The 57,073-nt window shown below is 67.2% G+C and carries 53 protein-coding genes and 1 pseudogene (2 of these 54 cut by a window edge); 17 read left to right on the top strand and 37 right to left on the bottom strand.

The features are described 5' to 3' along the window. Nucleotides 1–677: the 3' portion of an isocitrate lyase/PEP mutase family protein gene (locus tag EV650_RS38145; RefSeq protein ID WP_134124109.1), read on the top strand. Its footprint begins 31 nt before the window's first position; 677 of the gene's 708 nt are visible here — the last part of the coding sequence; the start codon falls outside the window, past its left edge; it ends in the stop codon at nucleotides 675–677. Between the two features lie 14 nt (nucleotides 678–691). On the opposite strand, the gene EV650_RS38140 is transcribed toward EV650_RS38145, so the two are convergent. Both EV650_RS38140 and EV650_RS38135 read right to left on the bottom strand, forming a co-directional pair. After that, nucleotides 692–1,678 carry a sigma-70 family RNA polymerase sigma factor gene (locus EV650_RS38140; protein WP_134124108.1) on the bottom strand — a complete coding sequence of 329 codons (987 nt, stop codon included), beginning with the start codon at nucleotides 1,676–1,678 and terminating at the stop codon, nucleotides 692–694. Nucleotides 1,679–1,743: 65 nt separating this feature from the next. Then, nucleotides 1,744–3,606, bottom strand: a complete 1,863-nt coding sequence (locus tag EV650_RS38135; RefSeq protein WP_238174747.1) for a hypothetical protein — start codon at nucleotides 3,604–3,606, stop codon at nucleotides 1,744–1,746. A 79-nt stretch (nucleotides 3,607–3,685) separates the two neighbouring features. Between EV650_RS38135 and EV650_RS38130 the strand changes: the two genes are divergently transcribed. The 5 genes from EV650_RS38130 to EV650_RS38110 all read left to right on the top strand — a co-directional run bounded on the left by EV650_RS38130 (nucleotide 3,686) and on the right by EV650_RS38110 (nucleotide 7,831). After that, nucleotides 3,686–4,174, top strand: coding sequence for a pyridoxamine 5'-phosphate oxidase family protein (locus EV650_RS38130; protein WP_134124106.1), 489 nt, complete (start codon nucleotides 3,686–3,688; stop codon nucleotides 4,172–4,174). Between the two features lie 116 nt (nucleotides 4,175–4,290). Beyond that, entirely contained in the window at nucleotides 4,291–4,926 is a 636-nt protein-coding gene (locus tag EV650_RS38125) for a GntR family transcriptional regulator (protein ID WP_134124105.1), read from the top strand. A gap of 61 nt (nucleotides 4,927–4,987) precedes the next feature. Next, a complete protein-coding gene (locus tag EV650_RS38120) occupies nucleotides 4,988–6,190 on the top strand; it encodes an amidohydrolase (protein WP_134124104.1) in 1,203 nt (400 codons plus the stop codon). Next, nucleotides 6,187–7,458, top strand: coding sequence for an MFS transporter (locus tag EV650_RS38115; RefSeq protein ID WP_134124103.1), 1,272 nt, complete (start codon nucleotides 6,187–6,189; stop codon nucleotides 7,456–7,458). Before EV650_RS38120 ends, EV650_RS38115 begins: the two co-directional genes overlap by 4 nt. A gap of 22 nt (nucleotides 7,459–7,480) precedes the next feature. Next, nucleotides 7,481–7,831 carry a DUF488 domain-containing protein gene (locus tag EV650_RS38110; RefSeq protein ID WP_134124102.1) on the top strand — a complete coding sequence of 117 codons (351 nt, stop codon included), beginning with the start codon at nucleotides 7,481–7,483 and terminating at the stop codon, nucleotides 7,829–7,831. Here the strand turns inward: EV650_RS38110 and EV650_RS38105 are convergent. The 5 genes from EV650_RS38105 to EV650_RS38085 form a co-directional block, all read right to left on the bottom strand. Beyond that, the gene (locus EV650_RS38105; RefSeq protein ID WP_134124101.1) at nucleotides 7,828–8,631 is read right to left on the bottom strand and encodes a family 1 encapsulin nanocompartment shell protein; all 804 of its coding nucleotides are present in this window, start codon (nucleotides 8,629–8,631) and stop codon (nucleotides 7,828–7,830) included. The genes EV650_RS38110 and EV650_RS38105 overlap by 4 nt on opposite strands. Beyond that, the gene (locus EV650_RS38100) at nucleotides 8,628–9,608 is read right to left on the bottom strand and encodes a Dyp-type peroxidase (protein WP_134124100.1); all 981 of its coding nucleotides are present in this window, start codon (nucleotides 9,606–9,608) and stop codon (nucleotides 8,628–8,630) included. The genes EV650_RS38105 and EV650_RS38100 overlap by 4 nt, the downstream gene beginning before the upstream one ends. Nucleotides 9,609–9,612: 4 nt before the next feature. After that, nucleotides 9,613–10,425, bottom strand: a complete 813-nt coding sequence (locus tag EV650_RS38095) for an aldo/keto reductase (protein WP_134124099.1) — start codon at nucleotides 10,423–10,425, stop codon at nucleotides 9,613–9,615. Nucleotides 10,426–10,481: 56 nt separating this feature from the next. Beyond that, the gene (locus tag EV650_RS38090; protein WP_134124098.1) at nucleotides 10,482–12,461 is read right to left on the bottom strand and encodes a protein meaA; all 1,980 of its coding nucleotides are present in this window, start codon (nucleotides 12,459–12,461) and stop codon (nucleotides 10,482–10,484) included. A 75-nt stretch (nucleotides 12,462–12,536) separates the two neighbouring features. Continuing rightward, entirely contained in the window at nucleotides 12,537–12,869 is a 333-nt protein-coding gene (locus EV650_RS38085) for an STAS domain-containing protein (RefSeq protein ID WP_134124097.1), read from the bottom strand. Nucleotides 12,870–13,004: 135 nt separating this feature from the next. Between EV650_RS38085 and EV650_RS38080 the strand changes: the two genes are divergently transcribed. The 4 genes from EV650_RS38080 to sppA all read left to right on the top strand — a co-directional run bounded on the left by EV650_RS38080 (nucleotide 13,005) and on the right by sppA (nucleotide 16,850). Then, a complete protein-coding gene (locus tag EV650_RS38080) occupies nucleotides 13,005–13,328 on the top strand; it encodes a hypothetical protein (RefSeq protein ID WP_238174746.1) in 324 nt (107 codons plus the stop codon). A 118-nt stretch (nucleotides 13,329–13,446) separates the two neighbouring features. Further along, nucleotides 13,447–14,061, top strand: a complete 615-nt coding sequence (locus EV650_RS38075; RefSeq protein ID WP_134124096.1) for an RNA polymerase sigma factor — start codon at nucleotides 13,447–13,449, stop codon at nucleotides 14,059–14,061. Next, a complete protein-coding gene (locus tag EV650_RS38070) occupies nucleotides 14,058–15,167 on the top strand; it encodes a CU044_5270 family protein (RefSeq protein ID WP_134124095.1) in 1,110 nt (369 codons plus the stop codon). The genes EV650_RS38075 and EV650_RS38070 overlap by 4 nt, the downstream gene beginning before the upstream one ends. A gap of 30 nt (nucleotides 15,168–15,197) precedes the next feature. After that, nucleotides 15,198–16,850, top strand: coding sequence for a signal peptide peptidase SppA (gene sppA / locus EV650_RS38065; protein WP_134124094.1), 1,653 nt, complete (start codon nucleotides 15,198–15,200; stop codon nucleotides 16,848–16,850). On the opposite strand, the gene EV650_RS38060 is transcribed toward sppA, so the two are convergent. After that, nucleotides 16,851–17,429: a cob(I)yrinic acid a,c-diamide adenosyltransferase gene (locus EV650_RS38060; RefSeq protein ID WP_134124093.1), complete on the bottom strand. Its 579-nt coding sequence runs from the start codon at nucleotides 17,427–17,429 to the stop codon at nucleotides 16,851–16,853. A gap of 49 nt (nucleotides 17,430–17,478) precedes the next feature. Here EV650_RS38060 and murA point away from each other — a divergent pair, with 49 nt between their 5' ends. Next, nucleotides 17,479–18,765 (top strand): UDP-N-acetylglucosamine 1-carboxyvinyltransferase, encoded by a 1,287-nt coding sequence (gene murA, locus EV650_RS38055; RefSeq protein ID WP_134124092.1) that lies wholly within the window; start codon nucleotides 17,479–17,481, stop codon nucleotides 18,763–18,765. Between the two features lie 2 nt (nucleotides 18,766–18,767). Next, nucleotides 18,768–19,931 carry an enoyl-[acyl-carrier-protein] reductase FabV gene (fabV, locus tag EV650_RS38050; RefSeq protein WP_134124091.1) on the top strand — a complete coding sequence of 388 codons (1,164 nt, stop codon included), beginning with the start codon at nucleotides 18,768–18,770 and terminating at the stop codon, nucleotides 19,929–19,931. A gap of 79 nt (nucleotides 19,932–20,010) precedes the next feature. On the opposite strand, the gene EV650_RS38045 is transcribed toward fabV, so the two are convergent. Beyond that, the gene (locus tag EV650_RS38045; RefSeq protein ID WP_134124090.1) at nucleotides 20,011–20,673 is read right to left on the bottom strand and encodes a hypothetical protein; all 663 of its coding nucleotides are present in this window, start codon (nucleotides 20,671–20,673) and stop codon (nucleotides 20,011–20,013) included. Between the two features lie 632 nt (nucleotides 20,674–21,305). On the opposite strand from EV650_RS38045, the gene EV650_RS38040 reads away from it, so the two are divergent. Next, nucleotides 21,306–21,827 carry a DUF4760 domain-containing protein gene (locus EV650_RS38040; RefSeq protein WP_439648839.1) on the top strand — a complete coding sequence of 174 codons (522 nt, stop codon included), beginning with the start codon at nucleotides 21,306–21,308 and terminating at the stop codon, nucleotides 21,825–21,827. 9 nt (nucleotides 21,828–21,836) lie between these two features. Here EV650_RS38040 and EV650_RS38035 read toward each other — a convergent pair whose 3' ends face one another. The 15 genes and pseudogenes from EV650_RS38035 to EV650_RS37965 all read right to left on the bottom strand — a co-directional run bounded on the left by EV650_RS38035 (nucleotide 21,837) and on the right by EV650_RS37965 (nucleotide 40,797). Further along, on the bottom strand, nucleotides 21,837–24,338 hold the full coding sequence (locus EV650_RS38035) for a DEAD/DEAH box helicase (protein ID WP_134124088.1): 2,502 nt from the start codon (nucleotides 24,336–24,338) through the stop codon (nucleotides 21,837–21,839). A gap of 87 nt (nucleotides 24,339–24,425) precedes the next feature. Then, nucleotides 24,426–25,961: a type 2 periplasmic-binding domain-containing protein gene (locus EV650_RS38030; RefSeq protein WP_134124087.1), complete on the bottom strand. Its 1,536-nt coding sequence runs from the start codon at nucleotides 25,959–25,961 to the stop codon at nucleotides 24,426–24,428. 71 nt (nucleotides 25,962–26,032) lie between these two features. Next, a complete protein-coding gene (locus EV650_RS38025) occupies nucleotides 26,033–26,944 on the bottom strand; it encodes a carbohydrate ABC transporter permease (protein ID WP_238174745.1) in 912 nt (303 codons plus the stop codon). Further along, nucleotides 26,941–27,984: an ABC transporter permease gene (locus EV650_RS38020; RefSeq protein ID WP_238174744.1), complete on the bottom strand. Its 1,044-nt coding sequence runs from the start codon at nucleotides 27,982–27,984 to the stop codon at nucleotides 26,941–26,943. Before EV650_RS38020 ends, EV650_RS38025 begins: the two co-directional genes overlap by 4 nt. 177 nt (nucleotides 27,985–28,161) lie before the next feature. Continuing rightward, nucleotides 28,162–30,110 (bottom strand): annotated as a pseudogene (locus tag EV650_RS40810) (DUF6351 family protein). 155 nt (nucleotides 30,111–30,265) lie between these two features. Continuing rightward, nucleotides 30,266–30,658 carry a discoidin domain-containing protein gene (locus tag EV650_RS38010; protein ID WP_166678422.1) on the bottom strand — a complete coding sequence of 131 codons (393 nt, stop codon included), beginning with the start codon at nucleotides 30,656–30,658 and terminating at the stop codon, nucleotides 30,266–30,268. After that, a complete protein-coding gene (locus tag EV650_RS38005) occupies nucleotides 30,655–31,692 on the bottom strand; it encodes a glycoside hydrolase family 5 protein (RefSeq protein ID WP_134124085.1) in 1,038 nt (345 codons plus the stop codon). The genes EV650_RS38010 and EV650_RS38005 overlap by 4 nt, the downstream gene beginning before the upstream one ends. A 13-nt stretch (nucleotides 31,693–31,705) precedes the next feature. After that, entirely contained in the window at nucleotides 31,706–33,265 is a 1,560-nt protein-coding gene (locus EV650_RS38000; protein WP_134124084.1) for an FAD-dependent oxidoreductase, read from the bottom strand. Between the two features lie 4 nt (nucleotides 33,266–33,269). Continuing rightward, nucleotides 33,270–34,292: a LacI family DNA-binding transcriptional regulator gene (locus EV650_RS37995; RefSeq protein ID WP_134124083.1), complete on the bottom strand. Its 1,023-nt coding sequence runs from the start codon at nucleotides 34,290–34,292 to the stop codon at nucleotides 33,270–33,272. Beyond that, the gene (locus tag EV650_RS37990) at nucleotides 34,289–35,236 is read right to left on the bottom strand and encodes an ABC transporter ATP-binding protein (RefSeq protein ID WP_134124082.1); all 948 of its coding nucleotides are present in this window, start codon (nucleotides 35,234–35,236) and stop codon (nucleotides 34,289–34,291) included. Before EV650_RS37990 ends, EV650_RS37995 begins: the two co-directional genes overlap by 4 nt. Continuing rightward, nucleotides 35,233–36,207, bottom strand: coding sequence for an ABC transporter ATP-binding protein (locus EV650_RS37985; RefSeq protein WP_134124081.1), 975 nt, complete (start codon nucleotides 36,205–36,207; stop codon nucleotides 35,233–35,235). Before EV650_RS37985 ends, EV650_RS37990 begins: the two co-directional genes overlap by 4 nt. Further along, nucleotides 36,204–37,070 (bottom strand): ABC transporter permease, encoded by an 867-nt coding sequence (locus EV650_RS37980; protein WP_202875303.1) that lies wholly within the window; start codon nucleotides 37,068–37,070, stop codon nucleotides 36,204–36,206. Before EV650_RS37980 ends, EV650_RS37985 begins: the two co-directional genes overlap by 4 nt. Then, nucleotides 37,067–38,065 (bottom strand): ABC transporter permease, encoded by a 999-nt coding sequence (locus EV650_RS37975; RefSeq protein ID WP_134124080.1) that lies wholly within the window; start codon nucleotides 38,063–38,065, stop codon nucleotides 37,067–37,069. The genes EV650_RS37980 and EV650_RS37975 overlap by 4 nt, the downstream gene beginning before the upstream one ends. 2 nt (nucleotides 38,066–38,067) lie before the next feature. Beyond that, complete coding sequence (locus EV650_RS37970; protein WP_202875300.1) at nucleotides 38,068–39,711, bottom strand: ABC transporter substrate-binding protein; 1,644 nt, start codon at nucleotides 39,709–39,711, stop codon at nucleotides 38,068–38,070. A 117-nt stretch (nucleotides 39,712–39,828) separates the two neighbouring features. Further along, nucleotides 39,829–40,797, bottom strand: a complete 969-nt coding sequence (locus EV650_RS37965) for a methyltransferase domain-containing protein (RefSeq protein WP_166678421.1) — start codon at nucleotides 40,795–40,797, stop codon at nucleotides 39,829–39,831. Nucleotides 40,798–41,031: 234 nt separating this feature from the next. Between EV650_RS37965 and EV650_RS37960 the strand changes: the two genes are divergently transcribed. After that, nucleotides 41,032–42,051, top strand: a complete 1,020-nt coding sequence (locus EV650_RS37960; RefSeq protein ID WP_134124078.1) for an alpha/beta hydrolase — start codon at nucleotides 41,032–41,034, stop codon at nucleotides 42,049–42,051. Here EV650_RS37960 and EV650_RS37955 read toward each other — a convergent pair. The 13 genes from EV650_RS37955 to EV650_RS37895 all read right to left on the bottom strand — a co-directional run bounded on the left by EV650_RS37955 (nucleotide 42,048) and on the right by EV650_RS37895 (nucleotide 52,566). Then, nucleotides 42,048–42,479 (bottom strand): DUF2550 domain-containing protein, encoded by a 432-nt coding sequence (locus EV650_RS37955; protein WP_134124077.1) that lies wholly within the window; start codon nucleotides 42,477–42,479, stop codon nucleotides 42,048–42,050. The genes EV650_RS37960 and EV650_RS37955 overlap by 4 nt on opposite strands. A gap of 100 nt (nucleotides 42,480–42,579) precedes the next feature. After that, on the bottom strand, nucleotides 42,580–42,981 hold the full coding sequence (locus EV650_RS37950) for a F0F1 ATP synthase subunit epsilon (RefSeq protein WP_134124076.1): 402 nt from the start codon (nucleotides 42,979–42,981) through the stop codon (nucleotides 42,580–42,582). A gap of 1 nt (nucleotide 42,982) precedes the next feature. Continuing rightward, the gene (atpD, locus tag EV650_RS37945; protein ID WP_134124075.1) at nucleotides 42,983–44,437 is read right to left on the bottom strand and encodes a F0F1 ATP synthase subunit beta; all 1,455 of its coding nucleotides are present in this window, start codon (nucleotides 44,435–44,437) and stop codon (nucleotides 42,983–42,985) included. A 5-nt stretch (nucleotides 44,438–44,442) separates the two neighbouring features. Continuing rightward, the gene (locus EV650_RS37940) at nucleotides 44,443–45,354 is read right to left on the bottom strand and encodes a F0F1 ATP synthase subunit gamma (RefSeq protein WP_134124074.1); all 912 of its coding nucleotides are present in this window, start codon (nucleotides 45,352–45,354) and stop codon (nucleotides 44,443–44,445) included. 2 nt (nucleotides 45,355–45,356) lie between these two features. Next, nucleotides 45,357–46,994, bottom strand: coding sequence for a F0F1 ATP synthase subunit alpha (gene atpA / locus EV650_RS37935; RefSeq protein ID WP_134124073.1), 1,638 nt, complete (start codon nucleotides 46,992–46,994; stop codon nucleotides 45,357–45,359). Nucleotides 46,995–47,044: 50 nt separating this feature from the next. Further along, complete coding sequence (locus EV650_RS37930) at nucleotides 47,045–47,842, bottom strand: F0F1 ATP synthase subunit delta (protein WP_134124072.1); 798 nt, start codon at nucleotides 47,840–47,842, stop codon at nucleotides 47,045–47,047. Then, on the bottom strand, nucleotides 47,842–48,414 hold the full coding sequence (locus EV650_RS37925) for a F0F1 ATP synthase subunit B (RefSeq protein ID WP_134124071.1): 573 nt from the start codon (nucleotides 48,412–48,414) through the stop codon (nucleotides 47,842–47,844). The genes EV650_RS37930 and EV650_RS37925 overlap by 1 nt, the downstream gene beginning before the upstream one ends. 39 nt (nucleotides 48,415–48,453) lie before the next feature. Then, the gene (gene atpE / locus EV650_RS37920; protein ID WP_134124070.1) at nucleotides 48,454–48,687 is read right to left on the bottom strand and encodes an ATP synthase F0 subunit C; all 234 of its coding nucleotides are present in this window, start codon (nucleotides 48,685–48,687) and stop codon (nucleotides 48,454–48,456) included. A 59-nt stretch (nucleotides 48,688–48,746) separates the two neighbouring features. After that, nucleotides 48,747–49,529 (bottom strand): F0F1 ATP synthase subunit A, encoded by a 783-nt coding sequence (gene atpB, locus EV650_RS37915; protein WP_134124069.1) that lies wholly within the window; start codon nucleotides 49,527–49,529, stop codon nucleotides 48,747–48,749. A 97-nt stretch (nucleotides 49,530–49,626) separates the two neighbouring features. Further along, nucleotides 49,627–49,842, bottom strand: a complete 216-nt coding sequence (locus EV650_RS37910; protein ID WP_130387318.1) for an AtpZ/AtpI family protein — start codon at nucleotides 49,840–49,842, stop codon at nucleotides 49,627–49,629. A gap of 90 nt (nucleotides 49,843–49,932) precedes the next feature. Beyond that, nucleotides 49,933–50,397 (bottom strand): Cg1360 family ATP-synthase-associated protein, encoded by a 465-nt coding sequence (locus tag EV650_RS37905; RefSeq protein ID WP_134124068.1) that lies wholly within the window; start codon nucleotides 50,395–50,397, stop codon nucleotides 49,933–49,935. Between the two features lie 205 nt (nucleotides 50,398–50,602). Next, nucleotides 50,603–51,721: a glycosyltransferase family 4 protein gene (locus EV650_RS37900; protein WP_134124067.1), complete on the bottom strand. Its 1,119-nt coding sequence runs from the start codon at nucleotides 51,719–51,721 to the stop codon at nucleotides 50,603–50,605. Continuing rightward, nucleotides 51,721–52,566 (bottom strand): L-threonylcarbamoyladenylate synthase, encoded by an 846-nt coding sequence (locus EV650_RS37895; RefSeq protein ID WP_238174743.1) that lies wholly within the window; start codon nucleotides 52,564–52,566, stop codon nucleotides 51,721–51,723. The genes EV650_RS37900 and EV650_RS37895 overlap by 1 nt, the downstream gene beginning before the upstream one ends. Before the next feature lie 108 nt (nucleotides 52,567–52,674). Here EV650_RS37895 and EV650_RS37890 point away from each other — a divergent pair, with 108 nt between their 5' ends. The 3 genes in view from EV650_RS37890 to EV650_RS37880 are tightly spaced (at most 18 nt apart) and all read left to right on the top strand, a layout consistent with a single transcriptional unit that may run on beyond the window. Further along, on the top strand, nucleotides 52,675–53,700 hold the full coding sequence (locus EV650_RS37890) for an adenosine deaminase (protein ID WP_134124066.1): 1,026 nt from the start codon (nucleotides 52,675–52,677) through the stop codon (nucleotides 53,698–53,700). A 17-nt stretch (nucleotides 53,701–53,717) separates the two neighbouring features. Beyond that, a complete protein-coding gene (locus tag EV650_RS37885) occupies nucleotides 53,718–56,534 on the top strand; it encodes an AfsR/SARP family transcriptional regulator (RefSeq protein ID WP_134124065.1) in 2,817 nt (938 codons plus the stop codon). Nucleotides 56,535–56,552: 18 nt separating this feature from the next. Next, a protein-coding gene (locus EV650_RS37880; protein WP_134124064.1) for a hypothetical protein crosses the window boundary here: on the top strand, nucleotides 56,553–57,073 show its 5' portion. Its footprint extends 400 nt past the window's final position; 521 of the gene's 921 nt are visible here — the first part of the coding sequence; its start codon is at nucleotides 56,553–56,555; its stop codon lies beyond the right edge, outside the window.

Genomic DNA, 57,073 nt, shown 5'->3' with positions numbered 1-57,073 from the left:
ACGGCGGCACTCCCCTGGTCCTGCCGAACGCATGGGACCCGGTGAGTGCTCGCCTGGTCGCCGAGGCCGGCTTCCCCGCTGTTGCCACCAGCAGCGGGGCGGTCGCCCGCGTCCTCGGGTACGACGACGGGCAGCTGACCCCGGCGGAGAAGATGTTCGCCGCGGTGACCCGGATCGCGCGGGCGGTCGACGTACCGGTCACGGCGGACATGGAGGCCGGATATGGCTTGTCTGCAAAGGAGTTCGCGGAGCGGTTGCTGGAGACCGGCGCGGTCGGTTGCAACCTGGAGGACTCGGTCGGCGGCGCACTGGTCGACGTGGCTAAGCAGGCGGACTACTTGGCCGAAGTACGCGCGGCTGCGGGTGCTGAGCTGGTGATCAACGCGCGGGTCGACACGTTCATCCGGCCTATCGACGATCCGGTCGCGGAGGCGGTACGACGGGGTCGCGAGTACCGTCGCGCCGGAGTCGACTGCGTCTACCCGATCATGGCTCCGGTCGACCAGCTCGCTCAGGTGGCGTCGGCCGTTGGTGGGCCGATCAATGGGCATGCTGCGCCGGGTGGACCGACGCCGGCGGAGCTTGCGGCCGCGGGTGCGACGCGGATCTCGTACGGGACCAGCCTGCATGCCTACGTGATGGCAAAGCTGCAAGAACTGCTGCTCACGTTGGGCTAGCGGTCGACCTTGGGCTAGTTGTCCAGGGTTCGCGGTAGGCCGAAGTACGGCGCGACCGTGGTTTCGAAGTGGACGATGTCGTGGATTCGGTTGCCGGCGATGCCGATCACCAGCACCCCGATCAGGTGCAGGCCGCCGGTGACCGGATCGCGGATGTACTCACCCCAAGCGGGCTGACCGTTCGCGCCGACCGGAACCATCGCCACGATCTGCCGCTGGTGCGCAGCGAGCGCGGTGAAGAACCGGTGCGCGGCCTCGATACCGTGGTACTCGAACGGAAGCGGCGGCATCCGCACCCACGCATCGCTCGTCATCAGTGCGACCAGCGCATCGACGTCCTGCGCGGCGAACGCCTCGACGAAGCGGTCGGTCAGCTCACGCTCCTCAGCACCGCCGACTCCAGGCTCTCGGTCGGTCGCATCCATCGTCGCCCGAGCGCGAGCAAGCGCACTGTTGACCGCGGCCTCGGTGAGGCCGAGCAACTCCGCGGTCTCCTTGGCCCGATAACCCAGTACGTCGCGTAGCAGCAGGACGGCACGCTGATTCGGCGGAAGCAGTTGTACTGCGGTCACGAACGCGAGCGAGATCGCTTCACGGGACTCGTATCGCGACTCCGGGCCGGGCAACTGATCCGATATACCGTCCAGCAGGACATCGGGATAGGGCTGCAGCCATAGCACTTCACCGGACCGATAAGGCTCCGGCACGGGAACCGGAAGGGGTGCGGCCGGCACTGGTCTCCGCGACGACGACCTTAAGACGTTGAGACAGCGGTTGGTCGCGATCCGGTAGAGCCAGGTGCGGACCGATGATCGTCCCTCGAATCCGCTCAGCCCGATCCATGCCGAGAGCAACGTTTCCTGCAGGGCGTCCTCGGCGTCTTGCAACGAACCGAGCATCCGGTAGCAGTGCAGTTGCAACTCCCCGCGCTGCGGCTCGACCAGGGCCGCGAACGCCTCTCGGTCACCTTCCCGCGCACGCTGGAGCAGGTCGTCCGGCATGAGACACCTCCGTCGTCATTGTCCTCACACCCGTACTGACACCGGCGACTGGCCGAACTGATCGCTCAGTTTCGCAGGGCGTAGACGAGGGCCCAGTCCTGGTCGTTGGCGAGCGGGTCGGCGACGTGGGCAGGTTGGCCGTTCACGCAGCTCGGGTAGACGAACGCGCAGGTCGCCGATCCGTCCGCGTTGAAGCTGACCAGGTTCGCGCGGAGGATCGCTTGGTGGGCCGTGTCCAGCCAGGCGGCTTGTTCGGGCGTGACGAGTTCACGCGGCCAAGCGGCGTACACGACCGCACTCAAGGCGGACCAGTAGTGCGGGAAGACGTCGCCCCACAACCGGAGCCGGCCGAACCAGTAGCCGTCCCAGTGCCGGATGGGCACATGCCGCAGCCGTACATCGGGTTGGTCGGCCGCGAACGCGGTCAACCAGGGCAGCCGGCGGGTTAGTTCGGCCCCGTCGATCTGGTCCGGCGCAATTTGGTATGCCAAAACGAGCAGCTCGAGGAGCGGGGCAACCATCGACTGCTCGTAGTTGACCTCGTGCGGCGGCAGCTCGTCGCCGTACCCGATGAAGGTCTTGGCGTGCCGGATGAGGTGATCGTGGAGGCCGAGTTCGCTCAGCAGCGGACCGAGGTCGAACGCGAGGAAGTGGTCGCCGCCGAGTTCGTAGTACCGGTTGAGGATGCGTGTTGCTCCGGCGCGATCGCCTTGGCCGAGCAGGAAGCGGGCGAACCAGGGGAAGTTGTAGAGGCGTACGGCGTCCTGGTGGATGCTGTCGTCCTGAATCGTGCCGGTTTCGTCGAGCAGGTACTCGCGGACGAACTGCTCGTAACCGGCGAGTGCCTCATCCAACTCGGCTCGGTCGCCCCAACCGCGGTCGCGGACCTCCTGGAGCAGAAGGGCCATGCCGACTCGCTCGCGTGCGTCGGACCAGTCGCGCCAGGCACTGGATAGGACGGTGAGACCGCTCTCGTTGTCGTACGGCACAAACGCGTACTTGCGGCTATCGGCGAGCTCGGGGCGGCGTTGGCGATCGAGGACGAAGCGGACCCGGCGCTCGGCGATCTGCTGGAGCGGTTCGTGGAAGAGGACCGCGATCCGTGCCTTGCCGTTGGGTGCTTCGACGTACTTGATGCCCGGCTCGGCGCTGGTGACCTCGGTGCCGTCGTGCAGCGTGATCGTCTCGCCGACCTCGGCAGCCAGGCGGTCGGCGCCGATGAGTGGCTGACGATCCGCGTGGAAGGCGGGCAGATCGGTATACCAAGCGAGCTGCCAGGTCCACCGATACGACGATCCCGGCTCGAGCGTGATGGCCGGCTGGCCTCCCATCGCGTGCGGCGCGCGGGCGTGGTCGGTGACGTGGAGGTAGATGTGCCCGCGGATGTTGCTGCTCGTGCCGGGCTCGCGGGACTCGACCGAGTACGCCCAGAGCTCGCCTTCCTTGAGCTGCAGACCGAGGCCCGGTCCACTGCCGTCCATCGGCACCGCCCAGACCCAGGCGTCCGCCCCGCCCGTCCATACGTGCGCATGCACCGCGCCAGTGAGGCTCTCGCGGCTCGAGGTGTAGACGTCGCGGTACGGCGTACTGATCGCGAGGGAGCCGATCTCGATGGTGTCGTTGCCGGTGTTGCGGAGTTCGTAGGTCTCGGTCCACTGCTCGCCGAAGCGACGGCCGACGCGGAGCTCCAGGTCACCGAACCGGTACATCAGGTCGATGCCGCTGCTACGCCAACGGGTGAACGCCGGGCTGTCGAAACGGTATGCCGCGCGGTCCGTGATGACGAATCCCTTGCCCCAGGCATGCAGGCTGTCGTGCACCGCACCGTTGTCCAGCAGCACGCGCCGCCCGTCGGGGTGCAGCACCTGAGCGACCGCGCCGTCGTCGTCGACCTGGACCGCGCCTGGACCGAATCCGAAACTTTCCACGATTCGCCAACCTATCGATGTCGAGAACCCTCCGACGGCTCCGTCCCCATCATGAGAACCTACTCAGATTGGACACCTCATGAACCAGCAGCAGATCGCCGAGATCCTCGCCAAGCCGTACGCCCAGGAACTCCTCAACGGCCGCGAACCGGCCCGCCTCGCGTACGACGGCCTGGACGGCGACCCCCGCGTCATCCCGATCGGCTTCTGGACCGAGGGTGAGCAGATCGTGATGGCGACCGTGCCCAAGGCCGCCAAGGTCGCCGCCCTCCGCAAGAACCCGAAGGTCGCGATCACCATCGACACCGGCGCCTTCCCGCCGAAGGCCCTGCTGATCCGCGGCACTGCCACCGTCGAACTGGTCCCGGGCGTCACCGAGGGCTACCTGACCGCCGGCCACAAGGTGATGACCGACGAGCAGTACCCGGAATGGGCGGCCGGCGTCCAGGCCCTGTACGACGAGATGGCGGTCATCACCATCACCCCTACCTGGGCCAAACTCCTCGACTTCGAAACCACTATCCCCAAGGCGGTCGAGGACCTGATCAAGGAGAAGAGCGCCAGCTGAGCTGCGTCCGGACCAGCCGTTCGTCACGGCGCGCGACTCGGGGGGCCCTTACCCCCGGTGAGCCTAATCAGCGAGTGCGGCATCCTTGGGTGGTATACCAAACTCGGGGAGCGTTGATGGACGATCGGGAGTCTGAGACCGGGCGGGTGACCCGCCGGCTGCGGGGCGAGATCCTTGACGGGGTCCGGCCGCCGGGCGAACGGCTGGTCGAGCGGGAGCTGGCTGCTGCGCTCGACGTCAGTCGGGTGCCGGTTCGGGAGGCGCTCAAGGTCCTGGACAGCGAAGGTCTCGTGACGCTGCGACCCCGATCCTGGGCGGTCGTCCGGAAGTTTACCGATTCCGACATCGCGGACCTGACTGAGGTCCGGACCGCGTTCGAGCCGCTCACGTTCCGGCTCGCGGCCGAACGCCGTACCCGCGAGGGGCTCGATCGGCTCCGGCAGACCCTGGACGAACAGCTCGCCGCCGCGCGGTCGCACGACGCCGTGGTCGCCCGGCGGAAGGCGGCCGACTTCCACGAGCTCGTGACGGAGCTGGCGTCCAACGAGCTGCTGATCGAGATCGAACGCCCGCTGCGCAGCCGGATGCGTTGGCTGCTGGCCCAGCACGACGATCTGATCGCGGTCGCCGGCCAGCACCTCGATCTGTACACCGCGATCGCGAATCGCGACGTCGCCGAGGCCGAGCGGCTTGCGAGCGAACACCTCGAGCAGTCGGAGGTCCTGTTCCGCAGCAGCCGCGGGAGGGACTGACGGTATACCGAGTTCCCGCCTGAAATCAGTAGTCGCATCAGTTTGGTATACCATTCTCGACATGACCTCCTTGCTGCTTGCCGACGTGCGCCCGTGGGGCGGTGACCCGGTCGACGTCGCGATCGTCGACGGTGTGATCGCAGAAATCACCCCCACCGGAACCCAAGCCGCCGGATCCCAAGCGGCAGACCAGAAGGTTGTTGACGGTCGCGGGCTGCTCGCGCTCCCGGGCTTCGTGAACGCGCATGCGCACGTCGACAAGAGCTGGTGGGGCCAGCCATGGGTGTCGTACGGCGGCGAGCCGACCACCCAGGGCCGGATCGCGCACGAGCGTGCCGAGCGCGACAAGTACGGCATCCCAAGCGTGGCTGGCGCGACCGCCGTTCTGCGTGAGTTCCTGCGACACGGCACAACGGCCACCCGCACCCACGTCGACGTCGATCTCGGCGTCGGCCTGCGTGGGATCGCGAACGTTCGCGAGGCTGCGGCCGAGCTCGGCGATGCCGTCGAGGTCGAGATCGTCGCATTCCCGCAGGACGGCGTACTGCGGCGTCCCGGCGTACTCGAGCTGCTGGACAAGGCCGCGGCCGAAGGCGCGACCAGCATCGGCGGACTCGACCCGGCGTCGATCGACCGCGACCCGGTCGGCCAACTGGACGCACTCTTCGAGATCGCCGAAGGGCGTGGCGTCGGGATCGACATCCACCTGCACGACCGCGGCGACCTCGGCGCGTTCCAGTACGAGCTGATCATCGAGCGCACCCGACAGGCCGGCCTTGCAGGCAAGGTCAACGTGTCCCACGGCTTCGCCCTCGGCGAGCTGGCCCCAGCACGACGGACGGAAATGGTATACCAGCTCGGCGCGGCCGGGATCTCGTGGACGACGGTCGCTCCGGTCAACTCGGCACCGCTGCCCTGGCGCGAGATGCGTACGGCGGGAGTCGCGATCGGCCTCGGTACCGACGGGATCCGCGACCTGTGGTCGCCGTACGGCGATGGAGATCTGCTCCAGGTCGCCCGCGGATTCGCCCGCCTGCACGGACTGCGCACCGACGAGGACCTCACCTACGCCGTCGAGCTCGCAACGACGTATGGCGCGGCGTTCGTCCATCGGGAGAACCATGGCCTCACGCCCGGAGCACGCGCGGACATCGTGTTGCTCGATGCCGAGAACGCGCCTGACGCACTCGTCCGCGCGCCGCGTCGTGAACTGGTGATCGCCGGCGGACAGGTCGTCGTACACGACGGCGAACTCCAGGTGTGAGTACAGGCGCTCTGGTCACGAGGACGATCGGCTCGCTGCGGGACAACCGGCCGTTCCGGCTGTTCTGGTTCTCGAACCTGTTCTTCTTCGGCGGTGTGTGGACGCAGACCCTCGTGCTCGGTTGGCTCGCGTACGAGACGACGCACTCCGATTTCCTGGTCGCGGTGTTCACCGCGGTACGGCTGGCTCCCCTGCTGCTCGGACCGTTTGCGGGCGCGTTCGCGGATCGGCATAACCGGGTCCGGCTGCTGATCATCGCGGCCTCGTGGGCGCTGGTCGCGGTCAGTGCCGTGGCCACGTTGGCGTCGCTCGGCCGAGCGTCGTACTGGGTGCTGGTGCTCGGCGGGTTCGCGATCGGGCTGGCTCAGTCGCCGTCCCAGCCGGCGCGCGCCTCGCTCGTGCTCGACCTGGTCGGACGGCAGAACCTCAGCAACGCCAACGCCCTCAACTCGATGGCTCTCAACATGACGCAGGTCATCGGGCCTGCGGTCGGCGGCCTGATGATCAACGGTCTGGGCGCACCGGCCGCGTTGTGGGTCTCGACATTTTGGTATGCCATTTCGCTGGTCATGCTGCTGCCGTTGCGCGAGTACGGCCGAGTGGTCGGCGAACACACCGGCTCGGCGATCCGGATGGTCACCAGCGGACTCCGCGAGATCGCCCGGAACCGCCTGGCCACAACGGTTCTGCTGATCACCCTGGCCGCGAACACTCTGGTCTGGCCGATCGCGCAGTCCTTCATGCCGGTGTTCGCTCAGGAGTCGCTCGGGCTCGACGCCGCAGGCCTCGGCTGGCTGCTGACCTGCGCCGGCGTTGGCGGTCTGACCGGCTCGCTGGTGATCGCGTGGCTCGGCGACTTCCGCTTCAAGGGCGGCATGTTCATCGTCGGCACGGCTGCGTGGGGAACGCTGTGGTCCGTGTTCGGCCTGTCCCACAATCGGATCGCGTCGTTCGTGTTGATGGCCGGGATCGGCGTGCTGAGCGCGGCGTTCGGCGTACTGCAGACCACGCTGCTCCTGATGACGACCGACGAATCGCTCCACGGCCGCGCCCTCGGCGTACAAGAGCTTGCCATCGGCATCATGCCGGTCGCGTCCCTGGCCCTGGGCGCCTTCGCCGAGCACTACGGCGTCGACGTCACCACCTTCGTCAGCGCCCTCCTGCTCGTCGTCCTGGTCGCAGCTCTGGCCATCTGGACACCGGCGCTCCTCCGCTACGGCGGCAACCACCACAACCACGGGACCGAAAGAACTACCGTGACTCCGTGAGCTTCCTCTGGAGGAGGGCTGAATGGCGGTTCGGGTTCTGCGGGTCTACGACCCGCTGGAGGACGACGGCGGGCAGCGGGTGCTGGTCGATCGGCTGTGGCCGCGCGGGCTCAGCAGGTCGAAGGCGCGGATCGACGAGTGGTGCAAGGACGTTGCCCCGTCCACCGAGCTGCGGGAGTGGTACGGGCACGACCCCACGCGGTACGACGAGTTCGCGCGCCGGTACCGCGGCGAGCTCGAGGATCCGATCCGCGCCGCGGCATTCAGCCACCTGTCTGAGCTCGCCGGGAACGGCACACTGACCCTGCTGACCGCGACCAAGGACTTCGCGATCAGCCAAGCCGCCGTACTCGCCGGACTGCTCGAAGGCTAACCGCGCAGGACGACGCTGGACTCTGCGGTGAGTGCCAGGAAGGTCAGCGACTCCTGCAGGTACAGCTCGACGGTGTCGCCGTCGTGGGACAGGTACCCGATCGACAGGTCCTGACCGAGGTGCAGCTCGTAGTCACCGCCGCGCGTCGACACCAGCAGCGCACCCTCGAGGGCCGGCGCCCAGATGATCTCGCCGTCGCCGACCAGCCGGGCGAGGTGATCCCGGATCGGGTAACCATGGTCCGTCGTCTCCGCGACCGCGGTGTACACGTCGGCGGACAGCAGCAGGCTGTACGGTCCGTCCACACCGGCCAGCCGCAAGGCCTGCAACGCGTGGGCAACGGAGTCCGGCAGGTCCTTCGGCTCGGCGGGCAGCGCGAGTACGGGATTCGAGGTGCTCGGCGCGAGGCCCTGGATCCCGGCGGCATCCGAACCGTGGAATACCAAATGGTCCTCGGCGAACGCGATCTGCTTCGCGGCGTCCTTCACCGGCTGCCAGTCGGAGTCCTTCGCGCCGCGCTCCACGTCATCGACGGCCTGCCGGGTGACAGTGAACGGAACGCGCAACTCGATGACCGGCTGGGACAGCCGACGGTGCGCGATCACACCCTCGCCCGGCGCCTCGACGGTCTCCAGGTGCCCGGTCCCGACCGAGGACAGTTCCGGTCCGGACGGGCCGACCAGGTCGACCACGCGCCGGCCTGCGATGTCGCGGGTGAAGGTACGGCGTGCTTCCTGCTCGATCTCGCCCCACGCGGCGTCCGAGACCGGAGCCAGTTCGCGGTGCAGGTTGTTCGTCATGTCCGACTCCTTTTGAGGCTGCCGATTCCCAGCGATCCATCCGGACTGTTCGTGGCGGTTGCGGGCGACGGGTCTTCGAGGAACTCCGCGGTCGGCACGAAGAACAGACTGCCGGTCACCGCGGTCGAGAAGTCAAGGATCCGGTCGTAGTTGCCCGGCGGCGCACCGATGAACATCCGCAGCAGCATCCGTTCGATCACGTCCGGTGTCGCGGCGTACCCGATGAAGTAGGTGCCGAACTCGGCCGCCCCGGGTGAGCCGAAGGCCATGTTCTCGCGGACGATCTGCCGCTCGGTGCCGTCCGGGTCGACGATCGTGTTCGCCGCCACGTGCGAGTTGGCCGGCTTGACCGCGTCCGTCATCTCGATGTCGTCGAGCTTCGACCGCCCGATCACACGCTCCTGCTCGGCGACCGGCAGCGCCTGCCAGGCGTCGAGGTCGTGCAGATACTTCTGTACGACGACGTAGCTGCCGCCGGCGTACGCCGGGTCCTCGTCGCCGACCGTGATCGCGGCGACCGCCTTGGGGCCGGTCGGGTTCTCGGTGCCGTCGACGAATCCGAGCAGGTCGCGCTCATCGAAGTACCGGAAGCCCTGTACTTCGTCGAGGACCTTGACGTGTCCGGCGAGCCTGGTCATCACGTGGCGGGCGAGCTCGAAGCACAGATCGAGCCGGCGGGCACGGAGGTGGAAGAGCAGGTCGCCATGCGTCGCCGGAGCGGAGTGTCTGGCGCCGGACAGGCTGCGAAACGGGTGCAGCTCGCGCGGAGCGGACGAGCGATAGAGCCGGCTCCACAGGGACGCGCCGATGCCGACGACGCAGCTCAGCTCGTCCTCCGGCGCGCGGAAACCGACCGCGCGGGTCAGGCCGGCGATGTCCGCCAGCAGGTCCCGCGCGGTCGCTTCGGATCCAGGACGTACGTCGAGCACCAGGAAGATCGCTGCCTCCGCCGGCTGACGCAGTACCTCCTGAGTCATGTGTTCACGACCACCACTTGCCGCTTTGCGAGAGCGCGTCGGCGGTTCCGTGGGTCTTGTCGAGGCCGTCCAGGTCGGCGACCGCGGCGTCGTCCAGCTCGAAGTCGAAGACGTCGAAGTTCTCGACGATCCGGTTCTGGTGAGTGGACTTCGGGATGACCGAGAGGCCCTTCTGGATCGCCCAGCGGATCAGGACCTGCGCCGGCGTTTTGCCGGTGGCCTCGGCGATCCGCGCAACGACCGGGTCGCCGAGGTGGCGGCCGGTGCCGAGCGGGCTGTAGGCCTGCGCGACGACGTTCGCCTCTTCGCAGGCCTCGACCAGGGCCTTGCGGTACTCGAACGGGCTGAACTGGATCTGGTTCACGGCCGGCTGGATCTGGGCGATCTTGCCGAGCTCCTGGAGTTCGGTGGCGCTGAAGTTGGAGATGCCGATGCCCTTGGTCAGGCCGGCCTCGACGGCGGCCTCCATCCCCGGCCAGGCCCAGGTCGGACCACCCTGCGGCCAGTGGATCAGGTACAGATCGAGGTACTCCGTACCGAGCCGCTCGAGACTCTTCTCCGCCTCGACCCGCGCGTCCTTCCCACCCGGGTAGAACTTGGTCGTCAGGAAGATCTCCTCCCGCGGAATCCCGCTCTCGCGGATCGCCTTCCCGACACTGACCTCGTTCCCGTAGGCCTGCGCGGTGTCGATCAGCCGATACCCGGTCTCCAGAGCCCAGGTCACGGACTGCTCGGTTTCCACCCCGTCATCCACCTGCCAGACCCCAAGTCCAAGCACCGGGATCTCAGTTCCGTTGGAGAGCACTCGAGTGTTCATGTACCTCTTCTACCACGCCCGGGCGAAACCACGAGGCGGTCGGGGGCGCGCAGGGGCTACAGCTTGTTGGCTTGGCGGATTACGTCTACTACGTCGGACATCATGCCGGTGAGGTCGTAGTCCTTGGGGGTGTAGATGGCGGCCACGCCCGCGGCGAGGAGGGATTTGGCGTCGGCGTCGGGGACGATACCGCCGACAACGACGGGGACGTCTTCCAGGCCGGCTTCGCGGAGGCCCTCGACTACCTGAGGTACGAGTTCCATGTGGGAGCCCGACAAAATCGACAGGCCTACGCAGTGGACGTCCTCGGCGACCGCGGCCGCGACGATCTGCTCGGGGGTCAGGCGGATGCCCTGGTAGATGACCTCGAAGCCGACGTCACGTGCACGCACAGCGACCTGTTCGGCGCCGTTGGAGTGGCCATCGAGACCCGGTTTGCCGACCAGGAGCCGCAGTCGACCACCGAGCTCAGCGGACGTCTCGGCGACCTTCGAGCGGACGGCCGCGATCTCGGCACCGCCCGCCGAGACACCGACCGACCCGGAAACGCCGGTCGGGGCGCGGTATTCGCCGTACATCTCCCGCAGCACGCCCGCCCACTCCCCCGTAGTCACCCCGGCACGAGCGCACTCGAGAGTGACCGGCATCAGGTTGTCGGTCGTCTTGGCGGTCGCACGCAGCTTCGCCAGCGCGGTATCGACGGCCGCACCGTCGCGGTCGATGCGCCACTTGCTCAGCGACTCCAGAGCGGCGGATTCGGCGGCCGGGTCGACGGTCTGGATGGCCGTGTCGAGGTCGGCCGTCAGCGGCGACGGCTCGGTGTTCTCGAACCGGTTCACCCCGACCACGACCTGCTCGCCGGACTCGATCCGCTGGCGGCGTTCGGCATGCGACGCGACGAGCGCCTGCTTCAGGTACCCGCTCTCGACCGCCGCGACCGCGCCGCCCATCGCCTGCACCCGGTCGATCTCCTCCCGGGCACCGTCGACCAGCGAGGCGACCTTGGCCTCGATCACGTGCGATCCGTCGAAGATGTCGTCGTACTCGAGCAGGTCGCTCTCATAAGCAAGGACCTGCTGCATCCGCAGCGACCACTGCTGGTCCCACGGCCGCGGCAGTCCGAGCGCCTCGTTCCAGGCCGGCAACTGCACCGCCCGCGCCCGCGCGTTCTTCGACAGCGTGACCCCGAGCATCTCGAGCACGATCCGCTGCACGTTGTTCTCCGGCTGCGCCTCGGTCAACCCGAGCGAGTTCACCTGCACGCCGTACCGAAGCCTTCGAGCCTTCGGATCGGTCACGCCGTACCGCTCCAGCGTCAACGAATCCCACAACGACACGAAAGCGCGCATCTTGCACGTCTCCTCGACGAACCGCACGCCGGCGTTCACGAAGAACGAGATCCGCTGTACGACGTCATCGAACCGCTCCGGCGGCACCTGCCCGCCGTCCCGGACCCGATCGAGTACGGCGATCGCCGTCGACAGCGCGAACGCCAGCTCCTGCACCGGCGTCGCCCCCGCCTCCTGCAAGTGGTAGCTGCAGATGTTGATCGGATTCCACTTCGGCATGTGCGCCACCGTGTACGCGATCACGTCGGTCGTCAGCCGCAACGACGCATCCGGCGGGAAGGCGTACGTACCGCGAGACAGGTACTCCTTCACGATGTCGTTCTGCGTCGTACCGGTCAGCTCGTCCGGGAGCGCACCCTGCTCCTGCGCCGCGACCTGGTACAACGCGAGCAACCACATCGCGGTCGCGTTGATCGTCATCGACGTGTTCATCTGCGCGAGCGGGATCTGGTCGAACAGCGCCCGTACGTCACCCAGATGCGCGACCGGTACGCCGACCTTCCCGACCTCGCCCTTGGCCAGCGGGTGGTCGGCGTCGTACCCGGTCTGGGTCGGCAGATCGAACGCGACCGAGAGTCCGGTCTGGCCCTTGGCCAGGTTCCGTCGGAACAACGCGTTCGACTCAGCCGCGGACGAGTGGCCCGCGTACGTCCGCATCACCCACGGTCGATCCCTGTCGGTCGCCATGTACCCGAGAGTAGGACTGTGTGCCCTTGTGAGTCTGCCTCTCGTGACTGGTGTCACCAGGGGTGTGGGTCACACTTACGCGCTGATGGGCAGCGGGGTGCGCTCCACCTTCAGGACTCGGTGCAGGCGGGTGACGGCGAGGATCCGGACGACCGATGGCAGCGGGTGCCAGAGCACGAGCTGACGGCCGAGGAGCTGGGTACGACGATGGGTCGCGACCAGCAGACCGAGACCCGTCGCATCGACCGCGTCGACTGCTTCCAGGTCAACGATCACGTCCCCGTCGGACGTGTCAATGAGGTCGTTGAGGGTTTGACGGACGTCGCCCACCGAGCGCACGTCCAGGATGCCCGTCAGATGAACCACGTTGTCTGGTTGGGCCGAGTACTCATGGGTCGGTACGTGCATGTCCGTGCCCTCCGCTCTTTCGGCGGCCCCCGAGTGATCGGCCGCGTGACAGCGTCTGTGTTGGTAAAGACTCCCCGGAGACACGGAAGGTTGCCAAGAGTTCGCGATCTTTTGTTTCGCGAGACAATAGTGTCTGTGTTCGCCGAGGAGTACTTCCTGTTCCCGGTGGTGGCCATCGCCCTGGCCGGCGTGATGGTGCTGCTCTGCCGCTGGGCCTTCTCGAAGGCGAAGGGCGGGTCGCTGGTACGCCGGGTTGACCATCGCCCGGCCGAGCGGGACGCGTTCGGGCTGCTGACCGACATCCGCACCGTGCCGAACTACAACGACGCCCGCGTACTCGTGTCGCGGCTCAAGGACTTCGGTATCAAGGCGACCGCGGCCCGGACCAACGACGGCTGGACCATCTACGTCTGGCCCCACGACGAGGCCGCCGCCCGCGGTCTGCTCGACCCTTCCTGAATTCTCGGCAACGTGTCCTCCGGAGAGCGCTCTCGTGCGTCCTCTCACCGGTCGACGGGGTCGCGAGAAGGGGTCTGGGGACATCGGACAAGAAGAGGGTGAGTCGGCGAGGAGGCCCATGGCGCCCGAGGTGGCCCTAACATTCCCCGGTCGGGTGCGGCATGACGCCGCCGTACCCGCTGATGAAGACGGGCGGGTGCTGGAGGCGTCGGTTGAAGAGCCGGAACGGTTCGCGCTGATCTTCGACCGGTACTTCGGTCAGGTGCATTCGTACGTCGCTCGCCGGCTGGGCAGCGACATCGCGGACGATCTGGCCGCGGAGACGTTCCTGATCGCGTTCCGGCAGCGGGAGCGGTTCGACCGGCGGAGCGGGGTGGTGCGGGCGTGGCTGTACGGGATCGCGACGAACCTGATCCGCCGTCACCGACGAGACGAAGTACGGGCGTGGCGGGCGACAGCCAAGCTGCCGTTACCGGTCCCGGTCGCGGCGCATGAAGATCGAGTCGCTGCCCAAGTGACTGCGCAAGGGGCTTCACGTGAGCTGGCGGCTGCGTTGGCGAAGCTGAACGCGAAGGACCGGGAGGTCCTGCTGCTGGTGGCGCTCGGCCAACTGACGTACGACGAGGTGGCGGCGGCCCTCGGGATCGCGTACGGGACGGTGTGCTCGCGCTTGTCGCGGGCGCGTCGGGTGGTCCGGGCGGCTGTCACCAACCCCACGGAAGAGCCGTCATGAACGAGTTCGACGCCCTCCGGAAGGCGTTCCCGGAAACCGACGGTCCGACCCCGGAGGCGACCGAGGCCGCCCGCCGCCAGGTCACAGAGCTGATCCACGACGCCAGGCCGGCCAAGTCTTTCAAGACGTTCGTACGCGCGGGGTGGATGGGGACAGCCGTTACCGCGGCTACTGCTCTGGTGGCTGTGGTCGGGTTGGGTGGTGCGTTGGTGGTGGGCCGAGGTGGCAGTGGTGGAGCGGTGCCGAGTGGACCGACGACTACTACTGCGCCGCGGTTGACGGCTGCGGCCGAGGTCCTCATCGCGGTGGCCGTGCGACAGGAGAAGGACGAGAAGGTGTCGGGCAAGTACTTCCGGGTGCGGAGCCTCCAGGTGAGTCCGACGACGCGAGTGGGCAACCCGAAGTACACGCTGGAACGGCGGTCGATCACCGAGAGCTGGATGCCGATGAAGCCAGGAGTGGAGTCCTGGTTCGGATGGGTGAATCTGGGCTATCGGCCGGCCACTGCGAACGACGCGCTGAAGTGGCGGGCACAGGGGTCGCCGACGTCCTGGCAGCTGTCGTACGAGCGCACTCCGATCAGCACCGAGGACGGCGTACCTGTGGTGAACAAGATGTCGTTCCAGGACGTCCCGCCCGGGTACTACCTGACCGGCGACAAGCCCCTGAGCGCCGAGCAGATCGCGGCACTCCCCACCGATCCGGTCAAGCTCCGCGCCTACCTCTCCAAGGGCGTACCTGCAGCCGACCGCGAGTACGACGTTTTCGCCGCAGCCGGACGGCTCCTGTTCGAGATGCCGGCACCGCCGAAGCTCCGCGGCGCCGCACTCCGCGTCCTCGCCGCCCTACCGGGCACACACATCCGCACCGGCGTGAAGGACCCACTCGGCCGCCGCGGCACCGAGGTCAGCATCACCGCCGGGCCGAACAAGCCCGGCGATACCCGGACCAGCATGCTCTGGAGCGGTGCGACGTACATCATCGATCCCGCCACCGGCCGCCTGCTCAGCTCCACGATCGGCGGCCCGAAGCCCGGCTCGACCGTCGTCCTCGAGTCCGGCTGGACCGACGACAAGCCGACACCGCCCTCCGCCGCCATCCGTTGACCGGTTGGGTCCAGCGTCTAGGGTCGGAGTATGGGGACTCTCCTGGAACTGGATCTGACCCGTGGTGTTCTCGAGACGCCGCCTGCCTCTCCGGTGGCGGCCTTTCGGGCCCGTCATCTGCCGACGCTGCGCGAACTGGTGTCTGCCTTGCGGAAGGGCGCGCGGGACGACTCGGTCGTCGGCGTGGTCGCCCACCTGGGCGGTCAGCGGTTGTCGCTGGCGCAGGTGCAGGAGCTGCGTGAGGCGGTGGCCGACTTCCGTACGTCGGGCAAGTCGGCTGTCGCCTGGACCGAGTCGTTCGGTGAGAGCGGCCAGGGCACCGTCGCGTACTACCTGGCCACGGCGTTCGACGAGATCTGGCTGCAGCCGTCCGGTGATCTGGCCATCACCGGTGTGTCGGTGCAGGCGGTCTTCATCCGCGGTGCGCTGGACAAGGCGGGCGTGATCCCGCAGTTCGGCAAGCGGCGTGAGTACAAGACGGCGGCCGACACGTTCACCGAGAAGGAGATGACCGCACCGGCCCGCGAAATGGCGTCCCGGCTCGCGGCGTCGGCGTACGAGCAGATTGTCGAGGGCATCGCGGTACGGCGGCGTCTGGACACCGCTCGGATCCGCGAGCTCGTCGACAGCGCGCCACTGCACGCACAGGCCGGCCTGGACGCCGGTCTGGTCGATCGGCTCGGCTATCGGTCGGATGTGTACGACGAGCTGGAGAAGCAGCTCCAGTACGACGACAGGCTGCTGGCCGAGCGGTACATCCGGCGTGGTCCGCGGACTCTCCACGAGCTACGCAAGACACTCCCCTGGCCGCAGAAGCCGCTGGTAGCAGTAGTGCGAGTGACGGGTGGCATCTCGGTCGGCCGCAACTCCAACAGCCCGATGGGCGGTCCAGGGTCCGGTTCCGACACCGTCGGCGCCGCACTGCGTGCCGTCGCGGAGAACGAGCACGTGAAGGCCGTAGTACTGCGCGTTGACAGCCCAGGCGGCTCGTACGTCGCCTCTGACGCGATCCGCAACGAGGTACTGCGGCTCCGCTCGACCGGACGGCCCGTGATCGCGTCGATGGGCGGCGTGGCCGCGTCCGGCGGGTACTTCGTCGCGATGCCGGCCGATGTGATCGTCGCGCAGCCCGGCACCATCACCGGGTCGATCGGCGTACTGACCGGGAAGGGCGTCATACGGGACGCGATGGGCCGGATCGGGATCTCGCGGGACGTCGTCTCCGAGGGCGCGAACGCGCAGATGTACTCGGCGCAGGAGGAGTTCACCGACGACCAGTGGGCGCGGCTGGAGGAGACGCTCGACCGTATCTACAAGGACTTCGTCGCCAAGGCCGCGCAGGACCGCGGTCTGCCTGAGGAACGCCTCGAGGCGCTCGCTCGTGGACGCGTGTGGACCGGTGCCGACGCGCACGGCCACAAGCTTGTCGACGAGCTCGGCGGCTTCCAGCACGCGCTGACGCTCGCCTGCAACCGGGCCGGTCTGGATCGCGACGAGATCGGTGTGATCGCGGCCCCGCACCGCAACCTGCTCAGCCAGCTGCGGGCGCCCACAACGACGGACGACCTGGCTGTCAGCGCTTCACCGCTGACACTCGACGGCCTCACCACCGGTCTCTACAGCGCGCTCGGCCTGCCACCGGCCGGCGTACTGCGGATGGCCTTCAACTGGGAGATCAGCTAGCTAGCGCTCGCCGCCCGGCACCCAGAGGACGTCGCCGCCGGAGGACAGGTTGGCGACGCGGCCGAGGATGAACAGCAGGTCGGACAGCCGGTTGAGGTACGTGATCGCGAGCAGGTTCACGGACGGGCCGTGCGCTTCGACGGCGGCCCAGCCGGCTCGCTCTGCGCGACGGACGACGGTACGGGCGACGTTCAGGTACGCGGCGCCCTCGGTGCCGCCGGGCAGGATGAACGAGCGGAGCTTGGTCAAACGACCGTTGTAATCGTCGCACCAGCCCTCGAGCCGATCGATGTAGTCCTGGGTGATTCGCAGCGGCGGGTACTCCGGGTCGGGCGCGATCGGGTTGCACAGGTCGGCGCCGACGTCGAAGAGGTCGTTCTGGATCCGGGTCAGCAGCACCACGATCGCGCTGTTCATGTGCCCGGCCGCGATGGCCACACCGATCGCGGAGTTCGCCTCGTCCACCTCGCCGTACGCCGCCAGCCTCGGATCCGTCTTCGAGGTCGTTGAATTGTCGCCCAGGCGGGTCTCGCCGGCGTCACCGGTGCGCGTGTAGATCCGCGTCAAGTTCACAGCCATGCCAGGACTCTACGCAAAGGCCGCTACCGTCAAACGCTACAGTCGACCGGTGGAACGGTTTCGGATCGCGGGTGAGGCACGGCTCGACGGCACTGTCGAGGTGGCCGGGGCGAAGAACAGTGTGCTCAAGCTGATGGCGGCTGCGCTATTGGCGGAGGGTACGACGACGCTGCGGCAGGTGCCGGGCATTCTCGACGTCACGTTCATGGCCCAACTGCTGGACACCCTCGGGTGCTCGGTCAAGGTGGACGCGGACGGGCGGCTCGCGACGATCGCCGTACCGGGCTCGATCAGACACCAGTGCGACTACGACCTGGTCCGCAAGCTGCGCGCGTCGATCTCGGTGCTCGGTCCGCTGCTGGCCCGCTGCGGTCAGGCGGAGGTCGCGCTGCCGGGTGGCGACAACATCGGCTCCCGCGGGCTGAACATGCACGTCGCCGGGCTGGAGGCGATGGGCGCGAAGGTGCACATCGAGCACGGTTTCGTCATCGCCGAGGCCCCGCAGGGACTGCACGGCGCCGAGGTCTGGCTGGACTTCCCGAGCGTCGGCGCGACCGAGACGATCATGATGGCGTCAGTGCTCGCGAAGGGTACGACGATCATCGAGAACGCCGCCCGCGAGCCGGAGATCCAGGACATCGCGAAGATGCTGGTCGAGATGGGCGCCCAGATCGACGGCGCCGGCTCACCGCGGATCGAGATCACCGGGGTGGACGGGCTGCTGAATCCGGTCGACCACACCGTGGTTCCGGACCGGATCGTGTCCGGGAGCTGGGCGTTCGCGGCTGCTATCACCAAGGGTGACATCACGATCGCGAACGGGCACGCAGAGCATCTGGAGCTGCCGCTCGACAAGCTCCACAAGGCCGGCGCGGAGATCACCGTGCTGAACCCTGGTTTCCGGGTTCGTATGCACGACCGGCCGAAGCCGGTGGATGTCGTCACGCTCCCCTACCCCGGTTTCGCCACCGATCTGCAGGCGTTCGTGATCGCGCTCAACGCGCTGAGCGACGGCGCCGCGATGGTGACGGAGAACCTGTTCGAGGGCCGGTTCACGTTCGCGCAGGAGCTGACCCGGTTGGGGGCGCAGATTCAGACCGACGGGCATCACGCGGTGGTTCGCGGCGTACCGCGGCTGTCCGGTGCACCTGTGGTCGCCTCCGACATCCGCGCCGGCGCTGCTCTGGTCCTCGCCGGTCTCGCTGCTGAGGGCGAGACGCTGGTGTCGGCCGCGCATCACGTGCACCGCGGGTACACCGATTTCGCCGGCAACCTCCGCCGCCTCGGAGCCGACGTAGTGGTCGAGCCCGACGACGCCGAGATGTATTGGAACTGACGATGACGCAGCGTGTGGTCAAGCCCGTAGGCCGTGGATTCCTGTTCCTGGACTCGCATCCGGCCGGATGTGCCCGGATCGTGCGGAACATGGCCGGGCAGGTGGAGCAACGTACGCCGGAGCGCTGTACGGCTCTCGTGATCGGGTCCAGCTCGGGCTACGGCCTCGCGACGACGATCGCCGGTCTCGCGCGATACGGGATCGATGGGATCGGCGTCTGCTTCGAGAAGGCTGCGACGGCTCGTCGTACTGCGACCGCCGGTTGGTACCGCACCGCGGAGACGGCCGCATTGGCCGCCGAGCTCGGTCGCTCGTGGAGCTTCGTGAACGCGGACGCGTTCGCGGACACCACGAAGGACGAGGTGCTCGACCTGGTCGCCGAGCAGCTCGGCGGGATCGACCACCTGATCTACAGCGTCGCCGCGCCGCGCCGCGTGGATCCGCGCAACGGCGAGACGTACCAGTCGGCGTTGAAGGCGATCGGGGCCGCGCACACCACCAAGAGCCTCGCGTTCGACGACGGTGCGCCGGTCCTGCAGAACATCGGGATCGAGGTCGCGACCGAGGACGAGATCGCCCAGACCGTGAAGGTGATGGGCGGCGAGGACTGGGCGCGGTGGATCACCGCACTCCAGGACCGTGACTTGCTCAAGCCTGGCTTCAACACCGTTGCCCTCACGTACATCGGTTCCGAGCTGACCGGCCCGCTTTACCGCCAGGGTTCGATCGGCGCGGCCAAGGCCGACCTCGAGCAGACCGCGCTGAAGCTGGCCAAGGACGGCGTGACCGCAATGACTTCGGTGAACGGTGCCGCCGTCACACAGGCGTCGTCCGCGATCCCGGGCATCGGCCTCTACGTCAGCATCCTGCACAAGTTGGCCGGCCTGCAGACGCCGGTCGAGCAGTCGATCGCGCTGTGGGATCAACTGACCGGCGAGGCACCGCTCGACCTCGACGACGAGGGCCGCATCCGCCTCGACCGCTGGGAACTCAACGACGACGTCCAGTCCGCCATCCGAACCCAATGGCAGTCCGCCAGCGCGACCAACATCGCCGAGGTTGCCGACACGGCCTGGTTCTTCAGCGAAGTACGCCGCCTCTACGGCTTCGACGTACCGGATGTGGACTACGAAGCCGAGACCGAGGTCGACGTCGAGTGGCCATGACCTCGCCTATATCTTGCGGTGTGCGTCGCAGAGAGCCGTGGGCCGCAGATCGCCCCAGGTGTTTGCAACCTGGTCTCGGCTAAGCCAGATCATTCAGCAGCCGCGTTTCGCGGGCCTCAATCGCGGTGTCCCGTGTCCGACTCGCGAGTCCGTGTTCGAGCGCCTTCTTGAGTCGGCGCCAGGAACCCGGTGAGTGCAAGAACACCTCGACGGACAGTCTGATATCTCGTTCTCGAGGGAGCCAGATGGGAACTGCCGTGCGGCGTTTCGAATCCCAATCTTTGGCGCCAAGGGCAAGAAAGAACAGGATCAGGAAGCAGCAGGCTCCGACGACGATAGTGCTGAAAACTTCGTCAAGGGTGTTCTTATTCCGGCGCACGAAGGCATCGATATCCAAAACTGCTGCGCGAACGGAGCCGTCCCTTGTATCGGCGAAGATCGACAGCCCCACGTAAGCGATCACGACCAGGCGGATTGCGAACTTGATGAGCCTCCAGAGGTCTCGCAGGAATCCCCTCAGCGTGGCGGGCTCTCTGAGTCTGCGCCCGCCAGGCTCCGACGAAGGCGCGACTCCCGAATCCGAATGCAGGTTCGGCCACAGACTGCGGATCGTCGCTCGCGGCACCTTCGATCGATACTTCTGCGCAAGCTGTATCGACTCATGGAGCCATGCCCTGGTGTTCGGCCAGGTGGTAGTGACGTTCATGTCGGGTGGACCATCCAGGAGGATGCTGATCGTCATCGGGTCATGCGGGCGTACTCATGGCGCACTGATTCCGATTGTGTCAGCCTGCGAAACCACTGGGTGATCAAATCCGCCGGCAACCTCGACGATCACGGCGAGAATTCTACTTTCATCGCTACAATGTATTTGCACTGGGCATTCGTGAGGTTGAAGAGCCTTCACTGGACCCGGCCAACCTTCGCTCTCCGCATCCGGCTCGGCAGGTGCGAGCAACTCGATGCTGATATCAACAATTACAGGATTCTCTGCGCCTACGATGACGTCCGCGAATGCGTCAGGTAGGTGTAGGTCCAGAAGGGAGTCTTTGCAAGACCAAACCTGATTGAGCTCCATGCGACGTATTTGTGGTTCAGATACACCTGTCTGCGTGCATACCAAACTCCTATGCAGGCAACTAGCAGACTTCCGAGTGCGACGACCATCCCCATGGGCACCCCTTGACCGTGCACCGACCGTAGCAGGTGCATTGCGCGTTGACGAGTCGAAGCGCCGTACGGTGCATTTCATCAAACGATTGCGCGAGCGGCGCTAACGTCCTGAGTAACGTCGTACGACTGACGCCCGATAGTCACACCGAATGGTGGGGTGTGGCCGCGGCCGCATCGCCACGCACGCTAGGAGGGGGAGCGATGGAGCTGGCGAGTGTGATTGTGGCCTGCGTGGCGTTAGTTGTCTCGCTCCTGGTTGCGGTGAGACAGCTGCAGCAGGATCGGCACTCGTCACATGCAGGCGTGCTGATTGACGTTCTGCGGGAGCATCGCGGTAAGCCACTGTCCGACGCGAGACGCTACGTGTATCGAGACCTCGGCAATCAGGACCTCTCCCACGGAATGGACGGCCTACCGTCGGCGGAACGAGAAGCCGTCCGCGACCTGATGTGCTTCTACGACATTCTGGGCGTGATGGTCGCGTACGACGCAATCGACGCGGACCCTGTCATCGGGAATCTTGGCGGAACTGTGGTCGACATGTGGTCCGCGCTCGCGCCGCTCGTTGCGAGCGAACGCCGACTGCGGGAGGTCTCGGACCCGGAGCGGTGGCATTGGTACTTCGAGTATCTGGCCGCGCTCGTCGAGACACATCCGCCGCGGCAGGCCACGGTTCGACTCAGGCCCGCCGGCTCGCTCCGTCGCGAGGTGCGAGCGAAGTAGTGTGATCGGCTACAACGGTTTGAACGAGGACAGCTCGAGGACCAATTCGCCGGCTTCGTCGGAGGCGGTGAGGTCGACGCTGGCGGTGATGCGCCAGTCGTGGTTGCCTTCGGGGTCGTCGATGATCTGCTGGACTTCCCAGTAGCCGGGGTGTTCTTCGATCATGAAGAGCGCCGGGCCGCGGGCTGCCGGGCCGGTGTTGACCACGTCATGCTCGGCGTAATACGCCGTACCCGCCTCGGCCCAGCGGCCGGCGTCCCATCCTGATTCGGTGTCGAGTTGACCTAGTTCGGCCCAGCGGTGCAGTGCGAGTAGCTCGACGCGGCGGAACATCGCGTTGCGGACGAGCACCCGGAAAGCCCTTGTATTCAAGGTGATCCGGCGCGGACCAGCGGGGACGACCTCGGCCTGCGGCTTGTCGGTGGGGTTGGTCAGCTCTTCCCACTCGTCGAGCAGACTGGAGTCGGTCTGCCGGACGACTTCGCCGAGCCACTCGATCAGGTCGGTCAGGTCCTCGTTCACCTTGTCCGGCGGAACCGTCTGCCGGAGCGCCTTGTACGCGTCGCTCAGGTAGCGCAGGACGATGCCTTCCGAGCGGGCAAGACCGTAGTACTGGATGAACTCGCCGAACGTCATCGCCCGCTCGAACATGTCCCGGACCACGGACTTCGGCGACAGGCCGGCCTCGGCGATCCACGGATGCGTCTGCCGGTACATCTCCAAGGTTGCCTCGAGCAACTCTTCGAGCGGCTTCGGCCAGCTGATGTCCTCGAGGAGCTCCATCCGCTCCTCGTACTCGATGCCGTCGGCCTTCATCCCTTGCACGGCCTCGCCCTTGGCGTGGTGCAGCTGCGCCATCAGGATCGCGCGCGGATCCTCCAGCGTCGCCTCGACCACCGACACCACGTCCAGCGCATACAGCGGATCTGAAGGGTCGAGTAGATCCAGCGCGGCCAACGCGAACGTGGACAGCGGCTGGTTGAGACTGAAGTCCTTCTGCAGATCGACGGTCAGGCGGAGTGATCGGCCGTTCTCGTCGGGCTCGTCCAGGCGCTCGACGACGCCCGCGGTCAGCAGCGTCCGGTAGATCTGGATCGCGCGGCGGATCAGCCGGAGCTGGGCGCGCGAGTCCTCGTGGTTGTCCTGCAGCAGGTGCCGCATGCTCGCGAACGCGTCGCCGTCGCGGGCGATCACGTTCAGCAGCATCGCGTGGCTGACCCGCATCCTCGACTGCAGCGGCTCCGGGTCGGCGGCGACCAATCGGTCGAAGGTGTCCTCGCCCCAGGTGACGAACCCCTCCGGCGGCTTCTTCCGCTGAACCCGGCGCTGCTTCTTCGGGTCGTCGCCGGCCTTCGCGAGCAGCCGGACGTTCTCCACGACATGATCGGGCGCCTGGACCACGACCGTGCCGGACGTGTCATAGCCGGCGCGGCCGGCCCGGCCTGCGATCTGGTGGAACTCGCGCGCCTTGAGGATGCGCTGCCGACGTCCGTCGTACTTGCTCAACGCCGTCAGCAGGACGGTGCGGATCGGCACGTTGATCCCGACGCCGAGGGTGTCGGTGCCGCAGATGACCTTCAGCAACCCCGCCTGCGCGAGCTGCTCGACCAGCCGCCGGTACTTCGGCAGCATGCCGGCGTGGTGGACCCCGATCCCATGCATGATCAGCCGCTGCAGGGTCTTGCCGAAGCCCGAGCTGAACTGGAAGTGCCCGATCAGCTCCTTGATCTTGTCCTTCTCCTCCTTCGTGCAGACGTTGATGCTGGTCAGCGCCTGGGCGCGTTCCAGGGCAGAGGCCTGCGTGAAGTGGACGACGTACACGGGCGACTGGTGGGTGACCAGGAGCTCGGTGAGGGTCTCGTGCAGCGGCGTGGTGACGTACTTGTAGACCAGCGGGACCGGGCGTTCGCCGGACGCGACGATCGAGGTCGGGCGGCCGGTCCTTCGGGAGAGATCGATCTTGAACCGCTCGACGTCACCGAGGGTCGCGGACATCAGCACGAACTGCGCCTTCGGGAGCTCGAGCAGCGGGACCTGCCAGGCCCAGCCGCGGTCCGGCTCGGAGTAGAAGTGGAACTCGTCCATCACCACCTGACCGACGTCCGCGTCCGATCCTTCCCGGAGGGCGATGTTGGCCAGGACTTCCGCCGTACAGCAGATGATCGGCGCGCCGGCGTTCACCGAGGCGTCGCCGGTCAGCATGCCGACCTTGTCCGCCCCGAAGACGTCACACAGCGCGAAGAACTTCTCCGACACCAGGGCCTTGATCGGCGCGGTGTAGAACGTCCGCTGCCCGTACGCCAGCGCCGCGAAGTGCGCACCGGTCGCCACCAGGCTCTTCCCGGACCCGGTCGGCGTCGACAGGATCACGTTCGATCCGGTCATCACCTCGATCAACGCCTCTTCCTGAGCCGGGTACAACGAGATGCCCTGCTCCCCCACCCAACGCGCGAACGCGTCGTACAGGTCATCAGGCTCGGTCGTCCCCGGCAGCAGCTCAGTCAGCGTCATCGTCACCCATTGTCCCCGAACGGCCAACCGGCAGGGTCCGCCGGGTGCCGCGTGCGCCGCCCGGGTCGGCGGCGCACGCGGGCCGGTCTACTTGTCGCCCTTGATGGCCAGGGCTTGTTCCAGTTCGTCGCGGATGGCGTCGGCGCCGGACTTGCGGTAGTCGGCGACCGCGTCGTCCCAGGAGTCGAGGTCGGCCCGGCCGAGCTGGATGTCCTTGGTGAGGGAATCCATCCGGGTGTCGAGGATCTTGCCCTTGGTGGACTGGGTGGGTGAGTACAGGCCGTACGTCGGCGGCGTGATCGCTGTCGTCAGGATCGCCTTGAAGTGGTCGTACGCCGTGTCGACGGCCTCGGGATGGCCGGGGAAGTACGCCGGGTACGGCCCGTCGGCGAGGTACTGGATCGGGAACTCGCCCAGGCACACCTCGCTCCCGCCGTCCTTGGTCAGCACCGGGTCGGTGCCGTCCAGCGTGTAGTGCCGTCCGGGCAGGCCGAACTTCCGGAACAGATATTCCTCCGTCCCGAACGGCGCCGCGAACCAGTTCAGGATCCCCAGCAGGGTTTTCGTCCGCTCGGGTGAACTCGGCCGGATCGCGGCGATCGAGTTGTTCGGCGCGCCGAGCAGCACCCGGCCGACCTTGCCGTCGGCGGCCAGCGGAACCGGGATCGAGATGCTGAAGTCCTCGTTCGTGGCCCGCCGGTAGAAGCTCTGGATCGACGAGTAGGTGTCCTGCGTCATCACCGCCGACCCCTGGGTGAACCAGACCTTCTGGTTGTTCTTGGCGACCCCGTCCGGATGGATCACGCCGTCCTTCACCATTTGCCGGGTGATCGCCAGCATCTCCTTGTGCTCCGGCAGTTCCCGGCTCTGCACCAGCTTGCCGTCGCGCACCTCCCAGCCGTTCGGCAGCCGGAGCATCGCGCTGACCGCCGCGGTCGGCGGCACCGCGAAGGCCCACCGGTTCTTCTTCTCGTCGGTGACCGCCTTCGCCGCCTGCTGCAGGCTGTCGACCGTCAGCGACCCCAGCTCGACGCCGAACTTGTCCATCAGGTCCTGGCGAACCAGCAAGGTGTTCGACGACATGATCCCGCGCTGGATCGGTACGGCGCGGATGCCGCCGGAGAACACGCAGCCACGCCACGACGCCTGCGGCGCGTTCGCCAGGAACGGGTACTCGAGGATCGCGTCCCCGGACAGGTACTCGGTCAGGTCCTGCGCCCGTGCCTCGAGGAACTGCGGCAGGTACGCGAACCCGCTGTCGACGTTGAACAGGTCGCCCAGCGTGTCACCCGCGACCGAGGTGGCGAACTTGTTCGGGTAGTCGGTGGCCGCGGTGATGTTGAGTTCGAGCGGCGCTCCGAGCCGCCGGTTCAGCTCCTGCCAGTACGGGTTGCGGTCGGCCGTCGGCGGGATCGGGTTCGACGTCAGCGTCGTACCGGTGACGGTCTGGCCGTTGCCGGGCACGCCGCTGGTCACCTTCGTCGGGTGCTCCGGGAACCGGTAGAAGCAGTCCGGCATCAACGGATGGCTCCGTGGCAGGTCCGGCTTCGGTCCGTTGAAGCGCTTGTACGTCGGCAACGCGACCGGCTTGTTCAACGCCGCGATGTCCGTCGACCGGGTCACGGTTGAGCACCCGGTGAGGCCAACAGCTGCGGCCGCCAGCGATCCGCCCAGAAGACTCCTTCTGCTGATCATCATCCCTTCACCGCCCCGGTCAGCATGCCCTTGGCGAAGTGCCGTTGCAGGAACGGGTACACGATCAGGATCGGGACGAGCGATATCACCAGGATCGCCATCTGGATCGACTCCTGCGGCGGCAGCTGATCGGCCGCCGCGCCACCGAGATCACCGCTGCTGAGCTCGGTGTTGTTGATGACGTACGTCCGCAGTACCAGCTGCAACGGCCATTTCGCGGTGTCGCTGATGTAGAGCATCGCGTTGAAGAACGCGTTCCAGTACCCGACCGCGTAGAACAGCCCGACGACCGCGAGCACCGCCCGGGACAGCGGCAGCACGATCGACCAGAAGATCCGGAAGTCGCCGGCGCCGTCGATCCGGGCCGAGTCCAGCACCGACTCCGGGATGCCCATGAAGAACGAGCGGAGCACGATCACGTTGAACCCGCTGATCGCCGTCGGCAGGATCAGCGCGAACAGCGAGTCGAGCAGCCCGAACTGCTTCACCACCAGGTAGTTCGGGATCAGGCCCGGGCTGAACAGGATGCTGAACAGCACGATCATCAGGATCGGCCGCTGCCCGAACGATCCCGGCCGGCTGAGCGAGTAGGCCAGCATCGTCGACCCGGCCAGACTGATCAGCGTGCCGCCGGCGGCGATCACGATACTCACCAGCAGCGCCCGCTGGACGACGCCGCCGTTGAAGATCGACTTGTACGCGTCCAGGTTGAGCGCATCCGGCCAGAGCACGAACCCACCAGAGTTCGTGACGTGTTCCTGACTGGCGATGCTGGTCGAGATCACGCCGAGGAACGGGATGACGACGACCGCACAGCAGACGACCAGTACGACGGTCTTGAGTACCCGCGACGACATCGCCGGTCCGTCGTCGATTCCCTTCTGACGGTACACATTGGTTTGGGTACTCATTTCTTGTACACCCCCGCCTCGCCGAAGATGTGCGCGATCTTGTTGGCGCCGAGCACCAGGACGACGGCAACAAGTCCCTTCACCAAGCCGACCGCGGCCGACACACCCCATTGGCCTGCCAGTACGCCGTTGTTGTAGACGTACGTGTCGAGCACTTCACTCGCCGGTCTGCCGACGAGGTTCTGCTGCAGGATGATCTGCTCGAAGCCGACGGTCAGCGAATCGCCGAGCCGGAGGATCAGCAGCAGGATGATCAACGCGCGGATCCCGGGCACCGTGACGTGCCACAGCTGCCGCCAGCGGGAGGCGCCGTCGACCCGGGCGGCCTCGTACAGGCCGGGATCGATCTGCGTCAGCGCGGCGAGGAACAGGATCGTTCCCCAGCCGGTGTCCTTCCAGATCACCTGGCTGGTCAGCAGCGCGATGAAGCCGTCCGGATTGCCGAGGAAGTCGATCGTGCCCATCCCGTGCGAACGCAGGAAGTTGTTGATCAGTCCGCTGCCGCCGAGGAGCTGCTGGAAGATCGCGATCACGATCACCCAGGACAGGAAGTGCGGCAGGTAGAGGACGGATTGCACGATCCGCTTGATCCGCTCGGAGAGCAGGCTGTTCAGCATCAGCGCCAAAGCGATCGGCGCCGGGAACACGAAGACGACCTGCACCAGCGTGATCAGCAGCGTGTTCTTGAGGGCGTTCAGGAACTCCGGGTCCCCGTTGAAGATCACCGCGAAGTTGTCCAGCCCGACCCACGCGCTGCGGCCGAACGGGACGAACGGCAGGTACTCCTGGAACGCGATCAGGTTCCCGAGCAGCGGCAGGTAGTGGAACACCAGCAGGAGGACCAGCCCGGGCAGGGCCATCAGCAACAAAACCTTGTCCCGCCGGGCCCTCGCCCACCAGGACAGCGGCTTACCTGCTGTGCGCGGTCCGTTCCTACTGTCCATGCCGGTGCCCGGTGGTCCGGAGCCGGCCGCACCGGCGACTTCGCCCGGTGTGGATCGGTCGGTCTGGAGGCTGTTGATTGCATCTGTTCGAGCCACGCGAGACTCCCTGGGTGGTTGTCGTCGCTCCCACAGCGGAGAGCGCTTTCCGTTCCCCTTTGTCCGATGCTGTCGTGTCTTGGTGGTTCGCGCACCCCCGCGCGGTGCGTCATCCAGGGATTACTGCCTCGTGACCACTGGTCGTGATCAATCTCAACAGACGGTTACAGAACCGGATCAGCTGAAGCTGAGCCAGGTCCCGGCCAGTGGTTGCTGCCCGGCACCCGGCTTCGACCAGTCGCAGACGCCGCCAGGGAAGATCGTCCGGAGTCGGGTCCACTGGGCGGCGGTGAACGTTGGGTAGTCCGAGCGGACCGGTGCGTGCAGCTTGCACTTGATGATGTCGGCGGCAACGGTCGCCCCCGCGACCTCGCGCGGGAATGATGCCGACGGGAACAGTTGCTCGCACCGCGACGACGGATCCCGGTTCAGCGGCTGCGCGATGAAGCCTGAAGGACCACGACATCCCTCGACCAGCCCAGTAGGACGAGCTGCGACGATCTTGTCGATCCGCGGTCGCGACGTGCCGTCCGCGTCCAAGACCGTCAGCCATTGATCCATCGAGTCGACCGCATGCTGCAACAACGGACTGTCCGTGCTGAACAGTCCGTACTGCGAATCCTCGAGCAGGCTGACCTGGTTCGCCGCTGTTCCGTTCGCCTTCTCCAGCCGGGCCCGCATCGAGAACGTGTGGTACCTGACGTGGATGTCGCCGTACGACTGGGTGTCGAAGTACGCCCGGTAGTCGATGATCGGCACGTCCTTCAACCCTCCCCCGCCGTTCGTCAGCCGCCCGGTCCGGTACGCCGTACGCACCGCCGAAGGATCCGCGACGGTACGGGCCGGCACCACGTTCGCGTCCGCGTCGAAACCGCCGATCCGCTCATTCAGATCAAGGAACTGGTCCGCAGTGACTGCCCCAGACTTCAGCACCGACAGCCCGTACTGGATGCCGACGTTGTCCAGCGGCCGCCGGGAGAATCCGGTCGCCGGATCGGCGCCGTACGCGTTGATCGTGTGGTCGAAGACGTCGCAACGCACGCCACGCGGGTTCGTCGCCGGGTCGTAGCGTTGCGCCGCCGGGACGATGTCGCAGTTCTTCCGCGGATCGATCCGGTTCGCGCTGACCGCCATGCTCGGCAGCGTCGCGTACGTCGCGAACCCGGCCACCTGCCGCTTCTGCTCCTGGGTCCACGCAACGCTCGACTTGTTGAAGTACGTGTCCAGCAGCAACGAGTCGCTGATGAACTGGATCGTGCCGAACCCGACGTCCGGGAACGAACATCCGACGATGATCCCGTCGAAGATGCCCGGGTAGTTGTCGGTGATCTGATGGGCCTGGTACGACCCGCCGGAGCAACCGAACCCCACCGTGTACGAAGGCTTCCCGTAGTGCTCGACGAACAACTCCTCCGTCATCATCGCCGACTCGGCCGCGGTCACGTCGTTGCAGTTCTGACCGAAGACGTTCAGCGACGACGACATCAGCGCATACCCGCGACCGAGCAGAAAAGCGTCCGTCACTCCACCGGTCGTCGAACCCGAACGGTGCCACCCGCCGGCACAACCGCCGCCGAGAGTGAAGATCGCGCGCCCGTTCCAGCTCGACGACCGTCGCGTCGGCGTCGGTGTTGCCTCACGCAACGGATCGTGCAACATCGTCGTCTGTACGACGGCGCGGTTCGCGCCGTCGTCTCCATCCGGACGATGAACGGATCACCAGCGTCCGTCTTCGCCAGGTCGGCCGGGTACGACGTCGCGCCGGCCGGCCATTTCACAAACTGGCCGGCCTTCGTCCGGTAGAAGTAGTCGACCCGCGGCGCGACCGTACAGTCGGCATCGAGCGGAGCGCCGAGCGTCCCACCGATCACCGGAATGGTGAACGACGCCGTCTCGCACACGAACGGCTGCTCGTGCGGCCCCGAGAACACCGGCCCCTGCCGTGGATAGTTCCGGACCTCCAGCGTCGTACGCCGTCCCCCGGCCTCGGCACGGAGGACGTTCGATCCCAAAGACAGGTTCCCGACCAGCCCGGTCAGACCGCCGTCGTCAGCGGTGAACACCGACGACACGTCCTTGCCGTTCAGAGTCACCCTCACTGGAGCATCCGGTACGTCGACGTGCACGAGCGCATCCCCGCCGGTCACCTTGTCCGGGCGACCGGACAGGATCGTCAGCTTCAACTCCCGTGACGCCGCAGCCGGGACCGCGGGGAGGACAAGCGCACTGGCAAGCAGAATGACGGCCAGCCGAACTGGTCGGGAACCAATCACGAGTCCTCCTAGTGGGCGGCCACCTCGTACACGCGGGCGATATCAGGAGTCGTGCTGGACGGGTCGGTGATCGCGAGCCGGATCTGGTCGATCGCCGCCGACGTCACCGGAGTCGAGACCAGAGCGCGGGTGTTCGCGGTGTAGCTCCCGAGCTGGACCCAGCCGGCGGAGGTGTGCCCCTCGACCTTGAAAGCGGTCAGAACGGTGCCGGTGGCAACATTCGGGTACCCGTACCCGCTGTAGACGTCCACCTGACTCACATCCTTGTAGGTCCCCAGATCCACTGTGAGCACCGGCGCCGTGTCACCGACGGCCGACATCCAGCGTCCGCTGTCCGCGCACGACCCGTCAACCGCTTTCGGCGCGCCCGAATCGGCGTCGTACGTCGAGGACGCGGTCACCGTCGCGCCGCGAGCGAGGTGATCGGAGCACGGTGAGACCGCAGGAGCACCGGCCAGCCAGTCGCGGATGAAGGCGCCCTCGTACTCGCCCGACAACAGGTTCCAGTTCTTGTCGAACATGACCGGAGCCCAGAAGTTGTCGAACACCCAGCCCAGCCAGCCGATCTGTGGACGGGCGTCCAGGTACTGGCGCAACGGCAGTCCCACCCGGACGTCGTACCGGCGGTGACGTTGTTGGCCGACGACGACGGATCCCAGCCGAATTCGGTCAACACCACCGGCAGAGTCGCCGACGCATTGCCGAATTTGGGATCGAGACTGGCCGCAGTAGCCGGCCCCTGGTTCGGATAGAGGTGGTAGACGTACGCGATATTGCCGCCCGTGATCGGGTCGGTGAGCGCGCCGTTGAGCCGGGTGCTCCAGGACGGGCTGCCCATCAGGATCACGTTCGACGCGACCGACCGGATCGAGTCCACGACCGGCTGGATGTAGGACTTCCAGGTGGCCCAGTTGTCCGGCGCGATCGGCTCGTTGAACACCTCGAACAACACGTTCGGGTTGTTCGCGTACCGCGGCGCGATGAAGTCCCAGAAGCCCTTCACGTCCGACTGCGGTACGGCGCCGGCCGCGTCACCGTAGTTGCGGACGAGATGCAGGTCGATGATCACGTAGAGGCCCTTGGCAACGGCGTGGTCGACGTACGGCTTGATGTAGGTGGCGTCGTACGCGTTCAGGTCCTTGCCGATCGCCTCGGTGACGAGCAGACGGAGGACCTTGGAGTTCCAGCCGTTCGAGACCGTCATGTCGATCAGGTCGTTGATCGGCTTGGAGTTGCAGTCGGTGCAGACCGAGTTCTGCTCGGGGGCGATGACGGAGAGACCCTTGAGGGTCACGTCGGTCCCGGCGCTGTTCTTGATGCGATTGCCTTCGGTGTGCAGGGCGGGGAGGGCGGTGGTCTGCGCAGATGCGTTCACCAGAGACGCAGCGGAGAACAGCAACGCAGTACACAGGGCGGCCAAAGACTTTCGGAGCACAGCATCATCCTTTTCAGTCGCGATGGGTGCGGATCTCCTCCGGCCAAGCGATCCGGGTGCCGAGGCCGTCGGTGAGGAGGCGTTGGTAGTCGGCCAGATGGGTGGGATCGTTGCGGACCTTGCGTGGTGACAGGCCTTCGGTCAGACAGAAGCTGACCAGTGCGCCAACCGCCTCGCCGATGCTCCATTCGACCGGGTGCAGGCGGTAGCAACCGTTGGTGATGTGGGTCGTCCCAATGTTCTTGTTTGCCGGTAGCAAGTTGTCGACACGGACCGGGATCAGCGCGCCGAGCGGGATCTGGAACGGGTACGCCTCGATGTCGACGTACGTCCGGCCTGCCGTACTCGGGTGCAGATCGATCCGGTACCGCCCGAGCCCGACTGTGTCCGCGAACACCTCACTGCCCGCACCGTCCGGCCGCGCCTCCACGCCGACGTGCTGCTCGAGCACGGTGAACTCGGCCTGGATCCGCCGCGATTCCCGGATGTACGGCGCCTTGGCGAGGCCGTCCGCCGTACCCGGCACGTCCGGCCGCAACCGCAGGCCGGGATAGCCGCCCTCGGTCTGCATCCAGTACAGGAACGACAGCGACAGGTCCCGGCTGGCGGCCAGCGCGGCCGAGGGATCGGCTCCACCAAGGAGCGGTGCTTCCCAGTAGTCGAGCTGCGGCCAGTTGACCACCGTGACGTCCGGGATCACCTTGTCGACAAAGTTGCTGCTGGCAAGGATTTGTCGATATCGCCAGAGCGAGAACGGCGCCCGGCGATCCTGATTCGCCTCGAACAGCTTCCACTCCCGCTGCTCCAGCGTCACCGGTACGACGTCCGTCCAGGACAACTGCGATCCGGGCCAGAACGGCGCGACCGCGTCCCGCCAGTGCTCGTACGTCGCCGGACGGTCGATGGTGTGGTCCTCCCCCGGCCGGTGCTCCAGCGCGAAACACCACGAGAACGCCTGCTGATCAAGGGGATTCGCGACCTCGGGCGCATGCAGCTCGCCGGTCTGGTCGCGACCTTCCGCGCCGATCACGTGCTCGACATTCGCCAGCTCTAGCAGGTCACCGAGCTCGGTCGCGTCCACGACGTACGTCGCCGACACCGTCAGCTCGTGGCCGCCGCGCAGATCCCTCAGAGTCACCGCCTCGATCTCGTCGCCATTCGCGGCCACTGCGATCGCCGCGTGCTCAAGGAAGACGCGGAGCCGACCGGACGCCCGCCATGGAGCGAGCATTTCCTCGAGTACGGCGGCTGCCACGCGTGGCTCATGGCAGAACCGGCTGACCACCCCGCGACCGGGGTCGAGCAGCGGATCGTCAGCTACTTCAGGTGTCAGTGGGTAGTTCCGGCGGTAGTAGTCCCGGATCCGACGGCGGAGTTCGGCGTACCCAGTAGCGGCGTACTGCTCGATCCACGGGTGCTCGTCGGGCGGCACGAGCTGGCTGGTCAGTTGGCCGCCGAGCCAGTCGGTCGGCTCGGTCAGCACCACGCGCCGACCCAGTCGTACCGCGGTCAGTGCAGCCGCGACTCCACCCAGTCCGCCGCCGACGACCAGCACATCCGTTTCGAGTTCCACCCGTTTACTCCTTTTTACCAGGCGCGGCGACGGTTTCGCCGGCCACCAGATCACAGGCCACCAGTTGGCTGACCGGTTCCTCGTCCGGGTTCTCGACTCGGGTCACTAGGGCGTCGATGGCGATCCGGCCGATCTCCTTGCGCGGGATGACCAGGCAGTCCCAGCGGTGCCCGGGTTCGTCGCCGGACCCCTCCAGCACCGCGACGGACACGTCGGCGGGGATGCTGAGGCCGCGCGCCGCCAGTCCGGTCCGCAGGTCCTCGGCCAGGCCGATGTTCTCGGCGACCACAGCGGTCTCCGGTCCGGACGCCAGCTCGCCCAGCCACTCCTCAGTCAGCCCAGGCTCGCCGCGGTAGCCGGGCGAACGGTCCTGCAGCCCCAGCCGTTCGATCGCGTTGCGATAGCCCGTACGGCGATCGGCGTACGCCTCCTGCTCGATTCCGGAACGCAGGTAGGCCAGGTGACGATGGCCGCGATCGGCCAGGGACGTGACGATTCGGTCGGCGGCCGACACGTAGTCCGGGATGATGCACGGGATGTCCGCGCCGGCGACCTCGCGGCGGCCGATGTGGACGAACAGATACCCGTCGTGCCACAGCCGGGCCAGCTCCTCGCGGTCGGTCGCGGCACCGAGGAGGACCGTGCCGTCGGCGAGGTTGAGCCGGTTCGTTCCGTCGCGGTAGATCCGGCGCCGGCCGTCGCTGGTCCCGGTCGAGGTGAACAGGACCAGGTCGTACCCGATCTCCTCGGCGCGCTCCTCGATCCCGAGCAGGAACTCGAAGTAGAAGTCCTCACGGGCATGCGGGAACACGGACTCGAAAGTGTGTACGCCGAGCAGCCGGTTGCTCTTGTTGCGGAGGTTGCGGGCGGCCGCGTTCGGGACGTACCCGAGCTCCTTCACCGCGGCCCGGATCCGATCCTGGGTCTCCTCCGGAATCCGGTCGATGTCTCCGCTCACCACTCGGGACACAGCGGACTGGGAGACGCCGGCGAGCCGGGCGACATCGGACTGTCTTGGCGCTTTCATCGTTTCTCCTGCAGCCAGCAATGGGTCCATCGCCCGCCGGGTAGTTCGGTCCGGGGCGGCGCTTCGGTGCGGCAGACATCCATCGCGAGCGGGCACCGCGGATGGAATCGGCAGCCGGCGGGTGGATCGATCAGGCTCGGCGGCTCGCCCAGATCCTCCGCATCGAAGAGATCTGGCCGGTCGCTGCGCTCGGGATCGGGTGACGAGTCGATCAGCAGCTGCGTGTACGGGTGCAGTGGATCGGCGATCACGTCCTCCTTCGGACCACCTTCGATCATGCGTCCGGCGTACATCACGACGATGTCGTCGCACAGGTACCGCGCGCTCGCGATGTCGTGCGTGATGTACAGCAGCGCGAGGCCGTCCTCGGTCCGCAACCGGTCGAGCAGGTTGAGCATCTCCAGCCGGATCGACACATCCAGCATCGAGATCGGCTCGTCGCCGAGCAGCACCTTCGGCTCCACCGCCAGCGCCCGGGCGATGACCACGCGCTGCCGCTGCCCACCGGACAACTCGTGCGGGAACTTGTCGATGAACTGCTCGACCGGCGTCAGACTGACCCGCTCCAGCAACTCGGCGACCCGCTGATCGACGTCCGCTTTGGGGTGATGCAGCTTGACCGCACGTTCCAGGTTGTAGCGGACCCGATGCAACGGGTTCAGCGAGCCGAATGGGTCCTGGAAGATCAGCTGGACGTCGCTGTAGTACGCCCGTGGCTTACCCTTCACGACCTCACCGTGCAGGCGGATCTCACCGGACGTCGGCGGGTAGAACCGCGCGAGCAGGCGGGCGAGCGTGGTCTTGCCACTGCCACTCTCACCGACCAGCGCGACGATCCGGCCAGGCTGCAACGCGAGCGTCGCGTCCTCGACCGCGCGGACCGTGGATCGGCCGGCCGGGAACAGCTTCGAGACCCCACGGGCCTCCAGAACGGGTTGGCTCATGATTGATCTTCTCCCGACGGGTACAGCCGACAGGCCACGGCGTGGTCCTCGATCGTCAGCAACTCCGGTCGTTGCTCGTCGCAACCGTCGAAACGGTCCGCACAGCGAGGGTGGAACGGGCAGCCGGGCGGTGGGTTGCGCAGGTCCGGCGGGCTGCCGGGAATGCCGTTGAGCTTGCGGAGCGGCGAGCGGAGTGGTGGGAACGAGTCGCGCAGGCCGCGGGTGTACGGGTGGCGGGGTTTGCCGTAGAGGGACTCGGCGGTGCCGATCTCCACGATCCGGCCGCCGTACATGATCGCGATCCTGTCGGCGAGCTCCAGGAGCAGCGATAGGTCGTGGGTGACGAAGACGACGGCAAACCCGAGTTCGCGGCGCAGACGGAGTACCTGCGCGAGGATCTGGCGTTGCATCACCACGTCGACGGCGGTCGTCGGCTCATCCATCACGACGAGCTCCGGACCGCAGGCCAGCGCTAGCGCAATGCTGGCCCGCTGCCGCATGCCGCCGGATAGCTCGTGCGGATAACTGCGAACTCGGTCCGCGGAGATCCCGACCATGCCGAGCAGCTCGGCAGCCCTAGTCCAGGCGTCCTTACGGCTCAGGGTCTTGTCGTGCGCACGCAGTACATCGACGAACTGGGCGCCGACTCGCATTACGGGGTTGAGGGCGTCCATCGCACTCTGCAGGACGATCGCCAGGGAGGTCCACCGAAGCTTCCTGAGGTCGTCGGGGCCCAACGCAACCAAGTCAGTGCCGTGAAACTCGATCCGACCAGCGGTGGTGACCGCCGGGGGACGTTGCAGCCGGGTGAGCGCGGTGATCAGCGTCGACTTGCCCGAACCCGACTCCCCCGCGACGCCGAGGATCTCGCCCCGACGCAGCTCGAACGAGACGTCGTCACAGGCCCGCACCGGCTCGGCGCCGGTGACGTAGTCGACGGTCAGCCCTTCCACCACGAGGACAGCACTCACGCCGAGACCACCTTTCGCGTCCGGACGATGACCGACCGACGAGCCTGACGCAGTTTCGGGTTGGACACCTCGTCGACACCGAAGTTCACCAGCGTCGCCGCCGTACCGATCAGCGCGATACACAACCCCGGCGGTACGAACCACCACCACAATCCCCGCAGTACGGCGCTTTGCTGCTGAGCGGCCTGGATCATCGTGCCCCAGCTGATCGAGCCGGAGTCGGTGATGCCGAGGAAGGCCAGGCCGGCCTCGGCCATTACGCCGCCGATCATGCCGTGCAGGAACATCGCCGAGATCCAGCCAGTCAGGTGCGGGAGGATCTCGAAGAAGATCAGCCTGCGGTGTGGCTCGCCGACCATCCGCATCGCGAGCACGAAGTCACGGCTGCTCAGGCTGAGCGACTGTGCCCGCAGCGTCCGCGCGCCGCCGGACCAGCCGAACAGGCCGATGATCAACGCGATCACGAACGGACCGGTGCCTTGGACGTAGCCCGCGACGATCAGGATCAGCGGGAGGACCGGCATCACCAGGAAGAGGTTGGTGAGGAAGTTCAGGCCGTTGTCGACCGCGCCACCGAAGTACCCGGCCGGGACGCCGACCAGGATCGCGATCAGCGTGCCGATCGCGGCGGCGAGGATGCCGACCAGCATCGAGCCGCGGGCGCCGGCGATGGTCTGCGCGAGGACGTCCTGCCCGAACTGCGTCGTACCGAAGAGGTGGTGGGCGCTCGGCGGCTGCGAGATGGAACTGATGTCGTTCGCTCTCGGGTCGCCGCCGATGAGTGGTCCCAGGACCGCCAGCAGGATGAAGAAGCCGAGGATCGACAGGCCGATGCGGACCTTCCAACTGCGAAGCATGATCATCGGTTCGCCCGGATCCGGGGATCGAGCAGCACGTAAGCCAGGTCGGCGACGAGGTTGGCCAGCAGGACCGCCAGCGTGATCAGCAGGAAGACGCCCTGCATCATCGGGTAGTCCCGCTTCTGCAGCGACTCGTAGAGCAGGTAGCCGATCCCGGGATAGCTGAACACGATCTCGGTCAGCAGCGCACCGCCGACGACTCCACCCAGCGCCATCGCGAACCCGGTGAAACTCGGCAGCATCGCGTTGCGGGCGGCGTACCTGAACATCACCCGCTTCGGCGACAGGCCCTTCGCCTGGGCGAGCAGGACGTAGTCCTCGCGGACCGTGGTGACGGTCATGTTCCGCATCCCGAGCAGCCAGCCGCCGAAGGCCGAGAACACGATCGTTGCTGCCGGCAACACGCCGTGGTGCAGCACACTGACCGCGTAGGCGAAGCTGAAGCCCTGCGGCAGGTCGGCGTCGTACCCGCCGGAGAGTGGGGTCCAGCCGAGGACGAAGCCGAAGATCCAGAGGGCGAGGAGTGCCACCCAGAAGTACGGGACGCTGCTGAGGAACGTCGTGAATGGTGTGAGGATCGCGTCGAAGCGGCTGCCTGCTTTCCAGCCGGCTACGACGCCGAGCAGGGTGCCGATCGCGAACGCGGTGATCGTCGTCGTACCGACGAGCAACAGGGTCCACGGCAATGCCTGCCAGACGAGGTCCGCGACCGGGACCGGGAAGTTGACCACTGAGACGCCGAGGTCGCCGTGGGACAGCTGGCGGAGGTAGTCGGCGAACTGCTGGGCCAGGTTGGCGTGCGGGTTGCCGAAGATCGCGCGGATCGACATCAGCGTCTCGGCCGGGACCTGCTGACCGCTGACCCGTTCCAGTTCCTCGACGATCGCCGACGAGGGGTCGCCGGGCATGAGTCTGGGTAGCAAGAAGTTCAGACCGATCGCGGCGGCCGCGGCGGCCAGGTAGAAACCCAGCCGCCGGGCCAGGAAGGCCAGTCGCATCGTCAGCTCCCCCGCCGCTGGAGCTTCAGCAGGGTCAGGATGGTGTCCGGGCCCATGCCGGCGAACGGGATGTGGTCGAAATTGTCCGGCGTCGGCCAGCCGGTCCATCGGGTCGCGTTCATGTCGACGAAGTAGAAGTTGTTGTAGATCGGGCTGAACGGGACCTCGTCGACGACGATCTTCTGCAGTTCGCGACCGAGGGTCTTCAGCTGCTCGACGTTGTCGGTCCGCTCCATCGAGGCGAGGATCGAGTCGGTCCGCGGATCGCTCCAGCGGCCCTGGTTCAGGGTGGCCGACTTGCCGATCGGGACCTTGAACGAGCTGCTCAGGAACCGATAGACGCCGTACACCCCGGAGCCGCCGGTGGACGCGGCCGCCAGGTCGAACTGGCCGAGGTTCTGCTTGTCGTAGTACCCCGCGCTCGGCTGGCCGGCGCCCTTCACCTGCAGGCCGAGGGACTGCTTCCAGGTGTTGATCAGGATGTCGGCGTAGTTGCCCCAGCCCCAGTCCGCGTTGAAGAGGATGCTCGGCTGGTAGCGCTTGCCGTCCTTGACCAGCGCGCCGTTGTCGATCGTCCAGCCGCCCTTCGCCAGCTCGGCTTTGGCTGCGGTGGCGTCGACCTTCTGGACTTTCCCCTTGTACTGCGGGTCGAGCCAGTCGGCGAACAGTTGCTCGGAGAGTCCGGTCGGACCCGCTTCGGTGCCGGGGCGTTGCAGGGTGGTGACGACTGCCGTCCGGTCGATGGTGAGGGCGAGCGCCCGTCGTACATGCACGTCGTCGAAGGGCGCCTTGGCGGTGTTGAACAGGACGGACATCGCGCCGCCGTTGGAGTAGAGCTGGTAGAGATTCTTGTCCGGGTCCTTGGCGACGTACTCCTTCTCGCCGTTCGGCCAGCTCGCCGACGCCCAGTCGATATCACCCTTCAGCAGTTGGGCTTTGAGCGCGTCGGCGCTGGTCGGGATGATCTTGAACGTCGTCATCGGCAGCTTGCCGCCCCAGTAGCCGGTGCGGGCCTGGAGGGTGATCTGCTGCGGCTTGAACTCCTTGACCGTGAACGGGCCGGTGCCGACCGGATCCGGGTTGGTCCAGGTGTTCAGGTTCTGGGTCGACCAGATGTGCTTCGGGACCATCGGCAGCAGGATGTTCGCGAACTGGTTCAGCGTCGCGTACGACGGCTCCGCGAACCGGACCGCGACCGTCGAGGCGTCCACCTTCGCGACCGACTTGTAGGTGACACCCGCGATGCTGAAGTCCGGCTTCTCGATCGGCAGGCCGAGCGAGTAGACGACGTCGTCCGCGGTGAACTTCTGCCCGTCCGACCAAGTCACGTCGGCGCGCAGCTTGATCGTCAGCAGCTTGCCCTGCTCGGAGAACGCCCAGCTCTCGGCCAGCCACGGCTTCACCACTCCGCCGTCGCCGTAGTCGACCCGCATCAGCGGCTCGTAGACGAGCTCCATGTTCGGCGCCTTGTCCGTCGCCGGGCCCATCACGTTGTAGTTGCGGACGAACGTCGTACCGCCGTCGGTCTTCGCGTACACGATCGACGCGTCCGTTCCCGCACCACCGGCCGGCTTGACCGCGGGGCCCGAACATCCGGCCACCAGTACCGCGCCGACCACCATCAACACCCGCCAGCGACTGCGCATATCTCTCACCCCAGAACTAGAGCGGCTGCACGTTCATACGTATGAGCACTCGCCTATGAGCTATTTCCGGGTTGCTCTTACGTATGCGCAGGAACCTACGAACGTTACGTGCGCATGTCAAGGCCGAGACGGCTCAGCAACGACAATTCGTGGATGTTGCCCCGCGACGGCGAGGTCGTAGCGGGCAAGGACGCGCCAGCCGCGGTCGAGTTGGGCTGCCTGCTGCGGGTTGAGGATCGCGACCAAGCGACCGTCGAGTGCCCGGTGCCATTGGCGGATGTACGGCGTGAGGTCACCGATGCTCAGGCGCACGTCCCAGGGCGGATTGGTGATAATCCGATCGGCGTTCGTGCTCAGCCGAGCCGCGTCACCTCGCCGCCAGCGCACGCCGGCGGCACCCGCCGCATTCTCCCGGATGCCGGCAGCACTCGCCGTATTCTCTCGGGCTGCCGCGAGCGCGGCCGGGTCTCGGTCCGAGCCGACGTAGGTCGCCTGCGGCTCGAGAGCATGTGCCTCGAGCAGCAGTGTCCCGGCACCACAGAACGGATCGAGCACAGTGTGACCCGACGCGATGCCCGCGAGGCGTGCCATCGCGGCGGCGACCGGCGGATGCAGACTCCCCCGCACGGTCCGCGTCCGCCACGGTCGCCGATGCAGCGGTACGGCGTACGGCCGCAGACCGAGCCACATCGTCTTCCCGTCCAGTACGACCCGCCACTCGGACCGCTCAGCCGGCGGCGAGACCCCATGCCGACGGGAGTGATACCGCCCGCCCAGCTGCGCACCAACCAGGTCCTCGATGTCGAACCGGTTGTAGTTCCGCGCACCAACGAACGACGCAGTCACCGCAAACGCACCCGACTCCGCCGGCGGTACGTCCAGAGCCCGAACCGCCGCAGCCAGGGCGTCCTTGGTCCGCCCAGGATCGGTCACCGCACCGTGTACGACGAACAAGTCGTCCGCCAGCCGCGGCGTACCGGAGTCGACGGACGCCAACTCGACAACCAACTGCCGCTTGGACACGTCGACCACCCGATGCCCCGCCGCGACCACTTCCTCAGCGGTGAGCTGCTCCAACCCCGACACAGTCCGCACCAAAACAAGCCCAGAGGGCATGGAGAATCTCCCGGATAGCACCCGGGAACAACCAACTGGTCACTCCCGCATCGCTGACCGCGGGAAACCTCGAACAGGCCAGCGGAAGCTAGCCCACGCGGAAGAAGTATGTCTCCATGACCGGAGATGATGGCACGTAGCGGACGCGAGGCCTATCGAATTACCCTGCTGTGAGCAGAGACCGTCCCGCCCCGGAGGTTGCTCATGCACGCAAGGCTGTCCTGGATCGGTCGGCGAGCGCTTCTCGTCACCGCTGTCCTTCTCGGTTTCTCACCCCTCGCACCAGCGCAAGCTGCACCGCCGCAGATCTCCGTCGCCGCGCCGGCTGCCCAGAGTGCCCACAGCGGCGCGGAAGTCGTCGCGGTCAAGCAGGTCGCCGACCGGCTGACCGACCTGACCGTGCGGTCGCAGGCACTCGGCGGCCGCACCGTGAACGTCCGGCTGCTCACGCCGGACGGCTGGAATCCGGCAGATCGCCGTCAGCACTGGCCGACGTTCTGGTTGCTGCACGGCTGCTGCGGGGACTACACGTCGTGGTCCGGCACCGACATCGCGACGATCCCGAGCCTGCGCAAGGTCCTCGTCGTGATGCCCGAGGCCGGCTGGAACGGCTGGTACAGCGACTGGTGGAACTACGGCGCCGGCGGCGACCCGGCCTGGGACACGTTCCACACCGTCGAACTCACGCACCTGCTGGAACACGGCTGGGGCGCAAGCTCGGATCGCGTCGTGGCCGGCCTCTCGATGGGCGGCCAGGGAGCCCTGCTGTACGCCGCCCGCCATCCCGGCATGTTCCGCGCGGCCGCGGCGTACTCCGGCTCGGCCCATCCGCTGCTGAACGACGAGTCGATCAACCGGATCATGGGATTCTTCGCCGGACAGGGCAACGACCCGCTCCGGGTCTGGGGAGACCCGGTGGCGCAGCGCCAGATCTGGCAGGCGCACGACCCGTACTACCTGGCGCGCCGACTCAAGTCGCTACCGGTCTACCTCTCCTGTGGCGACGGCACCGCCGGACCGTTCGACCCGCCGGGGAAGACGGACGCGTTGGAGGCCGACTTCAACCGGCAGAACCACGCCCTCGCCGGCCAACTGGAGCAGCTCGGCGCCAAACACCTGACGACCAACTTCTACGGACCCGGCACGCACGCTTGGGCCTACTGGCAGCGCGAGCTGCACGCCTCGCTGCCGATGCTTCTCCGAGCCCTCGGCGTCCGTACCTAGAGGTAGGTCTGGGTGCTGGGTGGTGCGGATTCCATCCAGGCCAGGACGCCGGTGAGGGCTTCTTCGGTCATGGCGAAGTGGACGGTGCGGTCGCGGAGGTCGGCGTCGACGATGACGTGGCCGGCGTAGGTGACCAGCGGCTCGTTGCCCATCGGGCGGCGGGTGGTGATGCCTTCGAGCCGGCGGCGGTTGACGACGAGCTTCGGCCACCAGGCGAGGCTGAAGACCCGGAACCACTGCAGGTCGTCGCCGACGTACCGGGCCAGGCCGAGGGCCCAGCCGCGGCCGTGCTCCTTCTCCGCGAGTTGCAGGCTGCAATCAAAAGTTCCGCCGTCTCTGGTCAACCAGCGACGGCGGAACGCGACAAGAACGATGAACAGTACGGCGGCAAGCAGACAGACCCCGACGACATCGAGGACTGTCCTCATACCTTGCCGACCCCATTTCCGGTGCCCAGATCCGGTACCACCCCGGGCACCCCGGAGAAACCGTACGTTCAGTGACGATATTCGATTATGGCAGGTGGGTTCAGGACGTCTGCTCGGCGGCCCGGACCCGGGCCTCCGCGAGCCGCAACTCGTCGCTGTCGTCGTCGGGGATCCCGGCCGCCAGCGCCTCTTCGAGCTCGCGCCGGGCCTCCTCCAGGTCGATGTCGTGACCCATCTCGGCGTTCTCGGCCAGGATCGAGACCCGGTCGTTCGCCACCGAGATGAAACCGTCCGGCGCGGCCGCGACGAAGTACTCGTCGTCGACGGTCCGCACCTGCACGGTGCCGCCCTGCAGCAGGCCCAGCAACGGCGCGTGGCCGGGCAGGATACCGACGTCGCCGTCGGTGGTGCGGGCGATCACGATCTTCGCCTGCCCCTGCCAGACCGTCCGCTCCGCCGCGACGAGGGCTACCTCGAGGTGCTTCGCGGAATCGTCGGCCATCTCAGTTTTCCTTCTGCAGCTCGGCCCACTTGCGCTCGACGTCCTCGAGCGAGCCGGTGTTGAAGAACGCCTGCTCGGCGATGTGGTCGCAGTCGCCTTCGGTGATCTTCTTGAAGGACTCGATGGTGTCCTTCAGCGGCACGGTGGAGCCCGGGATGTTGGTGAACTTCTCCGCCATGTAGGTGTTCTGGGACAGGAACTGCTCGATCCGGCGCGCGCGGGCGACGGTGATCTTGTCCTCTTCGGAGAGCTCGTCGACACCGAGGATAGCGATGATGTCCTGCAGTTCCTTGTTCTTCTGCAGGATCTGCTTCACCCGGACGGCCACGTCGTAGTGCTCCTGGCCGATGTACTGCGGGTCCAGGATCCGCGACGTCGACATCAGCGGGTCGACGGCCGGGTACAGACCACGCGACGCGATGTCACGGGACAGCTCGGTGGTCGCGTCCAGGTGGGCGAAGGTGGTCGCCGGCGCCGGGTCGGTGTAGTCGTCGGCGGGCACGTAGATCGCCTGCATCGAGGTGATCGAGTGACCCCGGGTCGACGTGATCCGCTCCTGCAGCACGCCCATCTCGTCGGCAAGGTTCGGCTGGTAACCAACCGCCGACGGCATCCGGCCGAGCAGCGTGGAGACCTCGGACCCGGCCTGGGTGAACCGGAAGATGTTGTCGATGAACAGCAGCACGTCCTGCTGCTTGACGTCGCGGAAGTACTCCGCCATCGTCAGCGCCGACAGCGCGACGCGAAGACGCGTGCCCGGCGGCTCGTCCATCTGACCGAAGACCAGCGCGGTGTCCTTGAAGACGCCGGCCTCTTCCATCTCGTTGATCAGGTCGTTGCCCTCACGGGTCCGCTCGCCCACGCCGGCGAACACCGACGTACCACCGAAGTTGTGGGCAATCCGGTAGATCATCTCCTGGATCAGAACCGTCTTGCCGACACCCGCACCGCCGAACAGGCCGATCTTGCCGCCCTGGACGTACGGCGTGAGCAGGTCGAGCACCTTGATGCCGGTCTCCAGCATCTCGGTCTTCGACTCGAGCTGGTCGAAGGCCGGCGCCTTGCGGTGGATCGGCCAGCGCTCGGTGATCTCGAACTCGGACTCGTCCTGGTTCAGGCACTTGCCGGTCACGGACCAGACCCGGCCCTTGGTGACGTCGCCGACCGGGACAGAGATCGCCGCGCCGGTGTCACGCACCTCGGCGCCGCGGACCAGGCCGTCGGTCGGCTTCATCGAGATCGCCCGGACGATGTTGTCGCCGACGTGCAGCGCGACCTCGAGGGTGATCGTCTGGGTGATGTCGGGGAGGGCGATCTCCACCTCGAGCGCGTTGTACATGTCCGGCATCGCGTCCGCGGGGAACTCGATGTCGACGACCGGGCCGATCACCCGGACGACGCGACCGACAGCGGCCGCACCGGACTCGTTGTTCTTCTCGGTAACCGTGGCAGTCATCTCTCTCACTCGCTCCCGGCGTTCGCGTCGGCCAGCGCGCTGGCGCCACCGACGATCTCGCTGATTTCCTGGGTAATTTGGGCCTGCCGGGCCTGGTTCAGGTCCCGGGTCAGGCTTTCGATCAGGTCTTGCGCGTTGTCGGTCGCGGACTTCATCGCGCGCTGCCGGTTGGCGAGCTCGGAAGCCGCCGCCTGCAGCATGCAGTAGTGGATCCGGCTGGCGACGTACTTCGGCAGCAGCCCGTCGAGGACCTCCTCGGCGGACGGCTCGAACTCGTACAGCGGCAGTACGTCGTCCGCCGCCGGTGCCTCCTCGCCCTCGACGACCTCCAGCGGCAGCAACCGGATCACGTCCGCGCGCTGGGTGAGCATCGACACGAACCGGGTGAAGACGATGTGGATCTCGTCCACGCCGCCCTCCTCGGTCGGGGTCAGGAAGGACTCGATCAGCGCGTCGGCGATCTCCCGGGCCCGGGCGAACGACGGCGCGTCGGAGTTGCCGCTCCACGACTGCGCGACCTCGCGCTGCCGGAAGTGGTAGTAGGCGATGCCCTTGCGGCCGCTGAGGTAGGAGACGATCTGCTTGTCGTCCTCGCGCAGCAGCTGGTTCAGCCGCTCGCCCTCACGGATCACGTTCGCCGAGTAGGCGCCGGCCTGACCGCGGTCGGAGGTGATCAGCAGGACGGCGGCCCGCTTCGGGTTCGCCTTCTCGGTGGTCAGCGGGTGGTCGACGTTCGAGAACGTCGCCACCGCCGACACGGCACGGGTGAGCTCACGCGCGTACGGACCGGCCGCCTGGGCGCGCTGCTGCGCCTTGACGATCCGGGACGCCGCGATGAGCTCCATCGCGCGGGTGAGCTTCTTGATCGTCGTGACCGAGGCCTTCCGATCGCGAAGCTCCCGCAAGTTGGCCGGCATCGTCAGCCCCTCTTCTGCCGGACGATCTGCTCCTGCTCGACGTCGTCCTGCTCCATCGCCTCGGCCTCGGCCTCGGTCCCGAGCAGCGTGCCCTCGGAGGTCTGGAAGGTCGGCTTGAAGGCCTTCAGCCCGTCCGTGACGGCCTGCGCGGAGTCGTCGGTGAACAGCCCGGACTCGCGGATCGCCTCGAGCACCTTGCTGTCCCGCCGCAGGTAGTCCAGGAAGTCCCGCTCGAACCGGAGCACGTCGGCCACCGGCACGTCGTCGAAGTGACCCTTGGTACCGGCCCAGATGGAGACGATCTGGTCCTCCACCGGGTACGGCGAGTACTGCGGCTGACGGAGCAGCTGGACCAGCCGCTGACCGCGGTCGAGCTGGCGCCGCGAAGTCGCGTCGAGGTCGGAGGCGAACATCGCGAACGCCTCCATCGCGCGGAACTGGGCCAGGTCGATCTTCAGCGAGCCGGAGACGTTCTTCATGCCCTTGACCTGCGCGGCGCCGCCGACCCGGGAGACCGAGATACCGACGTCGATGGCCGGCCGGATGTTGGCGTTGAACAGGTCCGACTGCAGGAAGATCTGGCCGTCGGTGATCGAGATGACGTTGGTCGGGATGAACGCCGAGACGTCGTTGGCCTTGGTCTCGATGATCGGCAGACCGGTCATCGAGCCCGCGCCGAGCTCGTCGGACAGCTTCGCGCAACGCTCCAGCAGGCGGCTGTGCAGGTAGAAGACGTCACCCGGGTAGGCCTCGCGGCCCGGCGGGCGGCGCAGCAGCAGCGACATCGCGCGGTACGCCTCGGCCTGCTTGGTCAGGTCGTCGAAGACGATCAGCACGTGCTTGCCCTGGTACATCCAGTGCTGGCCGATGGCCGAGCCGGTGTACGGCGCGACGTACTTGAAGCCGGCCGGGTCGGACGCCGGGGAGGCGACGATGGTGGTGTACTCCATCGCGCCTGCCTCTTCGAGCGCGCCGCGGACGGCGGCGATCGTCGAGCCCTTCTGACCGATGGCGACGTAGATGCAGCGGACCTGCTTCTCCGGGTCGCCGGACGCCCAGTTCTGCTTCTGGTTGATGATCGTGTCGATCGCGATCGCGGTCTTGCCGGTCTTGCGGTCGCCGATGATCAGCTCGCGCTGGCCGCGGCCGATCGGGATCATCCCGTCGATCGCCTTGATCCCGGTCTGCAGCGGCTGGCGGACCTCCTGGCGGTCCATCACACCGGCCGCCTGCAGCTCGAGCGCACGGTCGCCCTCGAGGTCCTGGATCTCGCCGAGGCCGTCGATCGGCTTGCCCAGCGGGTCGACCACGCGGCCGAGGTAGCCCTCGCCGACCGGCACCGACAGAACTTCGCCGGTACGGCGGACCTGCTGGCCCTCGTCGATCCCGTCGAACTCACCGAGCACGACGACACCGATGTCGCGGACGTCGAGGTTCAGCGCGATGCCCCGGGTGCCGTCCTCGAACTCCAGCATCTCGTTGGCCATCGCCGAGGGCAGGCCCTCGACGTGCGCGATACCGTCACCCGCGTCGATGACGGTGCCGACCTCCTCGGCCGACGTCTCTTCCGGTTGGTAATCGGTGACGAACCGATCCAGGGCGTCCCGGATCTCCTCCGGCCTGATCGTGAGCTCAGCCATCTCTATATCCTGCTTCCTTGACCTTGCTGGCCTGTTGTCAGTGTGAGCCGTCAGCCCGCGATGCGCCGCTGCGCGTCGTCGAGCCGGGCCGCGATGGTTCCGTCGATCACTTCGTCGCCGATGTCCACCCGGACGCCGCCGACCACCTGCGGGTCGACGATCACGTTCAGCTGGATCTGCCGGCCGTACTGCCGGCCCAGCGCATCGGCCAGCCGGGTGCGCTCGGCCTCGGTCAGGTCGGTGGCCACCCGCACGGTCGCGATGCTGGCGTTCCGCCGGGCCGCCGCGGCGACCTGGTAGGACCGCATCGACGCCGCGAAGCCACGCCCACGGCCGTCCACGGCCCGCTCGGCCAGCCGCACCGTGGTGGCGTCGGCCTTGCCCTGCAGCAGTCCGCGGAGCAACTCCTGCCGCTGCTCGACCGGGATCCGCCGGTCCCCCAGCTTGTCGGCCAGGGCCCGCTCGGCAGTGACCACCCGGTCGAGCCGGAACAGCTCGTCCTCGACCTCGTCCAGCTTCCGCCGGCTGTCGGCGTACGCCACCTCGGCCTTGACACTCAACTGGTCCAGGGCGTCACCCAGGTCCCGGCCGCTGACCCAGCGACCGGACACTGCGACGGTCAGGATCTCCAGCGCACTCGCGGAGATCTTGCCGCCGAACAACTGCTGCACCAGACCGGTCTTGGAATCGGTCGGCCGGGCCGGATCGGTCAGTGCGCGCCGGAGCGCGCCGTTCCCGTCCAGCAGCTTGGCGATCGAGAACAACTCGCCACCCAGCCCCTCGGCCGGGCTCGCACTCGCCAGGGCATCCTCGGCCCGGGCGAGTGACACGTACGACGCGCCGCGCATCAGCCGTCCGTTCCGACGGCCTGACGAGCCGACTCCGACTCCTCCAGCTCCGCCAGGAAGCGCTCGACGGTCCGGCGCTGCCGCGCCTCGTCCTCGAGCGACTCACCGACGATCCGGCCGGCCAGGGTGGTCGCCATCGTGCCGACCTCGCTGCGCAGCGAGGCGACCGCCTGGGCCCGCTCGGCGTCGATCTGAGCCCGCGCGTGCGTGACGATCCGCTCGGACTCGGCGTTCGCCTGCTCACGCATCTCCGCGATGATCGCCGCACCCTGCTCGCGGGCGTCCTCGCGGATCTTCGCCGCCTCCTGGCGAGCGTTCGCCAGCTGCGCGGTGTACTTCTCCAAAGCCGCCTTCGCCTCGGCCTGGGCCTGCTTGGCCGCTTCCATGCCGCCTTCGATCGCCGCGGTCCGGTCGGCGTAAGCCTTCTCGAACCTCGGTACGACGAACTTGGCGAAGGCGATGGCCAGCAGGATCAGGAAGACGAAACCGAAGATGATCTCGGCGGTGTGCGGCAGCAGCGGGTTCACGTCCTCGCCGGCCGCTTCGCTGAGCGGTAGCACCAACGTCGTCATATCCGTGTCCTGTCAGTCAGTAAGAGAAGAAGGAGTGGGTCAGCCGTTCTTGAACACGAACGCCAGCGCGATACCGATGATGGCCAGCACCTCGGTGACACCGAAGCCGATCCACGCGATCGACTGCAGCTTGCTCTGGGCCTCCGGCTGACGGGCGGTGCCGTTGATCACCGCGGCGAAGATCAGACCGACGCCGACGCCCGGGCCGATGGCAGCCAGGCCGTAGCCGAGAACGGCGATGTTGCCGCTGATTGCGAGAGCGAGGTTGCTCATGGTGCGGTCTTTCCTTTCGGTACGGATAGGGAGCCCTATCCGGATTTGTACTTACTGGATCAGTGCTCGTCGGAGATGGCGCTACCGATGTACTGCGCGGTCAGCACGACGAAGATGTAGGCCTGGATGGACTGGACGAACAGCTCCAGCCCGGCGATCGCGAGGCCCATGATGAAGGTGATGATGCCGACGCCGCCGAGGAGGATCTTGCCGGACTCGAACACCATGTACTCGCCGCCGAGCACGAACACCCCGAGCAGGATGTGACCGGCGAACATGTTGGCGAACAACCGCAGGCTCAGCGAGATCGGCCGGACCAGGATGTTCGAGATGAACTCGATCGGGATCATCAGCGGCATCAGCCACAGCGGCACGCCGGCCGGCATCGTCTGGTGCTTGAAGTAGCCCCACACGCCCTTCTTCTTGATGCCGGCCGCGTTGTAGATGACCCAGCTCATCACCGCGGCCACGTACGCCCAGCCGATGTGGCTGAAGGTCGGGAACTGGATCAGCGGGATGGTGCCGGCGACGTTGTTCAGCAGGATGAAGTAGAAGAGGCCGCACAGGTACGGCACGTACTTCATGTACTCCGCGCTGCCGATCGCGTCCCGGGCGATCGAGTTGCGGACGAAGTTGTAGCCGAGCTCTCCGGCGAACTGCAGCCGGCTGGGGACGACCGCGGACTTGCGGGCCGCAGCCCAGTAGAACCACACGATCACGACCACGGACAGCGCGGCCACCAGCACAGGCTTGGTGAACCAGTCCACGCCGGGGATGATCGGCGGAAGGTCGAAACTCTGGGGACCGGGTGCGATGAACTCGGTCGGAACGCCGGCGGTCACCGGGTCTCCTCTCGCGTCGTGCTCAAGTCGGACGCCTTGTACGTAAGGGCAGGGCGGCTCAGGGCATGGCGGTCAACAACGTCAGACCTGGTGCAGGTCAGGACCGCGACCCGTACCGGAAGTGCAACATCAAGATGGTGAGCCCGGCACCGAGGACGATTCCCACCGGAAGCAGGAACTCGGTGCCGAAGAGGCGATCCAACCCGAACCCGATGCCCCCGTAGACCAGGACACCGCCGATCAAGTAGGACAGGACCCGCCAGCCGTCGCCCGAATTCGGGGGTGATGGCTTCGGATCCTGATGCTCGCTCATTGGCAAGTGAAACGTACCAGTTGGCGACAGATGCGGTCACATCAGGCCCAGTAATCTCCACCACAGCAGGGAAATCGTTACCCACGGTGCTCACGCCGTCACCTCCTTGTCGAGGTCGTAGATCGGCACGCGCAGCCGGGACCAGGCCCAGATCTCGCCGGCCATCCAGCCCATCACGACAACGAGCGCGACCAGCCCGAGCACGGTCAGATTCACGTGCGCGGCCAGGGCGTCGGAGCTCAGCGCGACCGCGAGCAGACCGCCGAAGACGGCGATCCGGCCGGTGTACGACGCCATCGCGACCGCGAGCTGCATGGTCGGGGAGGTCTTGCGGGACAGGTGCAGCGCGATCAGACCCGCGCCGGAGAAGACGATCACCATCAGCAGGCCGAGCAGCGCGCCCCAGAGGCCGGGCAGACCGGCTGCCACCGCGGACACCGCGGTCGCGTTGACACCGACGACGAGGGCGGCGATCAGAGCGCCGCGCAGCATCGCCAACGCCGGGTGCTTGGTTGCTTGTCCGGCGAGTTTCGGGCTGTGAGCCGTAGGAGCCATCTGGTGGTTCCGTCCTGCTGGCGAAACTGGTCTCGCGGCCAGTTCGTCGGGTGGGCGGGGTCAGGGGTGTCGCTGTTCTTTGCTGGTGCTTGTGAAAACTAGCACAAAGTCTGCACAGTCAGCAAAACGAGGTTCCCTCCCGCTGTACAGCCACACCTTATCGGTATGCCACGCAGGTGAGTGGTCTGGTGCCCGCCCGCGCGGATCAAACTTTGGCGAGCGGTTTCCGCGAACGCCTCGGCAGACCGGTCGTGAGCAGCACCGCGGTGACCGCGACGGCCAGCACGATCAGGGCCGTCCACCAGTACAGAACGAGCCCGAGAACCACCACGCCGTACGCGATCAAGGCGGTCCAGAGGTACATCAGCAGGACCGCCCGGCGGTGCGAGTGGCCGCGTTGCATCAGGCGGTGGTGGAGGTGCTGCTTGTCGGCGGCGAACGGCGAACGGCCGGCCTTGGTACGGCGGATGTAGGCGAGCGTCAGGTCCAGCGCCGGGATCGCGAGGATGGCGATTGGGAGCACCAACGGAAGCAGCGCGGGCAGCAGGCTCGAGCCGCCGACCTCGTACGGGACCGCGTTCGGGTCCATCTGGCCGGTCAGGCTGATCGTCGACGCGGCCAGCATCAGACCGATCAGCAGGGCGCCGGAGTCGCCCATGAAGACTCTGGCGGGGAAGAAGTTGTGTGGCAGGAAGCCGAGGCACGCACCGGCCAGCGCGACCGTGATCAGGGTCGAGGTGGTGGCGCGGTCGAGGTTCTCGTGCACGTTCAGCAGGTACGAGTAGACGAAGAACGCGGTCGCGCCGATCGCGGTGACACCGGCCGCGAGACCGTCGAGGCCGTCGACGAAGTTCACCGCGTTGCAGGAGACCAGCAGGATGCCGGCGGTCAGTACGGCGAGCTGCGCGGGCGACGGTGAGATCACGCCGCCGGGCAGCGGGAGCCAGTACAACTGGATGCCTTGGACAACGAGTACGCCGACGGCGAGGACTTCGCCGGCGAGCTTGGTGATCGCGTCCAGTTCGTACAGGTCGTCGATCACACCGACGGCGCAGATCACCACACCGCCGAGCAGGATCGCCCGGGCGTCGTGCGCTACCTGCAGGCTGTTGCCGAGGAACGGCAGGCTGGACGCGACCGCGAAGCCGGCGATCAGGCCGCCGAGGATCGAGAGGCCACCGAAGTACGGGATCGGCACCTTGTGCACGTCCCGGGCCCGCACCTTCGCCACCGCGCCGTACCGCATCGCGATCTGCCGGGCCACGCCGGTCAGCAGGAAGGTCGTGGCCATCGCCACGAACAGGACCAGCAGGTACTCGCGCACTAGTCCGCAGGCCTCACATCAGGATCGGTGGGCTTCTCGTCGTCCGTCTCGGACTTGGACGCCTCGACCGGCTCTTCAGTTGGCTTCGTTTCGTCGGCCGGCTTCGTTTCGTCGGCCGGCTTCGTTTCGTCGGCCGGCTTCGTTTCGTCGGCCGGCTCGGCCTCATCGGCCGGCTTCGCTTCGTCGGCCGGCTTGGCTTCGTCGTCCTGTGCAGCCACCTCGGGTACGACGGCGCGCAGCTGCTCGAGCGTCAGCGCGCCGAGGCGGACGACTCGCGGGGTGTCGCCGGTGAGGTCGACGATCGTGGACGGTTCGCCGCCGGTGACCTGGCCGCCGTCGAGGTAGACCGCGACGGCCTCGCCCAGCTGTTCCTCGGCGTCGTACACGTCCAACGCCGCAGGCTGACCGGACTTGTTCGCCGAGCTGACGGCGAGCGGTCCGGTCCGCGACAGCAGTTCGCGGGTGTTCTCGTGATCCGGCACCCGGAGCGCGACCGTGCCCTGCGTCTCCCCCAGATCCCACATCAGCGACGACTGCGCGTGGCAGATCACCGTCAACGGGCCCGGCCAGAACTCCTGGCAGAGCTTGCGCCCGTCGTCCGGTACGTCGGTGGCGAGCGCGTCCAGCGACTCCACCACCGAGATCAGCACCGGCGGCGGCATGTCGCGGCCGCGGCCCTTGGCGTCCAGCAGCCGCTGGACGGCATCGGCCTTGAAGGCGTCCGCGGCGATGCCGTACACGGTGTCGGTCGGCAGCACGACCAGGTCGCCGGCCTCGATGGCGTCCACAGCCGCGCGGTACGCCGGTGCCAGTTCGTCCCCGGTGAAGTCGAAGCGCTCACTCACGGACCGAATCGTGCCACTCACGCGGGCCTCAGCCCTAACCGGGTCGTTGCTGACACCCGATTGTCAGCTTTGCCCCCGATCCCGCCCGGCTCTCCTTAAGATCCCGCCATGACTGTGTCGCGTGAGTTCCTTGCCGGGATGCCGAAGGCCGAGTTGCATGTCCACCACGTCGGGTCCGCGTCGCCGCGGATCGTCGCCGAGCTCGCCGCCCGGCACCCCGGGTCCCCGGTGCCGGCCGATCCGGCCGCGTTGACGGAGTACTTCAAGTTCAGCGACTTCGCCCACTTCATCGAGATCTACCTGTCCGTCGTCGACCTGATCAAGACTCCCGACGACATCCGGCTGCTGACCTACCAGGTCGCCCGCGAGATGGCCGAGCAGCAGAACCTGCGGTACGCCGAGCTGACGGTCACGCCGCACACCTCGGTGAAGCGGGGCATCGCCGCCGAGGCGTTCTGCGAGGCGATCGAGGACGCCCGGGTCGCGGCCGAGAAGGAGTTCGGCATCACGCTGCGCTGGATCTTCGACATCCCCGGCGAGTCCGGGATTCCGGCCGCCGACGAGACGCTGCGGATCGCGACCAAGATCCGGCCGGAGGGGCTGGTCGGGTTCGGTCTCGGTGGTCCGGAGATCGGCGTACCGCGGCCGCAGTTCCAGCCGCACTTCGAGGCGGCGATCGCGGCCGGGCTGCACAGCGTGCCGCACGCGGGCGAGACCACCGGACCGGAGACGATCTGGGACGCGGTCCGGCTGCTCAAGGCCGAGCGGATCGGCCACGGTACGTCGACGATGCAGGACCCGGCCCTGGTCGAGTACCTGCGCGAGCACCGGATCCCCCTGGAGGTCAGCCCGACATCGAACATCGCCACCCGCGCGGTCGCGTCGTACGACGTCCATCCGCTGCGCTCGATGGTCGACGCCGGACTGGTGGTCACGATCAACTCCGACGACCCGCCGATGTTCGGCACCGACCTCACCAACGAGTACGTCGTCGCGACCAAGCTGCTCGACCTGGACGAGGCCGGCGCGGCCGAGCTGGCGAAGACCGCGGTCCGGGTGTCGTTCGCGGACGACGCGCTGAAGACGACTTTGCTGGCCGAGATCGACACCTACCTGGGAATACACGGGGTGTAGCTGACAAACTGTCTACCGTGACGGGAGACTTCAGGCTGGACCTGCTGGGCCCGCTGCGCGGCTGGTCGGGCGACGACCGGCTCGACCTCGGCCCGGTCCGCCAGCAAGCCTTTCTCGCCGTCCTGGCTCTGCGTCCGAACCAGATCGTCCCAGCCGACGAATTGGTCGAGCTGGTCTGGAACGACGCGCCACCGGGCAGTGGGACCCGGATCGTCCCGACGTACGTCTATCGGCTGCGTCGCCTGCTGCCCGACGGGGTGCTCGTCAGCTCGCGGGACGGGTACACGCTGCGGCTCGCACCTGACGCACTGGACCTGACCCGGTTCGAGGGTCTGATCAGTGCCGCGTACGCGACCAACGACCTCGACGAGGCCGCGGCCAACCTGTCGGAAGCCCTTGCATTGTTCAAGGGTGAGCCGTTGAGTGGACTGCCGGGGCACTACGTCGGCGTCGAGCGGCACCGGCTCACAGAGCGCAGGCTGAAGGTGCTCGCCGAGCGGATCGACCTCGATCTGGAGCGCGGACGGTACGGCGATCTGGTGCCCGAGCTGATCGCGTTGGTCGAGGCGGATCGGCTGCGGGAGCAGTTCGCCGGCCAACTGATGCTGGCGTATTGGCGCAGCGGCCGGATCTCCGAGGCGCTCGACACCTACACGCGAACGCGGCAGGAGCTGATCGATCAGCTCGGTGTCGAGCCCGGTCCGGCTCTCCGCGCCATCCACGAACGCATCCTGCAGAACGACGAGCCGGTCGCCCGACCGGCGGTGCGGGACGAGCTCCCGTACGACGGTGCTGCGTTCGTCGGTCGCGACGACGTACTGAAGCAGGTGGTCGATGCACTGCGCACTGCAGGCCCTGCTGTCGTTGCGATCGACGGTATGGCGGGTGTTGGGAAGACTGCGCTCGCAGTGCGTGCAGCGCGACAGTTGGCTGAGGTGTATCCGGACGGACGGCTCTTTATCGACCTGCACGGGTACACGCCTGGGAACGAGCCGGTGTCGGCGTTGCAGGCGTTGGATCGCCTATTACGCACGCTGTCCGTGCCGGCTGACCGCATCCCGGCTGACCTCGAGGAGAGGGCTGCGTTGTGGCGGTCCGAGTTGGCCGGCCGGCGGATTCTCGTCGTACTCGACAATGCGCCGGACAGTGCGGCAGTGCGGCCGTTGCTGGCCGGTGGTCCGCGTTGTGGCGTGCTGGTGACGAGTCGGCGACAGCTGACCGATCTGGACGCGACTGCTCGACTGGCGCTCGACGTACTAGAGCCTGAGGACGCACGGGAGTTGCTGGCCGAGATCGTCGGACCAGACCGGGCTGGTGATCCGGCTGCTGCGGCTGAGGTGGTGAGCCGGTGCGGGCATCTGCCGTTGGCGATCCGTGTCGCGGGGTCGCGGCTGCGGCATCGGCCTAGTTGGACGATCGAGCACCTGTCCAAACGGCTCGACGCGGAGGACAGGCGACTGGCTGAGCTCAGCACGGACAGCGGTGGGGTCTCCCCCGCGTTCGCCTTGTCCTACGAGCATCTGCCGGCAGACCAGCAGCGCCTCTTCCGGCTGCTCGGTGCGATGACCGGTCAGGACATCGAGATGTACGCCGCTGCCGCACTGGCCGATGTGGAGGTGGTCGAGGCGGAGGACCTGCTGGAGCAACTCGTCGACGCCAATCTGCTGCTGCAGCTGCGTCCTGGGCGTTTCCAGTTCCACGACCTGCTCCGGCAGTACGCGCGCATGCTGGAGCCGGATCCGGAAGCAGTACGGCGTTTGCTCGACTACTACCTCTATGCGACAGCAGAGGCGAGTGAAGCGATTTTCGGCAGTCGGCTGCACCCGCTGTCGGAGCCGGCCCCGGTCCAGTTGCCTGACTTCGCTTCGGTGGCTGACGGACTGGCGTGGATCGACGCCGAGGGCGCCAACGTGCTGGCGACGATCCGGTTCGCGGAAGCGAGCGGTGCGCTGGAGCATGCCTGGCGGACCGGTCTGGCGGTGGCGTCGTGCTTCTTCCAGCGTGGTCGCGTCTACGAGCTCGATGAGGCGCTGGAGCCGGCCCTGCGTGCGGCGGTGCTCGACACGAACGCGGAAGCGGAGTCCCGGGTGCTGCTGTCGATGGGCAGCCTTGGGCGCTACCGGTTCGGTGCTGAGGCCAGTCTGCCGATGCTGCAGGAGGCGCGGGCCAAGTTGCCGGAGGACGCGGACCTGACGCTCCGCGCCCGGTTGCTGGCGTCGATCGGCTACAGCATGGCGAAGCTGCGTCCGGACGACCACGCTCTCGGCGTACTCGACGATGCCCTGAAGGCGTCCCGGCAGGCCGGCGATCGGAGCATCGCGGCGCGGGTGCTGGCGTATGTCGGGGTGGCGTACAGCGATCGACTGGAGTTCGCGCAGGCCTTGACGGCGTACCAGGAGTCGTTGGCGCAGGGGGATCCCGGCGTACAGCCCGAGGTGCTGAACGGGATCGGTGAGTGCCTGCTCGAGTTGGACCGCGTGGACGAGGCCATCACTGCGCTGCGGACGGCGCGCGACCTCGGGATCGAGCGTGGGGCCGACTACAGCCTGATCTACAGCTATGCCTTCCTCGGTACGGCGTACGCGCGGAAGCGGCAGTGGACCGAAGCGATCGACGTCGGCCGGCAGGCAGTCGAGCTCGCGCAGGAGAGTGACTCGACGCAGTCGCAGCAGAACGCGTACGTGCGGCTTGCCGAAACGCTGCTGGCCAACGGCGATCTCGCCCGGGCGCGGCCGCATTTCGCCCGCGCGATGGAGCTCGCACTCGACGACGGGCAGGAGTCCATGGTCGTGCGCGCGGCCGGTGGGCTCGCTCGGACCAGCCCAGCCGCGTGAGTGTGGTTCCCTGGTGCGGTGCGGAGAGTCTGTGGGGTGCTGGCCGTCGTACTGCTGGGTCTTACGGCCTGTAGCGACACGCATGCGCCGGTCACCTCACCACCTCCCTCGACCGTCCGCTCCACGCCGCCTCCCCCGCCGGCCGACGGCGATCTGCCGCGAGGTGGGCGGGTGATCTTCCCGAAGTACCAGCTGGTGGCGTACGTCGGTCTGCCGGGTTCGCCTGCGCTCGGGCCGCTGGACAAGGACCTCGACGCGAAGGCGGCCAAGCTGGAGAAGCTGTCGCAGGCCTACGCGGCCGGTCGTACGCCGCAACCGGTGCTGGAGCTGATCGCGGTGGTCGCCCGGGGTTCGCGGGGCAAGGACGGTCTGTATCGCGGGCGGCTCCCCGACTCGGCGATCGAGGAGTACCTGACCGTCGCGCGGAAGCACAGGATGCTGTTGCTGCTGGACATTCAGCCGGGGCGGGCGAAGATCCTGCCGGAGGTGAAGCGGCTGGAGCGGTGGCTGAAGGAGCCGGATGTCGGGCTGGCCTTCGA

Origin of the sequence: Kribbella kalugense, from assembly GCF_004365875.1 — a bacterium.
Taxonomy (GTDB): Bacteria; Actinomycetota; Actinomycetes; order Propionibacteriales; family Kribbellaceae; genus Kribbella; species Kribbella kalugense.
The sequence above is the reverse complement of the archived record's forward strand: the minus strand, read 5'-3'. Positions and strand labels throughout refer to the sequence as shown.

Bases quoted from the DNA above. Each gene is read 5' to 3' on its own strand.
- EV650_RS38140 (WP_134124108.1), bottom strand. From the start codon at position 1,678: ATGCCGGACGACCTGCTCCAGCGTGCGCGGGAAGGTGACCGAGAGGCG.
- EV650_RS38130 (WP_134124106.1), top strand. From the start codon at position 3,686: ATGAACCAGCAGCAGATCGCCGAGATCCTCGCCAAGCCGTACGCCCAG.
- EV650_RS38125 (WP_134124105.1), top strand. From the start codon at position 4,291: ATGGACGATCGGGAGTCTGAGACCGGGCGGGTGACCCGCCGGCTGCGG.
- EV650_RS38120 (WP_134124104.1), top strand. From the start codon at position 4,988: ATGACCTCCTTGCTGCTTGCCGACGTGCGCCCGTGGGGCGGTGACCCG.
- EV650_RS38110 (WP_134124102.1), top strand. From the start codon at position 7,481: ATGGCGGTTCGGGTTCTGCGGGTCTACGACCCGCTGGAGGACGACGGC.
- EV650_RS38105 (WP_134124101.1), bottom strand. From the start codon at position 8,631: ATGACGAACAACCTGCACCGCGAACTGGCTCCGGTCTCGGACGCCGCG.
- EV650_RS38100 (WP_134124100.1), bottom strand. From the start codon at position 9,608: ATGACTCAGGAGGTACTGCGTCAGCCGGCGGAGGCAGCGATCTTCCTG.
- EV650_RS38095 (WP_134124099.1), bottom strand. From the start codon at position 10,425: ATGAACACTCGAGTGCTCTCCAACGGAACTGAGATCCCGGTGCTTGGA.
- EV650_RS38090 (WP_134124098.1), bottom strand. From the start codon at position 12,461: ATGGCGACCGACAGGGATCGACCGTGGGTGATGCGGACGTACGCGGGC.
- EV650_RS38085 (WP_134124097.1), bottom strand. From the start codon at position 12,869: ATGCACGTACCGACCCATGAGTACTCGGCCCAACCAGACAACGTGGTT.
- EV650_RS38075 (WP_134124096.1), top strand. From the start codon at position 13,447: ATGGCGCCCGAGGTGGCCCTAACATTCCCCGGTCGGGTGCGGCATGAC.
- EV650_RS38070 (WP_134124095.1), top strand. From the start codon at position 14,058: ATGAACGAGTTCGACGCCCTCCGGAAGGCGTTCCCGGAAACCGACGGT.
- sppA (WP_134124094.1), top strand. From the start codon at position 15,198: ATGGGGACTCTCCTGGAACTGGATCTGACCCGTGGTGTTCTCGAGACG.
- EV650_RS38060 (WP_134124093.1), bottom strand. From the start codon at position 17,429: ATGGCTGTGAACTTGACGCGGATCTACACGCGCACCGGTGACGCCGGC.
- fabV (WP_134124091.1), top strand. From the start codon at position 18,768: ATGACGCAGCGTGTGGTCAAGCCCGTAGGCCGTGGATTCCTGTTCCTG.
- EV650_RS38045 (WP_134124090.1), bottom strand. From the start codon at position 20,673: ATGACGATCAGCATCCTCCTGGATGGTCCACCCGACATGAACGTCACT.
- EV650_RS38040 (WP_439648839.1), top strand. From the start codon at position 21,306: ATGGAGCTGGCGAGTGTGATTGTGGCCTGCGTGGCGTTAGTTGTCTCG.
- EV650_RS38035 (WP_134124088.1), bottom strand. From the start codon at position 24,338: ATGACGCTGACTGAGCTGCTGCCGGGGACGACCGAGCCTGATGACCTG.
- EV650_RS38025 (WP_238174745.1), bottom strand. From the start codon at position 26,944: ATGAGTACCCAAACCAATGTGTACCGTCAGAAGGGAATCGACGACGGA.
- EV650_RS37995 (WP_134124083.1), bottom strand. From the start codon at position 34,292: ATGAAAGCGCCAAGACAGTCCGATGTCGCCCGGCTCGCCGGCGTCTCC.
- EV650_RS37990 (WP_134124082.1), bottom strand. From the start codon at position 35,236: ATGAGCCAACCCGTTCTGGAGGCCCGTGGGGTCTCGAAGCTGTTCCCG.
- EV650_RS37980 (WP_202875303.1), bottom strand. From the start codon at position 37,070: ATGATCATGCTTCGCAGTTGGAAGGTCCGCATCGGCCTGTCGATCCTC.
- EV650_RS37975 (WP_134124080.1), bottom strand. From the start codon at position 38,065: ATGCGACTGGCCTTCCTGGCCCGGCGGCTGGGTTTCTACCTGGCCGCC.
- EV650_RS37970 (WP_202875300.1), bottom strand. From the start codon at position 39,711: ATGCGCAGTCGCTGGCGGGTGTTGATGGTGGTCGGCGCGGTACTGGTG.
- EV650_RS37960 (WP_134124078.1), top strand. From the start codon at position 41,032: ATGCACGCAAGGCTGTCCTGGATCGGTCGGCGAGCGCTTCTCGTCACC.
- EV650_RS37955 (WP_134124077.1), bottom strand. From the start codon at position 42,479: ATGAGGACAGTCCTCGATGTCGTCGGGGTCTGTCTGCTTGCCGCCGTA.
- EV650_RS37950 (WP_134124076.1), bottom strand. From the start codon at position 42,981: ATGGCCGACGATTCCGCGAAGCACCTCGAGGTAGCCCTCGTCGCGGCG.
- atpD (WP_134124075.1), bottom strand. From the start codon at position 44,437: ATGACTGCCACGGTTACCGAGAAGAACAACGAGTCCGGTGCGGCCGCT.
- EV650_RS37940 (WP_134124074.1), bottom strand. From the start codon at position 45,354: ATGCCGGCCAACTTGCGGGAGCTTCGCGATCGGAAGGCCTCGGTCACG.
- atpA (WP_134124073.1), bottom strand. From the start codon at position 46,994: ATGGCTGAGCTCACGATCAGGCCGGAGGAGATCCGGGACGCCCTGGAT.
- EV650_RS37930 (WP_134124072.1), bottom strand. From the start codon at position 47,842: ATGCGCGGCGCGTCGTACGTGTCACTCGCCCGGGCCGAGGATGCCCTG.
- EV650_RS37925 (WP_134124071.1), bottom strand. From the start codon at position 48,414: ATGACGACGTTGGTGCTACCGCTCAGCGAAGCGGCCGGCGAGGACGTG.
- atpE (WP_134124070.1), bottom strand. From the start codon at position 48,687: ATGAGCAACCTCGCTCTCGCAATCAGCGGCAACATCGCCGTTCTCGGC.
- EV650_RS37910 (WP_130387318.1), bottom strand. From the start codon at position 49,842: ATGAGCGAGCATCAGGATCCGAAGCCATCACCCCCGAATTCGGGCGAC.
- EV650_RS37905 (WP_134124068.1), bottom strand. From the start codon at position 50,397: ATGGCTCCTACGGCTCACAGCCCGAAACTCGCCGGACAAGCAACCAAG.
- EV650_RS37890 (WP_134124066.1), top strand. From the start codon at position 52,675: ATGACTGTGTCGCGTGAGTTCCTTGCCGGGATGCCGAAGGCCGAGTTG.